Origin of the sequence: Caballeronia sp. GAWG1-1 (assembly GCF_023631465.1) — a bacterium.
In the GTDB taxonomy this organism is placed as follows: domain Bacteria; phylum Pseudomonadota; class Gammaproteobacteria; order Burkholderiales; family Burkholderiaceae; genus Caballeronia.
Window position 1 is genome coordinate 1 of the sequence record NZ_JALQDB010000045.1, and the last position, 56,099, is coordinate 56,099.

Genomic DNA, 56,099 nt, shown 5'->3' on the forward strand with positions numbered 1-56,099 from the left:
CTGGCGACTGAATCCAACCATAGCCTGACGTATGTCGCATGGCAATGCGCAAGGGACGCCGTCTAATGCGCGCTTACCGACCAACTGCAAGGTACGCTCGTTGTTTGCACCGCGCGTGCTCGAAGATTCTGAAGAATATTCGAAGATGCTCGGTCAGTTCACCCACATGGCCAAGTCACGCGGTCGCAGTCGTGGCAAATCCTCATCCACCAGCGAAAACTTGTCCGAGCATGGGCGACCGCTGATGCTTCCGCAGGAGCTGCGCGCGCTCAAATACGACAAGCAGATCGTGACCATCGAAGGGTGCGATCCGATCCTTTGTGAGAAGGCTTTCTTCTACGAAGACCCGGAGCTTGTTGATCGGCTCGTTCAGCAAAGCCCGTATCTGCAGGGTGTGATGGCCAGATTCGCCCGGAAAAACTGGCGACGCGCGTTCTGGGGGCTTGGTCCCAAGCTGCCCTCCAAGGCCGAACTGGAACACGCCGCATTCGTCCTGCGCGAGCTCGCCGCTCCGGTCCCCAAAATCGAAGTCGAGAAGTGGTGGCATGCACAAAACGCGGCACGTCGCGCACAAGCCGGCGGCGGTGCGCCGATCCGTGATGTGCAGGAGCACGAAATCGGTGTCCTCAAGGCTTCGGATCTGCGTGGCAGGCAACGTCCCCTGGTACCACGAAAATGTCGCCAGAACTTGCTGCAGAGCTTAATGAGCGCCGGCGCATCGCCCAAACGCGTGAGGCAGTTTTGCGTGGCGAGCTTCCGCTCAGGCCCGATCAGCAGATTATCGTCGACGCCGCGCGTGAGTGTATCAAGGAGGCGGCCGCCCGCTCGGTGAAGGAAGAGACCATCAAGGGAATGTCGGAATCTGCGCAGGAGACCGTACGGGGGGAGTTCGAAAGCGCGGTGGCGGACGCGCGCGCAAATCATCGGCCGCTCGATGTACCGATACCGCAAGTCAGTGATCTAACCATCGACCGCGTGCGCGCAGAGATCCAACGCGAACAGAGCCAAATTGAACGTGACCGTCCGAAACGCGATTTGGATATGACCGCTTCGAACAGGTCTGAACAGGAGGCACCGTCCCTTAAACCGGGTATCTAAAATGTCACTACTCGCGCGCTCAAACCGGCGCATATCGAAAGAAACGACCCTGCGCTTTCCGAAACCCGAGCGCCATACATCTACGAGGCGGAGTGCATCAATATGAAAATCGCTGTCATCAATTTTTCAGGCAATGTCGGAAAGAGCACCGTCGCACAGCATCTATTGGCGCCGCGCCTTGGCAATGCGCCCGTCATCTCAATTGAGTCAATTAACTCGGATGGGACCGAACAAGCCGCGCTCCGTGGGAGCCAATTCGACGAGCTTCAGGACCAACTGATGTCATTGAATAACGCGGTAGTGGATGTCGGCGCATCCAACGTCGAAGACTTCATTGGACTGATGCAAAGCTACGACGGTTCACACGAAGACTTTGATTACTTTGTCGTCCCGACTGTGCCGGCGGCGAAGCAGCAAGTTAACACGATCGCCACGCTGCGCTCGCTTTCCGATCTAGGCGTGCCAGCATCAAAGATTCGGCTTGTCATGAACATGGTTGATCCGAAGCGGAACGATATCGAGAAGGTGTTCTCGAGGGTGTTCGATTTCGGAGCCAGGAGCAACGCTTTTGTCGCAGACCGAGCAGCGATCATCTACGAAAATCCGATCTACGAGAAGATCAAAGGCTTTGGCATGACGATCGCAGATATCAAGAACGATCCGCGAGACTATGTTGCGCTTAACGCGAAGGCCATGGAAGAGGGCGCGCCCGAGGAGCAGAAGGCGCGCATACGTCAAATGGTCGCCCTTAAACGTCTCGCAAGCCGGGTTACGTCGGATCTCGATTCGGTCTTCAAAGCGTTGGTGCACTGATGGGCGCGCCGGATGATTCAATCCGCGAAGAGCTAATCGGCGCGGTCCTCGGCGAATTGTCGTTATTGCGTAGGGATGTTGGTGAATTGCGAACGGCGCTAGAGACGAGCGGCAAACGTTTCAAGGACGATAGCGACCTTGCGGTGCTCCGCCTTGCATCTCGATGGGATCAATTTTTAGCGGATTTCCGCGATAGCACGACAGAGGTCTTAAGTAAGGCTCGGGACTTCGGCGAAGCTCGCGAGCAATTGATGGGTGAAATCGCAGTCCGACAGTATGACCAGGCGCACGAGCAACATGTGGCGATGATCCGTGAGGTGTTGCTTGAGTTGCCGTTGCGGGCGCCAAGTCGGCTCGTGACGCCCGCGTGGGTTGCTGGCATCGCAGTGTGTTCTGCGATCTTTGCGATGTACGCTATTGCCCTATCGCACGGCTTATAACGCCGTCCTACCAAAACCACGCGAGGCGTTCGATGAAGTCATTTCTCGGTGTCGTGATTGCTGCCGTTTCAATCGCGTCTTCTCCAAACCTCTCACATGCACAAGATAACAATTCTGCATGCGGGGCTATCCTGTGTCTTTTGCAGATGTCATGGAATCCGGCGGAAGCGGTGGCTCGCAGTGTGCAGACTACATCAAAGACTATTTTTCCATTGTCGAATTTCACAATGGGCATTTTGATCTTACAGGAACCCTCAACGCCAGGGTAAATTATACAAATCAGTGCTTGAGCGCAACAACTGATGCAAAGCGCGCCGTAAATAATAACTTTGGAAATAAAAAGTTTATGTAAGTTTGAACTCAACAAAGTTTATATCAACCGAACCATAAGGTTGGTTGTAGGTCTCATACGCGTTCCTCTCTGCCATCCAAACGAATGCTAAAGCCGTATCGAGCGAACTGTATCATTAAGAATAATTTAACGCTATTTGTAGCTGCGTTTTAAGCCTTCGACGATCCTGAAAGAAGGATGCAGACCCTATGAACCAGGGCGAACGTAGTCAAAGAGATCCTTCTTAATGCGCCCGAGCATCTCTAATTCATAAGCGCCATATTCAAATTGAAACAACAATGATTCGAGATCCTCAATTGACTCCCTAAGCCCCAAGCCTGATCCGCAGCGAGTTTGGCAATCAAATCAGGTGTCCAGCGTTGCAGACTCGCGAAGAATTGTCCAAGCTCTCGATCATGCACGTGATAGCGCTTATCAAGCAAAAACGTGTCGATTGAAGCTTTTGCTTCCGCGGCAAGACTTGCATTGATAATTTCGAGTTCGATCCTAAGGCTGACGGACGAGTCCGCACGATGGAGTAAGTACGATATTGGGTCGAGTTTGAATCGAAGACACTCAGGATCGCGCAATGGATGTAAGTGGGGATTTGTATAGAAATTTTTAGTTGACTTGAGCGAGCTGTTGCACGTTTGACAGGCGGGAACTAGATTGTAGAGTGAAAGCCCGAGAAATGGATACTCCGATTTAGGGTAATAATGGTCCAAAGTCGGTCGAAATCCTCGGATGACCTTGTTCCCTTTCTTTCCTTTTGTCCGCGCGACGATCGTAAACGCGTAGGCTTGCTGGCAATATGGACATAGCCTATGGCTTGAAGATTTTGTAAGTTCATACGCATTCCAACCTTTTTCAGATTTTTTTGAAAATGCGTCATAGTCAAAAACTCTTTTCGCTTCCTCCATAAATAGGGCTTTTTCTGCATCAGTCTGGTGAGTAACTCAATGCTTTTCTCGATAATTTTGATAAGTTCGTCCGGACTTCCGACAGCGAAGGTCTCAGCGTCGATCTTCAGAAGCCTTTTTAAGGTCGGGCATTTGATCGGGGTGGTAGCTTCGTTACTTAGCGCATGGGATATCACACCAAGGACGTAACTTTTGTGCCTCTGAATTGCTGTGTCCCAGACTGACCTGCCCGTTTTTCTAAGACCACTGCGTTCTAGCAATAACGGCATGGGTTGATTTTCTTTCTAAGCGCTGGCGGTACGCCAGCGGCGTGTCGTAGTTCAGGCTCGAATGCGGTCGAACCTCGTTGTAATGCCGTCGCCAATCGTCAATCACGATCTTGGCTTCAATCCGATTGCGGAACCATTCCATGGCAAGACATTCGTCACGGAATTTACCGTTGAAGCTTTCGTTTGTGCCGTTCTGCCAGGGCTTACCGGGATCGATTAACGCCGATCCGATCTTCTCCGAGACCACCCACTTGAGCAACGCTGCGCTGACAAACTCGGGGCCGTTGTCGCTTCGCATATAGCGTGGCGCGCCGTGAACGCTGATCAGCTTGCTCAACACCTCAATGACTCTAGCCGATCGGATCGAGCCAGACACATCGATGGCCAAACATTCACGCGTGTACTCGTCGACGACCGTCAGACATTTCAGTTGTTGGCCGTTGGCACACGCGTCGAAGACGAAATCGTAACTCCATACGGCGTTGCGGGCACTCGGAGCAAGCGGCCGGGGACGCGAACCGGCAAGGCGGCGTCGGCGTCGTTTGCGAGGCACCTGAAGACCGGCTTGCGCCCACAATCGGCTGCACCGCTCCTTGCCGATGACGATCCCTTCGCGACCCAGCATGATGCGGATGCGCCGCGAGCCGAAGCGAGGATAGTCACCCGAGAGGCGTCGGATCATCTCCATGATCGGGCCGCTCTTGCCCGGCATGATGCTGACGTAACCGAGATTGGCACGACTGAGGTGAATCAGCGCACACGCGCGTCGTTGGCTCAGCCCGCGTGAGATGGCATAGCGGGCTTGCTCGCGACGCGCCTGTGCGCTTACCATTAATAGGATGGTCCGCTCCTCTCATAGGGGCATAATCGACGCTGACGCCGACCCTTTTTCGGAGGTGTGTCATGAGTCAATTGAGTTCCACCGCTGTCGCCCGCATGGGCATTGATATCGGGAAGTCTGTCTTCCATGTCGTCGGTCTGGACGCGAAAGGCAAGCCAGTATTCAAGGGCCGATTCAATCGTGAACGGCTGTTGGAGTTTCTCGCTCGCGCGTCTCCGACCATCGTTGGTATTGAAGCTTGTCCTGGTAGCAACTGGCTCGCACGCAAAGCGGCCGCCTACGGACATCAGATTCGCATCGTCCCCGCGCAGTTCGTCAAGCCCTTCGTCAAGTCCAACAAGACTGATATTGTCGATGCGGAGGCCATAGCCGAAGCGATTTCTCGTCCTACCATGCGCTTCACCCAGCCCAAGACCGAAGCTCAGCTCGATTTGCAGGCTCTCCATCGAGTCAGGCAACGCCTGGTGTCTTGCAAGACCGCTATCGTCAATCAGGCCCGCGCTTTCTTGCTGGAATATGGCATTACTATCGGCACAGGTCCCGCCTACTTTGTTCGCGATATGCCGCGCATTATCTCCGACGAGAACAATGGGCTGACGGTATCGATGCGACAAGTTTTGCAGGAGCAATGGCAAGAATATCGTTCCGTCGAAGCTCGGCTATTGCAATTGCGTCGTCAGATCGAAGCAATCGCTGGCGCCGACGACGTCGCAACGCGACTTACCTCGGTTCCGGGTATTGCACACCTCACCGCGACAGCCATTACAGCTTTCTCGGGCACCGGAACACAGTTTAAATCCGGTCGCCATTTTGCAGCGTGGCTAGGACTCGTGCCTGGAGAATTTTCCACCGGCGGCAAACAACATCTGCTCGGAATTACGAAGCGTGGAAACCCCTATCTGCGCAGACTATTGATTCACGGCGCACGTGCTTGTGTTCTCCATCTCGACCGAACCAAAGATCACCTTGGAGTCTGGATCTCGCAGATGGAGGCGAAGGGAATCCATCGAAACAAAGTAATTGTTGCGCTTGCCAACAAACTCGCACGTATCGCGTGGACGATTCTCACACGCCAAGGAACGTTCTACTTGCGACAGCCCCAAGCGCGATGATCAGCCCACTCTCTTCAAAGTTTGCAGACGGTAATTGATGACGAAACAGTGCACTGGCGTTCGGTAAGCCCGGGACAAAAAACCGGCCTCTGAGGTCTGTCCATTTATTGGGAACCGACCGCGCATATCCCATCATGGCCTTGCTGCCAAAAGCAGCTGACTCGCGAGAGGCCGGATACATTTACGCAAACTGTCTCGCCTGAAAAACCCGCTTGCAAAACCGGAGCGGACCATACATTTTTGCGGAAATCTCCCTCATGACCTCGATTTCCAGGTCGCGCTCCGCCACCAGCTTCTTTAGTCGGCTGTTCTCGAGCTCTAACGCCTTCAATCGCTTGACGTCGTCACTGACCATTTCGCCAAATCGCTTGCGCCACGCGTAAATCGACGCGTCGCTGACACCGTGTCGCTTTGCCACCTCGGCAATGGGCGCACTGTCCGCCTCCCGCAAGATCCGAACAATCCGCTCATCGCTATATCGACTCTTCTTCATGACGCGCTCCGTATGGATGCGCCGTTATCCTAGATCAATTCGGTCTCAAGTTACCGGGGGCAGGTCACTCTTTCATACATTACATACAACCTCAACCAAACTCAGGATGCCACATGCAAAAACTCATACTGGACGATGATCGTGATCTTGCGGCCAGTCTCGCAGCGCTGACTGAAAAACTGGGACATGCTGTGACAGTTGCGCACGACTGTGAAACAGCGCGCACACTTGCTTATTCGTCTGCATTTGATTTCATATTTGCCGATGTCGAGCTTCCTGACGGGGACGGCCGAGTCGCTTGTGAAAGCCTGCGCAGCGAAGGAGCTTCCCAAGACGTATAGATGATTGGGATCACTGGCCGTGCTGATCTAGGGAACGAGGATTTTGCCGCTTTTGACGGGTATCTTCACAAACCAATAACCTTCGAGTTGCTGGGGCGCGTGCTGGGGGAATGGCAGACAGCAGCAGGTTTGTCTCCGACGACGCCCGGTGCAGCAGAGGGGTTAGTCTAGCCACCGCGCCGCGCTGCAGGCTGGGCTGCTTATCAATACCAACCGAAAACAGGAAATCCATGTCCGATCCAACTATTCTCGAAATTCCAGTCACGATTCCAGATGCTCCCTCGCCAGACATCCCCTCAGATGTCCCAGATATAGGAGAGCCAAAAACTGAACCTGATCGCCCAAATGGCTCGCCGTCTGCATAGCAAGAAGCAACGAAGCAACAAGGAGGGCGGTCGAAGACTTCGAAAGGCACGAACTACATCGCGCTGGCCGTACTTCCGTTTGCTTGAATATTTCGCATTCCCATATATTTGAATTGGTCACGGGTGTAGGCGTATTACAAAATCCGCATGCGTCGCTGTGCGGCGATGTCGCGCAGGTATGCTTGTTGCGCAACTACTAAGGCGACTCAGGAATCAGGCCGATTTCCGCTACCAACCACTCAGCGTCCACTTGGCATGTTGGTCGGCAGCTTGCATTCGATCGCACTCTTTTCCCGCGTAATTCTAACTTCGGTTGCCGTTCTTGTCTATTGCTCACTCTGGAGGCTATATGCCCGCCAACTCTCACACTTTAGAAAGGTGCCAGCCAATCCATCTGCGGTTTGGGATGGGATTCGCCTACGGAATGAACCAAAAACCGCTGTCAGATGATGAAGGCAACAAACAACTTGATCCGGGCACCAAAGAAATTATCGATAAGAAGCTTGAGGAGTTGAATGTATCCAAGACGTCGTCCGGGAAGGATCAAACGTGTAAGCCAGATACCGAGGGGTCCAGCTCGTCGAGCAAGAATTTAGACGAGCAAGACGATTAAAGGCATCGCGTCGTACTCTCATATGAATAACCTGCTGAAAGGGTTTGTCGGCAGTCGAGCTTAATCGAACCACGCCTTTTCGCCATGGACACCGGCGCTTCGCTCAACTTGCCATCCACCAGGAGTTGCCTCATGACTGATGTCCCTCTCGCCACGCTTAAATCGGTGCCAGCGCCTCAAGACCCCCATTTGCGTCAAATGGCCAACTGTATCCGCTTCTTGTCGATGGACGCGGTTCAAAAGGCTAAAAGTGGGCATCCCGGTGCCCCGATGGGGATGGCGGACATTGCAACCGTCCTGTTTAAAGAGTTCATGAAATTTGATGCGTCCGACCCGCACTGGTTCGACCGCGACCGGTTTATCGTCTCGAACGGCCATGCATCCATGCTCCTTTACAGCCTGCTTTACCTCACAGGCTACGAGGATATGCCTGTCGAGCAGCTTGAGCAATTTCGCCAGATCGGCAGTAAGACCCCAGGACACCCCGAGTATCGGCACGCCGATGGTATCGAACTGACGACGGGTCCGCTTGGCCAAGGGGTTGCGGAATCAGTTGGCATGGCGTTGGGCGAGCGAATCATGAATGCCACCTTCGGTGACGAATTGGTCGATCACTTCACCTACGTGTTCATGGGCGACGGGTGCTTGATGGAAGGAATTAGCCAAGAAGCGATTTCGCTTGCTGGGCACTTAAAGTTAGGGCGCCTCATAGCGTTTTGGGACAACAATTCCATTTCCATTGATGGCGCAACGAGTCTCTCAGTCTCCGACAATGAGGTAGAGCGCTTTCGCGCATCCGGATGGCACGTACTTGAGATCAATGGCCACGACACCGATGCCATTCGAAGCGCGATTCACACCGCCCGTGCAGCGACCGACCAACCCACGATGATTGCGTGCCGAACAATCATTGGCTTTGGTTTTCCGACCAAGGCAGGGACTCAAAAAGCGCACAGCGATGCGCCGGGCAAAGACGAAATCGCTGGTGCGCGTCAGATCCTAGACTGGGACTCACCCACCTTTGTCATCCCGCCGGCGCTACTCGATGAATGGCGCAACGTCGGCAGGAAGGGTTGCGAAGCGCGTACTGCGTGGGCAGCGCGTGTCGAAAACGCGCCAGAGGCTAACCGCAAGGAATTCGAACGGCGCAATGACGGCGAGCTGCCATCCGGTTGGAAAGCCGCCATTGCGACAGCACGCAACGAGTTTCTCGTAAGCGGCAAGGAGATGGCAACCCGTTCGGCAAGCGGCGCGGTACTTAACCATTTGTTCGGTGCGATCCCGGAGCTGCTCGGGGGCTCCGCCGACTTGACGCCGTCTAATAACACTAAAGCCCAGAACCAAACCGAGATTACGCCTGGCAATTTCTCGGGCTCATACCTGCACTATGGTGTACGCGAGCACGGGATGGCTGCCGCGATGAACGGCATCGCACTTCACGGCGGCCTGATCCCTTACGGCGGCACCTTTCTCTGCTTTTCCGATTACTGCAGGCCCGCCATCCGGCTGGCAGCAATGATGCGCATTCGCACGACGTTCGTGATGACCCACGATTCGATTGGTCTGGGAGAAGATGGGCCAACGCATCAACCGGTGGAACACCTAGCGGCCCTGAGAGCCATCCCCCACTTGGGCGTCTACCGACCCGGGGATGCGATTGAGACAGCCGAATGTTGGGAACTCATCTTGGATCAGCCGCGACGCGCGGCTGTGTTGGCGTTATCGCGTCAACCCATGCCTTTGCTACGCACTGAAACTGGAGTTGAAAACCGATCTGCACGGGGCGCGTATGTGCTACTCGACGCAGAGGGCGGTCCCAGAAAATTGACGCTGCTGGCTACCGGTTCTGAGTTGCATCTAGCGGTTCAGGCGCGCGATATTTTGCAGCAGGAGGGTGTGCCAACTGCGGTGGTCTCGATGCCGTGTCGTCTTCTATTCGAAGAGCAGGATGATGCGTATAAAAGGTCAGTTCTTGGAACGTCACTCGCGCGCGTTGCAGTCGAAGCGGCGGTTGAACTTGGATGGGAGCGTTATCTTGGATTCGAAGGCAAGTTTGTTGGCATGCATGATTTCGGCGAGTCGGGAAAGATCGAAGACGTTTATGCCAAGTTCGATATCACTACGGACGCGGTGGTGCGGGCGTCACGCGAGGTAGTGGCAACTGTGTTTGGGTAGCCGACATCCGAGAACATGCGGGATTAGGCGAGTTGTGAAATTATGACCAACCAGATTTAACTAATAATCAAAAGGGCTCCCTAATGGATATTACCCAACTCATACTCGACGATCATCAGGAGCAGCGGCGCCTGTTCGGTATCCTCGAGCAAATCGACCGGACAAATACGTCGGCGTTATCTGCGATCTGGAAACGTCTCGCGACATTTCTAGAAGTTCATGCGAAAGCTGAGGAGGTCGTTTTCTACCCGGCTCTGTTGCGCGTGGGGCAAGGCGTCGGTGATACGGACGGGCCTGAGGACGAGACGCTCGACGCAATCAAGGACCACAACGAGATTCGCGATGCGGTCGCCCATGTCGCGCAGTATCCGGCGGGCACGGACGCGTGGTATCAAGCGGTCGCTGACGCCAATGAGGCGAACAGTGATCATATGGCGGAAGAGGAACGTGAGGGGATGACGGATTTCCGTCAACATGCTGACTTGCAAACCCGCCACAATCTGGCTATTCAGTTTGCCTACTTTGAAGCCGCGCACATAACGGGCGTCCATGCGGTGAATGAGGACCCGAAAAGCTATCTCAGCGAGACGCAGGGTCAAACATAAAATGCACGTATGTTCAGCGATTAATCGTAAGAAATGCCGAGCTTCAGGGGAGCCCGGCCAGCAGATCTTAATTTGTCTGTGAATTGCCCGGCTTTTGATTCGATTTGTTCATCCCTGACGCGCCCGGTTCTGCACCGGTACCCGAACCTTGACCACCACCGGTTGCGGTATTGCCCGGCACTGAATTCGCATTGCTGCCGGATTGCCCGGGTGCACTCATTCCCACCCCGGAGCCGCCTGCGCCGCCGTTACCAGCGCCTCCGCCACCTGATCCGGCTCCTGCACCCCCGCCGGCGCCAGCACCACCTCCAGAGCCCCCGGAACCCGCTCCGCCACCTCCGCCTGCTTGAGCAAACGCACTACCCGACAGCCCCAGGATGATCACTGAAGCAGCGACATTCTTCAAGAACGAGTTCATTGACGCCTCCAATTTTGTGTCCGCAGCTGTTGCTGCAGCACCAGAAAGATCGCAATGTACGTGCCTTGTGCGGTTCTATAGCGAATGCTTATGGTGCTGGGTAGCGGGCGTCCTAAGCCATACTCGATTTACGGACAAGCTCGAAGGGGGCCGTTTTGAATTTAAATGTCAAATTAGCGGCCAGCAAGTGATCTAATCGTTCTCGTTATCCACGGCGTCAGACCTCGCAGTGCGACGATTCTCACCAACTGCGCCGGCCCTAGGATCGTGGTAGCGATCAGCGCCCCGGCAATCAGCCCAGCGTAGGGCGACTGGAGGAAAAGCGGACCTTCCTGAATGACCGGAGCCCGTACGCCGAGCCGCGAACTGGCAATCAACGTGTTCACGTGGTTTGCCGCTATCAGCTCGGCGCGAGTCGCCGACATGCGTGCAAGGATCGTCGCTTGAGATAAATTGCTGTCCAATGCGCTCATTTCAATGCCTCCTTGATCGCCGCCATATCATCCTGTATTTCGGATTGAAGCGTTTTAAAAGACTCGACCGGCTTCTGGGCACGCAGAACCAAAAACGCGACGATCGAAATGAGCAGCCAAAGCCCTGCGATGCCCCAGACAACTGCAAGAAAGTACGGCGTCTGCCAGGCGGTAGCGATCACCGCAAAGCAAAGAAATGACAGTGTGAAAAGCACACCCACGGCGAGCGCCACCATCGCGATAAGCTCGCGCATCATTTTGGCTTTGGTCTGGGCCAACTCAACAAGAAAAAGCGCACTGTAATCAGCAACCCGCCCGCAACAAAATTGTCCGACGTTCCGCCAACGCGTGATTTTTGGGTGAATTGACATCACAATTTATGCCTTGAATTACATATCGGAGACCGGATTAATAGCGGGCGACCAGTGGTGCCGCGATGCTGGCCAACCATCGCGGTCCAGCCGCATTGTCAATAATTGTCGTTGCCACGATAGCGCGTCCGATATGGCTGCGCCGGCGCTGGCGCCGTATTTGCACTTGCCCATATCGCGCCCAGCAGGAAGCCCAGGCCGCCTACAATGGCGAGCGCGGTGAACGGGCTTTCAGTCGTTTTGCCGCGCACGATGTCGGTCGTGTCCGCGTAAAGCTGCTGAGCTTTACCGCCGAGTTCCCGAGCTTTGCCCGCGACCTGTGTGCCGGTGTCGCCCAGCACCCCGCCAGCCGCGTCCTGCACCTTTCTGGCAACTTCCTGAAACGTACCCTCTGCCTTGTTCGTATCCATGTTCTATTCCTTATCTGTTGATCAGCGAAACGCATCAGGAATGATGCGTGATAGTTGGATAAACGTCAGTCCCATTGCCGGGCACCTTGCGGGGGCCTGGATGGCAATTACAGCGGCTTAAGCGGATCAACAACCGTTGATCCGTCGCTCACTACGTTCGCTCCTGGCGTTGACTTCGAAGAACTTTTGTCACCTGCCACCCGTTCCACTTCGACTTCGTTGCCGCGCAGCGTTTCGTTGATTGTCTCGGTACGCTCTGACGATTCGCGTCCCACCACGACTTCTTCGATTACGTGAGCTGTCTTGGCCACCACTGCGTGCTCGGCCGTCTCGCGGATTTCGATCGAGCCGCCTTGGAGATCGGCCGCAGTTGCAACGCGGTCCACCGGCCGCCGTTCGATCGTTGCGTGCTCCTCGCGCAAATTGACGCTTTCCGTGACCGGCGTTTCCGTGGCACGGGAATAAACGCGCACGCCACCCGTTTGCACTTCACGCTTACCTACATCAAGCGATTCGCGCACGACAGAAAACGCTTGACGATCCGCGCTGACCTCGTCTGCCGTGTCGGGCTGCATGGTTGTGTCATATCCGGCATAGCCAGTGTTTTTCCAGTGCGCGACGCGCTCATCGATGTCAACTGCGCCCGCCTTATGCAGGGTCGAGCGAACCAGGACAAGGTGAGCCTCATCGACCACCGTCACGGTGAGCAGCGCACCGCCCCGGCGAACCGCTTCTTTGTAATGCCCGACTTCTTCCGGACGCTCATCGCCACCGAACACGTTGCTGAAGAAGTGTTCGATCTTCGCGATCACGCCCACGCCTTCGCCATCGTTAGTGATGGTCCGATCGGAAACGGCCTGACGATCGGTAGCGCTAAGGGTTCCGGAGCTAGCCGGGGTGCCTGTCTTGTCACCCGCCAAGCTGCTCGCATGAACTTCCATATCGCTGCGGGCGATGCCAGATTGTTCAAGGCGCATGACTGCCTGATCTGCTTCTTCGAATGAATTAAATACACCAACAAGAATTTGCGACATGGTTTTGCTCCAAAAAGAGTATTGACGCTAAGCGTGGATCGCCGGTGGATAATTTGATGCGTCAGCAGTGGGGTAAATCACAGCGTTTTGCGCCGTTGAGACCCGAAGGCTTCGGTGGCGGCTTCCGCAATCCATTCGCCGTCGGGGCCGTTCCGGCGCTCGATAACAACATCCTGGCGTTGCACCTCTGCCTGATGCACGCTTTCCTGCGAAGTAACGTGCTCTTGACGCGTATCTTTTCTTTCAACATCAGCCTCACTTCTGTTACCGGAACGTATTCAAAGACAGGGACAATTAGCGTGTCGCCTTCTTGCCGCGGCTCAAATTCCGCATCGACAAACCGGTACACTGGAACGCGGTCAACATGAATCGACGTGCTTTGCAAAACCACGGGCACTTCCTTCAACTCCTTGTGGGTCACCGTTCGGACGCGAACCGAGCCCGCTTCGCGCTCTTCGATTCGTACCGCCAACCGTTCCTCTGTAACGCTCAGTCTGCCGACGACTGCCTTAGTCCGAGAGGGCGGCAAATCAGACAGTTTTTTATCATCCTGCATGGCGGCAAGCCCGTTTCGGTGATCTATGAAGCACCATTGTGAAAAGCTCGTACGTTGAAGGGTCACCGAACTTGACGGTTTTGCGGCACCACTCGACGTGTCCCGGCGCGCAGAGCACCATCGTCCGTAGCCGAGCCGCCTGCGTCTTCAAACGGTGGTTGATGGCGGAACCCCGCACCGCCCGACACGATGGCGATGATGGCGCCAACGACGAGCGCAGCAAACGAAAACCACGAAGCGCGTGCTACACCGCGCGCGGCTGTGTCCGCTGCCTGGCGTGCATCCGCTTCGGCCTGCGGGCTTGATGCTTCGGCGCTAACCGAAGCCATCGCACTTTGCGCCTCCTGTTTGAGCGAACTCATATCTGCCCCGCTTGCAGCGGTCGGCGCCGCCGCGGCGCCGACTGTAGCTGTCGTGGACGCGACGCTGCCTGCTGCGCTGACCGCGCTGCCTAGCAACGAAGTGGCCCCGTACGCAACGAGCAAAATCATCACAGCCCACGCCAACAACCCGTGCAACCAACCGAGTACGGGAGCGCAGCGTCCTGCGAAGTAAGAGCCGACGAACACCGCAATGACCGTCATAATGATCATGTAAGCGCCGGATGCGAAGCCAAAGCCTCGCAACGGATTGGGCTGCGCCATCGGCGAGAGTATTGACGTACCGATCGCGGTGCCCAGAACGGTCAAGATCAAATAGACGATCAACGACAGGATGACGCCGGCGATGACGGCGCCCCATGACACGCGCGGAAGTCCGTCTTGTGTGGTGAGTAATCGCATGAATGTGTCTCTTAGATTAGTAATGTGCCGGAATACCGGTTTGGAGCTGCGGGAAGGCGCTGGACGAATCGCAACACACGTACCCGGCATTTCGTTTATTCCTCTTTCAACAGAAATAGATACAGATGGATTGCATGAGCTGCGGACGCAAGCGAAGACTTCCGATGCGCTCCCGCGCTTAAGGTAAAAAAACTCACCCTTCGGCCTTGGCCGTCTTCTCCTGAGAATGAGCCGCTGACATGACAAACGATCCGCAGGTCGACACCAGAACTCACCAGAATATTTCTGACGCGATTCACGAAAATTTGGACAAGGTTTCACAATTCTCTCAGCGCGAGGAAGAGCAGCGCACTGCCGTGCAAAGAGCGATCGAGCACGTCAGCATGTTTTTTGGTGAGCCCCGCTTTTTACTGACTTTTTTGTGCGCAAGCGTGGCGTGGATTGTCAGCGACCTCTTTCTGCATCACGTGGGCTATCACTACTTTGACGAACCGCCGTTTTCCTTATTGCAAGGCATTGTCACTTTCATAGGCGTCCTGATCACGATGGCGGTGCTCATTCGGCAAAATCGCCTGGCGCGTGTCGAGGAAGAGCGTGCGCATCTCGAACTTCAAATCAACCTGCTGGCCGAACAAAAAACCACCAAGATCATCATGCTGCTTGAGGAGCTTCGACGCGATCTTCCTAACGTACGGGATCGGCACGACGAGCATGCGGAAACCCTCCAGGCGGCAACCAATCCAGATGCCGTTTTAGAGGCAATTGCGCAAAGAAAAGAGCAGCAAGAATGAAGATGCTGCCGCCCTGTATTTTTTCATATGAGGGGAGTTTGTTGATGGGAGTCAAGATCGCACGAGTTGAGTTGCATTCAGCAAGGCGACCAATACGTTCAATCTAAAGACGGATTGACTGGTCTGTGACTTCATCAAGGCGCTTCTTTGGGGAAAGGTCAAGCAAATTGCTGACTTGCTCGTTGGTGCTTCCCGCTGCGATATGCCGGCGCCCATACGTGTTCCGAAGGAGACGGGGACTCATGTCGGCCGCCGTCACTTTGATATCGCCCAGCGCGCTTCTAACGCACTTTCCTAGGGTGTCGTCTTTCCTCGGCTTGCCCGTTGCGGTTGCCACGAACAGGTAGCGAGTCGAGCATGCAAGCAACCGCCGGGCTGAAACGTACTCGCGAAGAACATCGACGCAGAACGGCTCAAGTGGCACACGCCGACGATGCGCGGTCACGTTTCTCTACATACACATCAGGTCGAAGACCGGTGACGTCCAGGCCATCGAGATCAAGTTGCCGGCATTCGGCCGATGTAATACCCGAACCCAGAAAGAGGGCGACGATCGCCACGCTTCGAAGCTGTTTGAACGGAGCATCCGCTGGCTCGACGCACCACCTTGCAGGCGTTTGTCATCGGTCTCCGAAAGGAAGACTGGGGTCGGCTCGTCTTCTGGCCAAGCCTGGCCAACGAGCATCAACGAAGGAGGGTTGTCTTTGCGAACCTCCATTGCTACGAGGTGACGTGAGACGCGATCAATGAGCTTGAGGTAGCGAAGCTGGGTCGTCGTATCGGGACGCGCGTCGTGGGCAAGCGCGCTGAAAAAGGCGTCGAGCTCTGCCGAGCCGAAGGTGGCCACCGTCTTGCCGTGACTCGCAAGATGTCAGTGGAACCGCAGGAACATCGATTGATGCTGAATGATTGACTGCTCACCGAATGGGCACCGGCCGGCACCGACGGCGTCGTTTCGCTGCCATTCGTCGTACGCCGCTTGCGGATCGGTCAGCCAATCGAGGTTGTTCATAAAGTAGATATACTGATGTTACGCTTTATCCAATATATACGAAGCTCCGCTTCGCAAACCCGGTAATCAAACCGGGGGCTACCCGGCATCGCTGAACTTCTTCATCTCACTCAGGCAATCTCCTGGACCGCCTGCTACCAAGCGCGCGGAAATGGCTAAGGAGATTGACGCTTAGGCCAAAATTCTCAACAACGTATCCACGCGCGCACACCGGCAGGGAAGGGGCGGGATCGCACGTTTCAACGATCTGTTCGACAAGCGATCGAGCGTCAAATCGATACGCCCATACAGGCTTGCCGAGTGCGGCCGCAAAACCAACGTCAAACGCTGTCCCGCTATCTGGCTCACTGAGTCCCCGAAAATCGTTCAGGTTTGCCATGACCACGTCAGCGGATCGGATGGCATCGATGTTCGCGCGACAGATCCATGCCGCCTTCGCAGCGGGTCCCAGATTTGCCGGTGCTTCGCAGTCGAACGGATAGATCTTAAGAAAGCCTTCCTCTCGACACAGCCCTATAGGTAATCTCCATGATCTACTGCATCGATACGGAAGACGTCGAATCCAGCAAGATACACGCGCAAGGCGCCCGCGGCCTTCTCGAAAGGGCACGTTGCGCGGCTTCCAATCCAGTCGGTTAAAAAGAAGCGGCAATCAACTGGCGCGCTGGCTGCTCGGGGCGTGAAGGATCCGGTAGATGTCGGCGAGACACCGCTCGCTGATCGCGGCATTGCGAACGGCAGCTTGGACAAATCGTGGCGGCGTCAGTCGCAAGAGCCGGCAGATCGCGGACAAGTACGGTTTCCCGCCCAGCGTCGCGCAGCGCGTTGCGCGCTAATATCGCCGCATCGCCAACCTGGCTGCGTAACCACGCGAGCACCAGTCGATCGCGCTCATTTTGAACCCGCACCCACTGTTCCATATAGCCTCCGAAAGACTGTATGAATATACAGTACTTTTCGATAGTTTAGTTTGGTTGGGAGTGCAAGCCTGTGCTACAAAGCCTGTTTGCCGATACGTGGCCAAGTGGTCGCCGAACAGTGGCAGCAACGCGAACAGGCCAATACACAACGGTTTGGTGCGCCCTCCTCTTGGTATACGTCAAATAAAGGGTAAATAGCTAAACTACCATAGTGCTGCGACATGTGCAGAAACCCGTGCCTATGATAATTAGATTCATAAATTCCAAGTTTGACCCATTTCCGGCAATATTAAAACAAAATAATCGTGGCATTAGCAATTATATTCGATGTTGATAAATTGCCTTATGTCAAATTGTTTCTTAATTGTTGTGGATGTGGTCGGTCAACGCGGTCGACCATGTCGGCTCTTCGCAATCTGCTCCCGCCTGCGGGCGAGCCGCGTATTCTCCTGACATGCACCGTACTGTGCTTCGGCAGCGGTGACTACACCCGTGATTGCGCCGTTCAGATTCACGCGCGCATTACCTTCCACGAGACACGTCCAATAGCGTTGTCCCCGACACCACGCCTTGAGACCATTTCGAACGTCTCGTTCGCTAAGTCTAAGCGACACTGCTTGCGCAAGCACATCCTTGAGGATCCCAACCTTGAGAGGAATCTTCGGAGCGGGACTACGTGGAAACGCGTGCGGGAAATGCCGTTGCAGCGTAGTCACGGCGCGCGCGGCTGCGTCAGCGGAAGTTCGCGGTGGCTTCGCTGGCTTACTGATTTCCCGTGTAACGGCCACCGACGATGACGTCGTGCGCGGAGCAATCGTTTTGCTGCTTTCGCCTTGGTTCAAATGCGCTTTGAGCGCAGCGAGTTGTTCGAATCCCATCGTGTGTTCCTTAACTCAGTCTGGTAATTTTACCAGTCGTATTCAAACATCGCCGCCGCTAGTCCGCGGCCTCACCGTCACCGCTTTGGCGATATCTCTCGCACTTCATGCCTAACTCTCGACGCTCTCCGCTGCATCCTAAAAATGTATCGAGGTCCGGGTCATCGCGCCCGAGCAAGCCTCCACTGACGGCGACACTCCCCACCAGATTTATTGCGCCGCGTACCGCGTGGCCCGCACCGAGATATGTACCGCCTGCAGCGCAGCGGACCAAGGCTGGACAGATGTTGCATATGTTGCATTTATTGCGTTTATAACGTACTCTAGTTGTGAAAACTAAATGAGGGGTTTCCTATGACAACGACGAATCGAATCCGCGAGGTCTCTCCGCCTCCCATGAGTCAGCATGATCTCGAGATGGCGCGGGTTGCGCAGCGTTGCATTATGGAAGCGCTCGATCACTCGCGTGCGGCCGCAATCACATTGACGACCGACACGGGCGAGCATCCCTCTATCGACGTGCCGCCGGCGGCGCTCAAGCTTATTGGTCAGCTTCTAGGCGCAATGAGCGAAGGGCGCGCGATCTCGGTCGTGCCAAGCCAGAAAGAGTTCACGACCGTCGAGGCAGCGCACTTCCTCAACGTTTCACGGCCTTTCGTGGTTAAGGAAATCGAAGCGGGAAGACTTCCGCATCGGATGGTCGGGACGCACCGGCGCGTGGCTTTCGGAGATCTGATGGCTTATGCCAATCAAATGCGCGAGCGGCAAGAATCTGCTTTGGACCGTATGGCGGACAACGCACGCGAGCTCGGCCTGGATTACTGATGGCGGGGAATGCGCGCTACACAGCCATACTTGATGCTTGTGTGCTCTACTCTATCGCACAGACGGATGCGCTGCTTAGTCTGGCAACCGCTGGGCTTTTTAGCGCTAAATGGTCAAGCAGAATCGAAGAAGAATGGATGCTGGCGCTTGTGCAACGGCGCCCGGATCTGAAGGACAGGCTGTGGGCACGACGAGACGCTATGCGCGACGCGGTACCAGATTGGCAAGTGCTTGATGAAGCGTGGTCTCCGCTGGTCGGAAGTCTCAAGCTTCCCGACTCTAATGATAGGCATGTGCTGGCGGCTGCCCTAGCCGGTCATGCGGATTGCATCGTCACCGCTAATGTTCGCGATTTCCCGCAAAGCGCGGTTGTGCCGTACGGAATTGAAATCGTACATCCCGATCGATTTATCGTGAACCAATGGGATCTTGAGCCGCTAGTCGCGATCTCATCATTCAAACGAATGCGTGCTCGACGCAAACGACCACAAAGTTCAGTGGAAGAGTTCGCGACAGTGCTCGAGCGAAATGAGCTGCCGATGACCGCTCAGCGAATTCGGGAAGCTGGCGAGTTAATCTAGACCCGCAGCGCTTGTGCCACTCGAACGGCGCTATGTCAGAAAACCCTCGTTTGCAAAACTGGAGAGTCCATATATACGCATGGATCGACGAGCACCGCGACCAGTATAGTGTCGCTCGGCTGTGTTGAAAGCTTTTCAAAACCACTTGGAAGTCGAGCGAATCTATCAGGTTGCTACGAAACTCGAGCCATATTCGTCGGAATGTCATCGACTGGACCGAAGGCTACTCCAATCGAGAACGCTTGCAGACCTCTATCGATTTCTCCACTCCAGTTGAATATGAGCTGGGATGATCGCTGCATTAAGTGCTGTACGTGGAAACGAGGCAGGATCAATGTGTGCGTGGTGGTGGCTTAGTGCAGCCGTGTTAAAAATAGTGTCTGTAAAAGAGGCTTTCTTACGCGCGGAGCGCTCGCAAACCAACGTTACTTCAAGATGCTGTTAAAAAACGCTTGCGCCCGCGCCGATTGCGGCCGGTCGATCAGTCTGGCAGGTGTATCGCGCTCGACGATCTTGCCTTGGTCCATAAAGACCAGCGTATCCGCGACTTCACGCGCGAAGCCTATTTCATGCGTCACGATGATCATCGTCTGGCCTTCCTGCGCAAGCGATCGCATGACGCTCAACACTTCACCCACCAGTTCGGGATCGAGGGCGGAAGTCGGTTCGTCGAACAACAAAAGCTTGGGCCGCATCGCAAGCGCGCGCGCAATGGCGACGCGTTGTTTCTGCCCGCCCGACAATTCGCGCGGATACGCCTTCTCGCGATCTTCCAGCCCGACACGCGCCAGCAATTCCCGCGCATGCGCCTGAGCGGCGGCGCGGCTTTCCTTGCGGACGTGAATCGGCGCTTCGACGATATTCTCCATCACCGACAAATGCGGGAACAGATTGAAGTGCTGAAACACCATCGCGGTGTCCGCGCGTGAACGGCCTGCTTCGCGTTCGCTCAATTCATGCAGACGGCCCTTGTGCAACTTGTAACCGACCAGTTGTCCATTCACATGGATACTGCCGCCGTCGATTTTTTCCAGATAGTTGATACAGCGGATCAACGTGCTTTTTCCCGCGCCCGAAGGCCCGACGAGACAACACACTTCGCCCGCCTGCACCGACAAGTCGATGTCGGACAGCACTTCCCGCATACCGAAGCGCTTATGCACCTGACTCATGCGAACCATCGACGCTGCTTGCATGCCCATATCATTTCTCGCTGGCACGATGACGCGCGCGCAGGCCCGTCATCTGCCGAAGATACCGCATGACCTGACTCAGGCCATCGACAGGCGCAGCGCTATGGCCGCGCCGCAATTTGTCTTCGATCATCACCTGCACGGCGGATAACACGGACGACGCCAGCAGATACCAGAAACTCGCGACGATCAGCAGCGGAATGGTCTCGAAGGTGCGGCCATAGATGCCCTGCACGGAGTAGAGCAGATCGGAGATCGACAAGGTGCTGACGAGCGAGGTCGCCTTCAGCATGCCGATGACTTCGTTACCGGTAGGCGGCACGATCACGCGCAAGGCTTGCGGCAGAATGATGCGGCGGATCGTGCGCGCCGGAGACAGTCCGAGCGATTGCGCGGCTTCTTTCTGCCCCGAATCGACCGATAGCAATCCGCTGCGAACGATCTCGGCCATGTACGCGCCTTCGTTCAGTCCGAGACCCAGCAACGCGGCTGCAATGGGCGTGACGATGGTGTTCGCCGGAATCGAAACGAGCGCAGGCAGAAACGGCAGACCGATCTCGATCTGCGGATAAAGCGCCGCGAGGTTGTACCAGAAGATCAGTTGCACGAGCACCGGCGTGCCGCGAAAGATCCAGATGTAGAGCGCGGCGAATCCCGACACCACGGGATTGGGCGATTGCCGCATCAAGGCCGCGACGATGCCCAGCACGATGCCGATGATCATCGACGCGGCCGTCAACGTGAGCGTCCATCCGAGGCCGGTGAGCACCGTCCCGAAGGTCAGGTACTTCCAGACCACGCCCCACTGATAGTTCGGATTGGTCGCGATTGAATGTCCGATCCAGCCGAGCACCAAAAGACTCACGATCGCCGATGCCCAGCGCCACGGATGCCGGGCGCGTACGATCGGCGGACTCGCGTCGGTGGGTTCCGGTGTCATCGCGTGATGGGTCGATTCGATGGTTCTTTCCATGACGCTCGCTCAGTGTTGCGCGTAGACTTCGTCCACTGCGGCGTTCCAGGCGTCGAGCGCGTGGCCGATCTCGTCCGCGTTCACCGTGAGCGCGGGAATCATGCGCACGATATGACCATACGGACCGCACGTCAGCACAATCAGGCCGCGCTTGAACGCGCCCGCGACCGCTGCTTTCGCCGATGCCGGGTCCGGGTCGCCGTCGGCGGTGACGAATTCGCTTGCCTGCATGAGTCCGATGCCTCGCACATCGCCGATGCCCTGATGACGCATCGCCGTCGCTTCGAGTCCATCGCGCAGCAGTTTGCCCATCCTGGTCGCGTTCTCGAGCAAGCCCTCTTCTTCGATGACATCGAGCGTCGCGATCGCCGCCGCGCATGCGACCGCGTTCGCCGAATAGGTTCCACCTTGCGATGCCGGCGCGGCACGCGCCATCAGCTCGCGGCTCGCCGCAATGCCCGACAACGGGAAGCCGCTCGCAATGCCTTTGGCGAACACGACGATATCCGGCCGGGCATCGAAATGTTCATGCGCCCAAAAGCGGCCCGTGCGCCCCATGCCTGCCTGCACTTCGTCGATGATCAGCATGATGCCGTGCTCGTCGGCGCGCTTGCGCAAGCCCCGGAAAAACTCCGTCGATGCAGGCAGATAACCGGCTTCACCTTGCACCGGCTCGATCAGAATGGCGGCGGTGTCTTCCGGCCGCGTCAAGGTCACGAAGAGATGGTCGAGTTCGCGCAGACAAAAGCGGTTAGCGGTTTCGAGATCCCATCCGTAACGGTACGCGGATGGAAACGGCGCGACCACCACGCCCGTCGGCAGCGGCCCCGACACTGCCGCACGAAAACGCGCGCCCGATGTGGTGAGCGCCGAACCGCCGATCGTGCGTCCGTGGAACGAGCCTTGAAACACGATCACGTTCTGACGTCCCGTCGCATTGCGCGCGAGCCGCACGCCCGCCTCGACCGCTTCCGCGCCCGAGTTTGCGAAGAAGAACGTGTCGAGCGCGCCGGGCATATGCTTGTGCAAGCGCTCCATCAACTGCAGGAGCGGTTCATGGCGCACGATTCCGTATTGACCGTGAATCAGACGCTCGATCTGATTCTTCGCGGCTTCGACCACTTTCGGATGGCAATGTCCCGTCGCCGTCACGCCGATACCGGCCGTGAAGTCGAGCCAGGCGCGGCCATCGCGATCGTAGAGATAGGTGCCTTTGCCATGCGTGACGATCAAGGGCGTCGCCTGTTGCAGCGCGGGTGAGAGATAAGCCATATGAAACTCCGTGCTTATTGAGCGATCGACTGGTTCTTCATCGCCTTGGGCACCGCGCCATCCGCAATGCCCCACTTCTCGAGAATCGCCGTATAGACGCCCGATCGAATCAACTCTTCCATTGCATCCATGACCGGCTGGAACAGCGGAGAGTTTTTCGGAATGGCGATGCCGTAATAAGGACGATCGCCGTACACGCTAAGACCGGCATTGCGGATATTGAGCGATGCATTGCTCGCCGAATAACCGTTGGTCGCCGAGTCGCCCGATACCGAGTCGATGCGTCCGGACTTGAGCGCCAAGACGGCTGCGCTTTGCGTCGGATACGCGTTGACCGTAATGGCCTTGTTGCCCGCCGCCGTGCAACGGTCGCTGCTGCCATGCGCAAGGGTTTCGGAAGACGTGCCCTTGAGCACGCCGACCGACGTGCCGCACACATCGGTTTGGCTCTTGGGTTCCTTGCTGCCCGCGCGTATCAGGAACGATGTGCCGCCGCGATAGTAGTCGACGAAGTCCATCGTCTTGGCACGCTCGATATAGTCGCCGATCGACGACACGCCGATATCGAAGCGGCCCGCCTGCAGGCCGGGAATGATCGCGGAGAAATCGGTATTCACGTTCTGGATCGGCACGCCCATGATCTTGCCGAGCGCGTTCGAGATGTCGATATCCGCGCCGATCAACTGATTCTTATCGTCGAGAAAATCGAAGGGCGGATAGTCGGACTCCGTAGCGGCACGGATCACGCCCGCATCCTTGGTCTTCTGCGGCAGGCTCTCGTAGATCTTCGTGTTCTTCGCAAGCTTGGCCATATCGGGCGATTCGGCGGCTTGCGTCGTACTGCCTGCGAAAGCGAACAGCGCAATGGTCGCCGAACAGACGAGCCGGGAGATGCCGGTGCGGGTGAAAGCGTTCATGTCGATCTCAAGGGAGAGTGAATTATCCGTGACGATTACTTTATGCAAACGAGGCTAACACGCGCAAAACACCTAAACAACGATGACAAAATTAGTATTCCGAACTTGATGGATGACCTTAGTAAATGATGTTCGGCGCAAGCGCCTGGCCTGTCAGGAATCGGTCATGCGACAAATGTTCCAGGTCCTGCGTCATGCGCCCCTGTGCAATGAGCTGCGCCAGCATGCGTCCCGCGCCTAAAGAACTGCTGAAGCCATGTCCGCTGAATCCCGTGCAAAGGTAGAGGCCCGGCTGGCCGGCGCATTCGGAGACTACGGGTATGCCGTCCGGCGTATTGTCGATGGCGCCGCCCCAGGCGAGGTCCACTTTCGACGGGTCGAATTGCGGGAAGATTTTCCCCGCCGCGTCGTATGCCGAATGCACCAGCTCGATGTCGGGCGCGGGGTCGAGAACGCGGTTATGCACGAACGGCGAGCGTCCGAGATGCAGATAACTGAATTCGTCCCACAACTGACGAAAGAACTCGCTGCCGAAGCTGACCTTGATATTTTTTCTGCGGCTCGCGTAAAGCCCTTTGAAGCGATTGCCATAGCGGAAACTGTTAGGCACGACATGCACCGTGCCGCGACCGCTCTTGGCTAGCGTATAGCCGCCGTCCGCGCGCTCGCGCAAGGCGAACTCGGGCGCTTTGAGCGGACCTTCGAATGAAAGGCGAATATCGCCTTGCGATTTCGACGCGGACGAATGCACGTTCAAAACAGGCAACACGACTTTCTGCTTGAGGCAAAACAACGATGACCATGCCCCCGCCGCGATCACCACGGCGTCAGCCCGCACGCGGCCGCGTTCGGTCTCGATCCCGGCAAGCTTGCCCCCTTCGAAATACAGATCGTTCACCGCGCAATGCTGAAGGATCGACACGCCTTTGGACCGCGCGTGGCGCGCGAGCAAAGGAATCGCGCAGGCGGGGTCCGCATAGCCGTCGTTGAAGGTGCGCACGCCGCCGATCCACGGCGCGCCCTGCCCTGCGTAAAGCGCGTTGGCCTGCTCGCGCGAGAGCATTTCCGCGCCCACACCCGAGCGTCTGGCGAAAGCGAACCACTCCTGCCAGCCTTTGAGTTCATCCTCGCTACGCGTGACGAAGGTAATGCCCGTTTCGCGGAACCCCACATCCGCGCCGATCTCCGACGACAGTTCCGACCATCGCTGCACACTGAGCTTGGCCATGCCGAGTTCGCGCAGATCGCGCCCCAGCGTTCTGCACCATCCCCAGTTGCGGCTGCTTTGTTCGGCTGCGATGCGGCCTTTCTCGAATACGGCGACACGCTTGCCCAAACGGTTCAATTCATATGCCGTCGCGACGCCGGCAGCGCCGCCACCGATCACCGCGACATCCAGATGCGAAGGCAAGACCGCATCGGTTTCGATTTGAAGCAAAGGTTGTCTCACGTTCGAACGGCTCTAAGAGTGCGATTGAGCCGGAGTGTAAGAAGCTAGATTAGCGTTGACAAATGCGAAGGTATTGGGAGGACATGCCATTTTGATATGGGCTCCCGACGCTCGAACATGCGTGAGCGGACACGCATATCAAAAACAGATGGGGGGTCAAAAATGGCGTATTTGAACGCGCTAAAGAACTCTTCATAGAATGGCACGGCAAGCGCTCTGAGCCATTTCATGAAGTGACCCGAGGATAGGCAATGAACACCACCAGAAGAGATTTTCTCTCGATATGCGCTGCGGCAGGCATGGCGAGCACGCTCTCTCGGCCGGCGTTAGCCGACGAAGCGCCCAAGAAGGGAGGCAACGTGCGCATGGCTGTGCAGAACGGCTCCGTGTCCGACACGCTCGATCCCGCCAAAGGCGCGCACTCCGGCGACTGGACCAAGCAGTTCTGTCTGTTCAATGCGCTGATGGAGTTCAACGACTCGCTCACGCCCACGCCCGCACTGGCCGAGAAGGTCGAGAGCACCGACGGCTTGACGTGGCACATCGCGGTCAAAAAGGGCGTGCATTTTCACGACGGCGCCGAACTGACGGCGGAGGATGTCGTGTATTCGCTGGCACGTCACAAGGACCCGGCCACGACATCCAAGGCATTTGCGATTGCCAGCGGCTTCAAGGAGGTCAAGGCGGTCGGCAAGTACGAGGTGTCGCTTGTCATCGACAAGCCGAACTTCGATCTGCCCTCGGTATTGGGCAGCAGTTACTTCCTGATCGTCCGCAACGGCGCGAAGGATTTTTCGAAGCCGGTCGGCACCGGTCCGTTCGTCATCGACAATTTCACGCCCGGCAGCAAGTTTTCCGCCAAGCGCAATCCGAATTACTGGAAGCCCGGCCTGCCCTATCTCGATACCGTCGAAGTAATCGGCGTGCCGGACAACGCCGCGCGCGTGAATGCCGTGCTCGCAGGCGATATCGACATCTGCTCGCTGGTCGATCATCGCTATGCGGCACAGGTCAAAGGCAATCAGAACGTTCAACTCGTGCTGAACAAGCTCGGCATCTACACCGACCTGATACTCCGACAAGACAACCCGATCTCGGGCAACGCGGACTTCGTTTCCGCGGTGCGCTATCTTCAGGATCGCAAGCGCATGGTCGATGACGTTATGCAAAGCTATGGCGTGATCGCTAACGATCATCCCGTCGCGCCGTGGGACCCGTACTATCTCGAAGGCCTGCCGCAACGCGCATTCGACCTCGACCGGGCCAAGTTCCATTTGAAGAAAAGCGGCGTGGCGGGCCAGTCCATCGAGATATTCTGTCAGCCTGGCATTGCATCGTCGGTGGAAGGCGCGCAGTTTCTGCAAAGCTTCGGTGCGCAGGCGGGCTTCAATTTCGTCGTCAAGCAGGTGCCGACCGATGGCTACTGGTCGAACTACTGGACCAAGCGGCCAATTACCTACGGGTCCATTTCGAACCGGCCGAATGTCGGCATGATTTTCGATCTGTTCTACACATCGACGTCGCCCACCAACGAGGCGCGCTGGAAAGACCCCAAGCTCGATCAGCTGCTCGACTCGGCGCGCGCGGAAGGCGACTTCAAGAAGCGCAAGGCCATATACGGCGATATGCAAACGCTCGTACACGACAATTCCGGCACGGTCATTCCGGTGTTCGACGTGATTCTCGACGGCGTGTCGAAAAAGGTGCGCGGCTACAAATCGAACCCATCGGGGATGAACATGGGGTATCGGTTCGCGGAAGCCGTCTGGCGTGCCTGAACTCGGCCGACGATAACAAAGCCCGCGTTTGCGGGCTTTTTTTAGGCCTTCATACGCAGCGCCGTCTCTTCGAGCCAGTTTGCCCGCATCTCCGGCACCGATCCGATCAGTGTCTCCGTATAAGGATGACGCGGCTGATTGAGCAGCGCGCTGCGGTCGCATGCATCGACTTTCTGGCCTTTGAACAGCACCGCGATATCGTCGCAGGTAGTGCGCACCGTGGACAGGTCGTGGCTGATGAACAGATACGACATATCCAGTTCGTGCCGCAACTCCACCAGCAGATCGAGGATCGCCGCACCGACCACGGTATCGAGCGCCGACGTCACTTCGTCGCAGATGATCAATTCCGGCTCGGCCGCAAGCGCGCGCGCCAGATTGATGCGCTGCTTCTGACCGCCCGACAATTCGCCGGGCCGCCGCCTGGCGATCGAAGCGGGCAGCTTCACCAGATCGAGCAGACGCGCAACGCGTGCGGGTATCTCGCTGGCCGCGCATCGGTCGAACAGCTTCAAGGGCCGCGCCAGAATATCGCCTACTTCGCGGGATGGATTCAACACCTTGTCCGCGTTCTGAAACACGAGCTGAATGCGTCGATACAACTCGCGATCGCGCTTCGCATGATCGCCCGCCAGCGGCACGCCCATGAAATGAATCTCGCCCTTCGCAGGCGCGAGCAGTCCCGCGATCACATGCGCGAGCGTGGACTTGCCCGATCCCGACTCGCCGATCACGCCGAGCGTGGTTCCACGTCGCAAGACCAGATTCACACCATCGAGCACACGCACGGCGGGCATGCCGGCGCGGTCGCGTTCGCCATAACCGGCTGTGAGGTCGGTGATCTCCAGCAGCGGCGGCTGCATGCACGCCTGCTCCGCATCGCGATCGGTCAGGCGCGAAACGGGTTGCGCCGCAGCGATCAAACTACGCGTATAAGGATGCACCGGCGCGTTGATGATCTGCTCGAGCGCGCCTTGCTCCTGCATCGCGCCGTTGCGCAAAACGAGCACGCGATCGGCAATCTGCGCGACCACGGCGAGATCGTGCGATACATACACCGCGCTGATCTGAAATTCTTCGATGGCTCGCTTGAACGCGCGCAGCACTTCGATTTGCGTCGTCACGTCGAGCGCGGTGGTTGGTTCGTCGAACACGACGACTTCGGGATCGGACATCAGCGCCATGGCCGCCATCAACCGCTGCAACTGCCCGCCGGACACCTGATGCGGATATCGCTCGCCGATGGTCTCAGGCGTCGGCAACGCGAGCGCGCGAAACAGCTTCACCGCCTTCGCGCGCGCGGCCTTGCGGTTCATGAGACGCCGCACGCACACGCCTTCGATCACCTGATCCATGATGCGCAAAGCCGGATTGAACGATGCCGATGCACTCTGCGCGACATAAGCCACACGGGGTCCGCGCAGCTCGCGCAGTTGGGCAGGCGAAGCGGCGAGGACGTCGGTGCCGCCCACACTCACGCGTCCCGCTGCAATGCGGCAACCGGCGCGCGCATAACCGAGCAGCGTCAAGGCGATGGTGGTCTTGCCCGAACCGGATTCGCCGATCAGCGCGAGCACTTCGCCACGCGCGATCGAAAAGCTCACGTCCTTGACGATGGCCGTGTCGACGCCGTCGTCACCGCGTACGACGACATCGAGATTCGAAACTTCCACGAGCGTTCGATTCATGGCTCACCTCGACGCGCGCGCGTGGCCACGCATCGCAAGACTGTCGATCAGCAGATTCACGCCGATGGTCAGCGTCGCGATGGCGAGCGCGGGCATGATGACCGCCGCCGCGCCCGACGACAATCCCGACAGATTTTCGCGCACGAGCGATCCCCAGTCCGCGTACGGCGGCTGCACGCCGAGGCCCAGAAAGCTCAAGCCGCTCAGCATCAGCACGTTATAGACGAAGCGCAAGCCGAAGTCGGCCATCATCGGATGAATCATGTTCGGCAGGATTTCGCGGCAGGCAATATGCAAGGTGCTCTCGCCGTTGAGCCGCGCGACGGTGACATACTCCATCGCGTTGAGTCCGACCGCCTGCGAATGCGCGATACGGAACGCGCCCGGCATATAGATCGCGCCCGCAGTCAGCACGAGCACGTTGAGATCGGAACCGAAGATGGCGATCACTAGTAACGCCAGAATCTTGCTCGGCGTGACCAGCAACGCATCCACGACGCGGCAGACGATTTCATCGAACCACTTGCCGATCACCGTCGATATCAACGCGAGCAAGGTGCCGCTCACGCTCGCGATCAGGGTCGCGGCAAGCGCGAGTCCGATCGAATAGCGTGCGCCATAAAGAATGCGGCTCAACAGATCGCGGCCCAGAAAGTCCGTGCCCAGCGGATACGCGAGGCTGCTCGATGCGAACACCTTGCCGCCGCTCATGTCCATCATGCCGTATGGCGCGATCAGCGAACCGAAGATCGCGATCAGGACCCACAGGATCGACACGCAAAACCCGATGCGCCCGAGTATCGGCAGCGACATGAAAAAGCGCCTCAACGTGCGCGGAGAAGAAAGAACGTGGTTCATGATTCAGCGCAGCCTGGGGTTGAAGACGATCGTCACGACATCGGCGATCAGGAGCAACAGCAGATAACACGTACTGAAGAACAGCACGCAAAACTGCACGATAGGCAGGTCGCGATTGCTCACCGCATCGACGAGCGTGCTGGCGAGACCCGGATAGGAAAAGATGGCCTCGACGATGATCACGCCGCCGAGCAGATACGACAGGCTCAACGCCATTGCATTGATGATCGGGCCGACCGCATTGGGCAGCGCATGGCGCAACACCGTGCGCGCCGGATGCAGTCCCTTGAGCACGGTCATTTCCGCGTAAGGCGCATCGAGCTGATTGATGAGCGCCGCGCGCGTCATCCGCGCCATCTGCGCCACCACCACGCAGCACAGCACGAGCACCGGCAAGCTGTACGATTTGAGGAATGCGCCGAAGCTCGAGGTATCCGCATTCACCGATACCGCCGACACCCAATGCAGCTTCACGGCGAACACGAGCACGGCAAGCGTCGCGAGCAGAAACTCCGGCACCGCGACGACCGACATCGTCAGTACGCCGATCAGGCGATCGAGCAGCGTACCGCGCACCATCGCCGCGACGATGCCGAGCACGAGCGCGATCGGCACCGATGCCGCCGTGGCCGCGCCCGCGAGCATCAGCGTGTTGGGGATGCGCGCCATCACGATGCTCTTCACCGGCACGTTGGCCGCATACGACGTGCCGAAGTTGCCGCTCGACAAGCCGCCGAGCCAGGTCACGAATCGCACGATGAGCGGTTCGTCGAGGCCAAGTTGCTTGCGCAATATCGCGACGGTTTCCGGCGTCGCATACTGGCCGAGCGCCATTTGCGCCGCATCGCCCGGCAACAGGCTCGCCATGAAAAAGACCAGCGCGGCGACCATCAACAAGGTCAGCGCGCCGATGGCGACGCGCCGTCCCACCATGCGTATGACGAGGTGATTCATCACGACACCGCATCCTTGAAGCGGAAATACGCGCCCACCAGCGGCAGGAACCACTCGCGTCCCGCGTAGCCCGGCAACGCTTTCCATTGCGCACGATGCCACGGATTCTCGCGCTTTGCGCCCATCACGATATCGGACATCACGTCGCCCATGTAGGTGGACATTTGCGTGCCGTGTCCGCTGTAGGCCATCGAGTAATACAGCCCTTCGTGCTTGCCCGCCGATGGCAAACGATCTGCCGTCGCTTCCACGAGTCCGCCCCAGCAGTAGTCGATGCGCACCTCCTTCAGGCTCGGCAACAGCGCATCGAGCGATGCCTTCAAAATCTTGCCGCTCTTTCTGTCCGATTCCGGATTGCTCCGCGCAAAGCGCGCACGTCCACCCCACACGAGTCGATCGTCCGCCGTCACGCGAAAGTAATTGCCGAAGTTGAGGCTCGTCACATAGTTGCGGCGCTGGGGCAACGCGATATCGAGCAGCGGCGTGATCGGTTCGGTGACGATCACGAAACTGCCGACCGGCACGATGCGCCTTTGCCACCAGCCGAACGGTCCGTGGTTCGAACAGCCCGTCGCGAGCAGTACGCGATCCGCTTCGATGACGCCTTTGGCCGTCGTGACACGATGACGATCTCCGCCGATATTCGTCAGTTGCGTCACCGCCGCTTGTTCGAAGATGCGCGCGCCGCGGCGCGCTGCCGCCATCGCGAGTCCGGTGCCGAACTTCCCCATGTGCATCTGGCCACCGCGTGTGTCGAGCATGCCGCCGTGAAATGCATCGGATGCGAGTTCATGCTTCACCTCTGACGCCGACAACCATTCCACCGGTGCGTCGAGATGCTTGCGCAGCGCTTCGTAATTGCGCGTCATGCCCGCTACGTGCGACGCCTTGCTCGCGAGCTTGAGCTTGCCGCGCCGCGTGAAATCGCAGTCCAGTCGCTCCTGTTCCACGAGCCGTTCGACGTAATCGACCGCATCGGTATAGACCTGATAGTGATGCTTCGCGACATCGAGTCCATAACGGTCGATCAGATCCGCAAGCCCTTGCGCCGTGCCCGGACTGCAATGTCCGCCGTTGCGTCCCGAAGCTTCGCCATGAATGCACCCCGCTTCCAGCAGCACCACGTCCACATCCTTGCGCGCCAGCGAGAGCGCCGCCGATAGCCCCGTGAAGCCGCCACCGACTACGACCACGTCTGCACGCGCGGGCAGCGACCCCGTCGCGCCCAGCGTGAACATCGGGGCCGAAGCGAGCCAGTACGGTTCGAGTCTCATAGCCCGACGACCGCCGCGAGTCCGCCGATATCCTTGATCTCCGTGTAGCCGTAATAGGGATTCGCCGGCTCGTGTCCGCGTGCGACGAACACCTTGTTCCTGATACCCATATCGTGCGCGGTCATCAGGTCGTAGCGCAAACTCGACGACACATGCAGGATATCTTCCGGACCGCAGCCGAGCTGATCGAGCATGTATTCGAAGGCTTTCATCTGCGGCTTGTAGGCCTGCGCCTGTTCCGCCGTGTAGACCGCATGAAAGGGCACGCCGAGCCGTTCGATGTTGTGCGGAATCTGCACGTTCGATGCATTCGTCAACGCGACCAGCGGGAATTCCTTCGCGACTTTCGCAAGCCCAGCGGTGGTGTCGGGATGCGGGCCCCAGGTCGGCACCTGATCGTAGATCGCCCGGCCATCGCCTTCACGGTACATCACGCCTAAGCGCTTGCAGGTGCGGCGAATCGCGTTGTCCACGACCTGCTCGTAGGGCTTCCATGCGCCGAGCACTTCATCGAGCCGATAAGCGGCGAAGGCGTCGGTGAACGCGCGCATGTGTTCCGCCTGCACGCGGTCTTCGTATAGCGCGCGCGCCGCGTTCGCCATCTCGAAGTAGATGAGCGTGCCGTAGCAATCGAAGGTGATGAACTTGGGCTTGAACAGCGACATGGCGTCTCCTCGAACATGTGTGTTTGTATGCGTGTGTGCGTGAATGGGAGGAATCAGAAGTCGATCAACACGGCCTTGTAGCGGAAGTTCGCTTCGAAAGCCTGACGGCCGAGATCCTTGCCGATGCCCGAGCCTTTGAAGCCGCCCGTCGGCATCATGAAATCCCAGGTACGTCCGAAGCGGTTGACCCAGACCGTGCCCGCCTGAATGCGGCGCATCGCGCGCAAGGCACGGCCGATATCGCGCGTATGCACGCCAGCGGCAAGACCATAGGTCGGATGATCGGCGAGCGCGAGCGCCTCTTCTTCATCGTCGAAAGTCTGCACTGTCAGCACCGGGCCGAAAATCTCTTCGCGTACCGCACGCGATGCACTCGTGACGTTCGCAAGCAAGGTCGGGCGATAGAAAAAGCCCTTGCCCGCCGTATCGAAACACTCGCCGCCGCACAGCACGCTCGCGCCTTCGTCGATGCTGTCGCGCATGGCCTGGTGAATCCGTGTGGCCTGTAGCGCGTTGATGATCGGCGGAAAGCGCGTGGACGCCATCCATGTCGGCCCGGGCTCGAACGTGGCGATGCGGGCGATCACAGCGTCGACCACACGCTCCGCGATGCCGCGCTGCACGATCAGCCGCGTGCCCGAGACGCACGCCTGCCCCGCATTCGAGGTGAAGCCGCGCACGATGCGCTGCGCCACTTCGTCGATATCGCCGGCATCGTCGAACACGACTTGCGGACTCTTGCCGCCGAGTTCGAGCGTGACGGGCTTGGTGCCGAATTGCGCCGCTTCGCTCATGATGCTCGCGCCCGTGCGCGTCGAACCGGTAAACGACACTTTGCCGATCAACGGATGCCGCACCAGCGCCGCACCAGCTCCTTGTCCGCGTCCCTGCACGATGTTGAAGATACCTGCGGGCAAGCCCGCTTCCACCGCGAGTTGCGCGAAACGCACGATCGAATGGGGCGTGAGTTCGGATGGCTTGAGCACCATTGCATTGCCCGCCGCGAGCACGGGGGCGCATTTCCACGATGCCATCGTCAATGGAAAATTCCACGGCGCAATCGCGGCGACCACGCCGTATGGTTCGGGCAGCACCATGCCCAGACTGTCGTGACGCGTCGGGATGGTGTCGCCGCCGAACTTGTCCGCGCACTCCGCAAAGAAGCGGATGCACTCGGCCGTGAACGGGATGTCGAACGCGCGCGCTTCGCCGATCGGGCGCGTCGAACCGACTGCTTCGAGACGCGCGAGTTCGTCGGCGTGCGCGTCGATCAGATCGGCCCAGCGCAGCAGCACCCGCGCACGTTCGCGCGGCGCACACGTGCCCCACTTGCTCGCGCGCCAGTTGCGATGCGCGTTCTCCACCGCTTCGTCGACGACGCTGTCCGACGCATCCGGGATAACACCCATGAGCCACGCATCGGACGGCCGGATCACTTCGATATCGCTCGCACCGGCGACGATGCGCCCGTCGATGAAATGGCCGCTCGGCAAGGCTATCTGGTCTGGGTCGAAGTCCGGCATGGCAGCTCGTCGAATGACGCTTGCGCGCACCGGAGAAGGCGAATTCACGGGCGTCGAAGCGAAAATGGATCAGGTTCCGGCGAGTTTAAGAAGGCCATTTTTCTTTGACAAATGCGCATATAATCGTGGGCCATACCATTTTGATATACCCCTTCTCCGATGCTCAATTTCCGCGAAGTGCAAGCCTTCCGCGCAGTGATGCTATCGGGTTCGATGACGCAGGCGGCCAAGGACCTGCACACCTCTCAATCGAACATCAGCCGCGTCATCGGGCAACTTGAACGGCGCATCGGCATCAAGCTGTTCGAGCGGCAGATCGGCAAACTCATGCCCACGCTCGAGGGCCAGGTGTTCTTTCGCGATGTCGAACATACCTTCGCGAGCCTGCGTGGTCTCGAAGAAAAAGCGGACCTCATTCGCAAGCGCGGCAGCGGCAGACTGCGCGTGGCGGCCGTGCCGTCGATGGCGATCGTCGCCGTGCCGGACGCCATCCATCTGTTCGCGCAAAAGTTTCCGGATGTCGATGTCACGCTGCATGTCGCGGATTCGTTGACGGTCTGCCAATGGCTCGCCACCGGCTATGCGGATGTCGGCATCGCATCGGAAATATTCAACGGCACGAGCGTGGCGCATGAAGTGGCATGCAAGAGTCTGGGCGTCTGCATCACGCCGATGGATCACAGGCTCGCGCGCAAACGCGACGCCGTCACGCCGAAAGACCTGGCGGGCGAGCGATTTCTGTCGCTCAAGTCGAGCGACGTGATGCGCAAGCGCATCGACGACGCCTGTCAGACCGGCGGAGAAGAAAAGCGCATTCTCGCGTACGAGTCGCACTTCGCGGCGGCCATCTGCCGGATGGTCTCGCGCGGCATGGGCGTGAGCGTGTCGAATCCGGTGGTCGCGCGCGAGTACGCCGGACAGATCGCCATACTGCCGTTCGCGCCGCGCATCGAGTTTTCGACATTCCTCGTCTATCCGCTCAATGTTCCGATGAATATGCTCGCAAAGGCTTTCGGCGAAGCTTTTCGCGAGAGCACGCAATAAGCGCAGCGCGAGCGCGTCATATCAAATCGGCATCGCCGTCACATAAATGCGTATTTGACGGCTTATATCGTCGCCCCTAGCCTTGGCTTGCCTTGGGCTTGCGACGAACATCATGTCAGTTTCGGCCGTGCAACACCGCGACACTCACGAAGGATTCGCCGGTCTCGTCGACTGGCTGATCGCGCATCGCATCGACGCCATTCCCGCCGATGCCATCCACGCCGGCAAGCAATGCATGCTCGACGGCATGGCGTGTTTCAAGGCGAGGCTGCATACCGTGCAGATGGAGTCGTTCGCTCGCGTGCTAGCCACGCATTCGAACGGACACGCGAGCCTGTTCGATACCGTCCAACTCTACGCGCACGCCGCCAACATTCTCGACTTCGACGACTGCTTTCGCGGCGAAGCGCCATCGCATCCGGGCGCGACGATCGTCGGCCCCGCGCTGGCTTGCGCGCATCGTCTGCAGCGCGGCGGCATGGACTTGTTGCATGCGGTCATCGTCGCGTACGAAGCATCTTTGCGCATCGGCGCGATGCTGTGTCCGAGCGACGATGCACCGTCCAAGGATATCGGCTATGCGTCGTGGCGAATCTTCGGTGCGTATATCGCGGCGGGCATGCTGCTCGGACTGACTCGCGAACAATGGATGCAGGGCTTCGGTCTCGCCGCACAGCAAGCGCCGATGCCGATGATCTTGCGCGCCAATCCCGGCGGCGGCTATACGTGGCTCAAGAACGGCTACGGCGCGGCGGCGTCGGCGGGTGTCATGTCGGCGTATCTCGCGAAGGAAGGCTTTATCGGCGACCAGCATTTCTTCTCCGACACGTTCGGCTTTCGCCATACCTACGGCTCCGACCGCATCCGCCCCGCGCTATTGCGCAGCATGCCGGGCGACGACTGGTGGATCCGCCGCGTCGAATTCAAGCCATGGGCGTGTTGCCGCTGGTCGCATCCGGCCATCGAAGCGGTGCTCGAGATGAAGCCCTCGCTCGACGTGAACGCCATCGCGCACATCGACATTCACTCGTTCCGCAAATTCGTCGATACGCTGGACTCGCCCTTCCCCACCAACCTCGTCGATGCGCAATTCAACGTGCGCTTTCTCGTCGCGAGCGCATGGCTGGCGGACGACATCAACGCCGCGCTGCGCGAGCCTGATTTCGAATCGACCGCGATCCGCGCGCTGTTCGGGAAGATCGACGTGCATCACGAAGCGGACTTCGATCTCCAGCATCGCGCCGATTTGTCGATACCGACGCGCGTCGTCGTCACCTTGAACGACGGCACGAAGCGCTGCACGCTGCTGACCGAACCGCCCGGCTCGATCCGCCGCGACGCGGTGCGCATGGAACACACCGAGACCAAGTTCCGCGCGACGCTCATGCCGCTGTTGGGCACGCAAGCGACAAGCAAAGCGTTCGATATCGTGATGCATCCCGAGGCACACGGCGCGTCCGATCTGATGGACGCGCTCTGCCTCGCGCCGTGAGCGTCAGCCGTGCCCGCGTCCTCTGCTGATTCGCGACGCGGCGTTCATGACCGCGTTCGCCCATTCCGCGATGCGGCCTTCCTCGAAGCGCGATTCCGGCATCGAGATGCACACGCTCGCGACGACGATGCCGCTGGCATCGAACACCGGTGCGCCGATCGCATAGATCGCGTGACGATACTGCCCGAGGTTCATCGAATAGCCGCGCCCGCGGATGCGTTCGAGTTCCTCGCGGATCAACTGCGGATCGTTGATCGTTCGGTCTCCGTATTTTTTAAGATCGCGATTGAGGATGGTCGCGATCTGACTCTCGTTCAGAAACGCGAGCAGCGCGAGGCCGTTGGCCGTGGCGTGAAACGGCGAAACATCGCCGATCTTGTACGCCGTGCGCACGAACTGCTTGCATTCGATTTCCTCGACCAGAACCATCGCGTTGGTGCTATCCGGAATGGACAGGTGCACCGTCTCGTTCACCGCGTTGCACAAGTCCTGCATCGGCTCGCGGGCGGCTTTTTGCAGCGCGCCGCCCTTCAGCGCATTGGGCCGCACGCTGATCACGCGCGGACTGATTTCCCAGCGCGTGATTTCACCGCTCGCCTGCCGCAGCCAGCCCGCTTCCTGAAACGTCATGAGCACGCGCTGCACGCTGGATTTCGGCATATCCAGCAACTTGGCGAGTTCGCCAACGCCAACCGGCTGATGCTCTGACACGGCCTCGATGATTTCGATGCTTTTGAGAAGACTGTTCATTTTTGAATGCCTTGCGATGGGCAATATCGCATGCTACCTTGTACCACGATATTAAACGCTGTGCCGTATTATGGCACGCTCCCATATGAGCCGCAATACGTATCGCACGCGCCAGGGGAATTTCGATGAATCAACCGCACGGGAAGACGATGAAGACGATTGCCGTTCGTAGCGCTGCCCTCATGCTGGGTTCTCTGTTCGCCGCACACACGGCGCTCGCCGCCGATCTCACCGTGACCGCATTCGGCGGGACGTGGGAGAAGGCGTATCGCAAGTGCTTCGTCGAACCGTTCGAGAAGAAAACCGGCAAGAGCGTGGACGTGACGCTCGGCAATCCGCTCCAATGGGTCAATCAGGTCGCGGCCAGTCCCGCGAAGCCGCCCATCGACGTGATGGTGAGCACGCCCGAGGCGACGCATATCGCTGTGAGCCGCAATGTGCTCGACCCGATCTCGGCCAAGGATGTGCCGAACATGGCGCAGCTCGATCCGCGTCTGGTCGCCTACGGCAAGGGCTACGGCTTCCCCATCACCTACGGCGATTTCGGCCTGATGTACAACGCCAAGCGCGTGAAGAACCCGCCGAAGACATGGAAGGAATTCGTCGATGGCGTGGTCGCCGGCAAATGGCAGGCGGGCATTCCCGATATCAACTACGTGGCGACGCCGGCCGGTCTCATCACGTTGTTCAATCAGCTCTACGGCGGCTCGCCGACGAATATTCAGCCCGCGCTCGATCAGGTCAAGCGCATGCGCGACAGCAAGAATGCCACCTTTTTCAGCGATCCCAATGCGCCGCTCAACGCGATGCGCAACGGCGACATCGACATCGCGATGTACTACGACGGCCGCGCCTGGGCCGAACACGACAGCGGCAATCCGGATATCGCGTGGGTCAATCCGGGGCCGGGATCGGTCGCGTTTCCGAACATGGCCGTGAAAGTGAAGAACGGTTCGCCGCTCGGCACGCAATTCCTCAACGAACTCGCATCGGCGGACGGCCAGAGTTGCTTCGCCAACACGATGCAGTACACCGCGTCGAACACCAAGGTCGACTACGAGCCGAAGGTCAAGCCGCGTATCGCCACGGTCGACGGTTCGATCTGGGTCAACTTCGAGGACATCGGCAAGTACGTGCCGCAATGGATCGAAGCATGGAACAAGCAGATCGGGCGTTGAACGACGCAAGGCTCGACGATCGGCAAGGAATGATGCAGCGCTTCAGGCGGGCGGTTCGCGCCTGCTCAACCAGACAGGGACATGGCAATGGGCTTGAGAATCGGAGTGGATATCGGCGGCTCGTTCGCCGACTTCGCGGTGCTAGACGACGAGACGCGGACGACCCGCACGCTCAAGGTGTTTTCGCGGCCCGATAGTCCGGGCAGCGAAGTCATCGACGGCATGCAGGGACTCAGCGAGCGCTTTGGCATCGACCCGCACGAGGTGACGTATTTCACCCACGGCACGACCGTCGGCGTGAATGCCGTGGTGCAGCGCAAGGGCCTGCGTCTCGCGCTCATCACCACGCGCAACTTCGAGGACGTGCTCGATATCGCGCGCCTGAAGATTCCCGACATGTATCACCTGATGTCGCGGCGGCCCGAGCCGCTCATCACGCGCGACCGCGTGTTCGGTGTCGATGGCCGCATGCGTCCCGACGGCAGCGAGGAAACCCCCATCGACGAAGCCAGCGTGCTCGCCGCGCTCGACGCGCTCAAGGCTGCGCAATGCGACGGTGTGGTGGTCTCGCTGCTGCATTGCTATCGCAATCCGGCGCATGAATTGCAAGTGAAGGCGATCATCGAACAGGCCGCGCCAGGCTTTTTCGTGTCGTGTTCGCATGAAGTGTGGCCGATCATCCGCGAATACGAGCGTACCGTGACGGCGACCATCGGCGGCTACGTGCAGCCGCGCGTGTCGCAATATCTGACGCGCTTGCAGGCGGCGCTCGCGGAAAGCGGCGTAGGCGTCGACCTTAAGGTCACCAAGTCGAACGGCGGCGTGATGAGCGCCGAAAACGGCAAGAGCAACTGCGTGCAGATGATTCTCTCCGGCACGGCGGCGGGCGTGATCGGCGCGTCGTATCTCGCGGGCATGTGCGGCATCAAGGACTGCATGAGCCTCGATATCGGCGGCACCACGGCCGACGTCGCGCTGATCGTCGACGGCAAGCCGCAATACGCGACCGGCGAGTACATCGGCGATTTCCAGATTCATATTCCATCGGTATCGGTGTCGTCGATCGGCGACGGCGGCGGCTCGATTGCGTGGGTCGATGATTTTGGCGTGTTAAAGATAGGACCGGAGAGCGCGGGATCGAATCCCGGACCGGTCTGCTACGGACGCGGCGGCACGCGCCCGACCATCACCGACGCGTTCGCCGTGATCGGCGTGCTGGGCCGCGCCGCGCTCGGCTACAACGCGGTGCAAGTCGATGTCGATGCCAGCCGCCGCGCCATCGAGCCGCTCGCGGAGCGCCTCGGGATGGACGTGCATCAGACAGCGGCGGCGATCATCGACGTGTCGGTGTCGGGCATGTACGGCGGCGTGAGCCGCATCGTGTCGCGTTTCGGTATCGATCCGCGCGCGTTCTGGCTGATGCCGTTCGGCGGCGCGGGTCCGATGCTCGGCGGCTTTCTCGCGCGGGCGTTGAACATGCGCCATATCGTGGTGCCGACCACGCCGGGCGTGCTGAGCGCGCTGGGCGGTCTGATCGCGGACACGAAGAACGATTTCGTACGGACGACGTACTATCCGCTCGATGCCGACTCGCTCGGCAAGCTCGCCGACGATCTCGCGATGCTGGAATCGCAGGCGCGCGACTGGATGATCGGCGAGACGGGCACGGATGCGGGTGCGGAAATGACCGTGTCCGCTGATATGCGCTATCGCGGGCAATCGTTCGAGGTGGACACGCCTCTCGATGCGCAAACAATCCGCACGCGCGACATGTCCGCCATCGCCGCTGCGTTTCATCGCGAGCATCATCGCCTGTACGGTCATAGCGACGAGCGTTCGGCGGTTCAGGTGGTGGCGCTGCGTCTGGTGATCAGCCTGCCGACGCCCAAGCCCGAAATGCCGAAGGTCGCGCACGGCGAAGGCAAGCCCGCAGTGGAAGCCATGATCGACGTGTATCTCGACGGCGCGTGGCGCACGGTGCCGATGTATCGACGCACCTCGCTGCTGGCGGAACATCGCTTCGACGGTCCTGCCATCGTCACGCAGGACGATACGACCACCTGCGTGCTGCCCGGCTTCGAATGTGTCGTCGACGAATACGGCAACCTGCTGCTGTCCGCGCAGTGAGATCACTCAAGGAACCTATCATGACGACGTTCAACCGGTCCGTTCTGCAGATTTTCTCGAACTACTGCGTGGCGGCCGCCGAGAGCATGGCGCATACGCTCATGCGCACCGCGCATTCCGCTTTCGTGAAAGAAACGGAAGACTTCTCCTGCACCATCATGACGCCCGACGGCCTCACCTTCGCGTCGCCCAAAACGCTCGGTGCGACGTGGTATCCGGGCCTCGACTTCGGTTCGGTGATCAAGGCCATCGACCATTACGAGCCCGGCGATATCGGCATGACCAACGACGCGTACAGCGGCTACGTCGCCACCCACACGCCCGACGTGATGATGTGGAAGCCGGTGTTCTACGAAGGCGAGATCGTCTGCTACGTGGGCGGCCATATTCACAACACGGACATGGGCGGCGCGGTGCCCGCGTCGCTCTCGCGCACGCTCACGGAGATCTATCAGGAAGGCATTCGCTGGTCGCCGACCAAGATCGTCAGCGCGGGCGTGCTCGACGAGAAGCTGCTTGATCACATGGCGATCAACGTGCGCGCGCCGGAACAGAATCGCGGCGACCTCAAGGCGCAGATCGCCATGCTGATGACCGGCGAACGGCGCGTGCTGGAGATCATCGAACGCTTCGGCGTGGAAGACTTCAAGGCGGGAATGGTCGCGATGATCGACTATTCCGAAGAACAGGCCTGCGCGCTGGTTGCCGCCATGCCCGATGGCGAATATTTCTTTAGCGAGTTCGCCGACGAAGACTCGCCCAACGGCAAGCCCCTGCGCGTCGCGCTCAACCTCAAGGTGCAAGGCGAATCGCTCGTGCTCGATTTCACTGGCAGCGATCCGCAACTCAATTCGTCGCTCAACATGCCGACCGGCGGCAAGGAGCGCCATGTGCTCGCGCTGGTCGGGTTGAACTACGTGCTGTATTCGCTGCATCCCGACCTGCTGTTGAACGCGGGCATGTTGAAGGTTGCACGCTGCATCCTGCCCGAAGGCACGATCATGAATTGCGTGCCACCTGCAGCCGTGGGCATGCGCAGTCTGACCTGCAAGGTCGCGCAGATGGTCACCTTCGGCGCGTTTTCGATGGTGTGTCCCGACCGCTTGCCCGCGTGTCCGGCGGGCGGCATGTCGATCCTCAACGTGCGCACCGTGGGCAGCGACGGCAGCACCGTCATCGCGGCGATCGGACCGGTCGGCGGCGGCGCGGGCGGCATGGCGAGCGGCGACGGCTCGGATGCATCGGGCGCGAACAACGCGTTCCTGCGCAATACGCCAGTCGAAATCAACGAAGCCGAAGTGCCGATCCGCATCCTCAAATACGGCCTCGTGCCGGGCAGCGCGGGCGCGGGACGCTATCGCGGCGGTCTGGGCACGATCATGGAGTTTCGCGTGTTCTCGCCGGGCACACTCGTCACGGCGCGCAATCGCGACCGTTCGCGCTTCGCATCGTGGGGCGTGCTCGGCGGCAAGGCGGGCGCGAATTCGCGCTTCACGCGCAATCCCGGCACGGCGGGAGAAGAAAATCTCGGCGTCTCCGATCTCGTCGTCTGTGGTCCTAACGATGTGATCCGGCTCGAAGGATGCGGTGGTGGCGGCTACGGCGATCCCTACCTACGCGATCCACAAAAAGTGGCCACCGACGTGCAACGCGGCTATCTGACCGAAGCCGAAGCGCTCGCACAATACGGCGTGGTGGTTCGTTCAGGCGTGGCCGACGCGCAGGCGACCGAAGCACAGCGCGCCGAACTCGCCGCCGACGCGCCCCGCACGCCGTCCGCGCACTTCAACTACGGCGGGGCACGCGCGGCCTACGAAGCACGCTGGACGCCTGCGCGCTATGCCGTGCTGACCGAGATTCTCGCCTCCGCGCCTGTCATCTGGCGTCACTTCCTAAAGCACAAGATCTTCGACGCGTTCGATGCCTGGGAAGCCGCAGGCAAGCTCACGGAAGGCGCGGGCGTAGTGCGCGATATCTTCGCGGATGTCTCGAAGCAATATCCGCAATTGCTGGAGAGTAAGCGCGCCGCCGCTTAGCTCGCAAAAGTAGTCGCCGATGGGAGGAGCCGCGCGCCGCCGCGTCTCCTTCGGAACGAACCGTCTCACTCATGTTCATGAAGGTGCATGCGATGTTCCAGTCCGCTCATCCCGTCTCCGACGCCACGCTCGATGCTCGCGCGCCCGCCGCTTCGTCGCGTTCGCAGCCGCTCTCGCTCGACGGCCTCAGCAAGCGCTTCGGCGCCATCACCGCGCTGGACGACCTGTCGCTCGAAGTGCGCGCGGGCGAACTCGTCGCGCTGCTCGGACCTTCGGGTTGCGGCAAGACGACCACCTTGCGCCTGATCGCCGGCTTCGAGTTTCCCGATGCGGGCGCGATCCGCATCGCGGGCCGCGACGTCACACATATACCGCCGAACCAGCGCGGCCTCGGCATGGTGTTCCAGAACTACAGCCTGTTCCCGCATCTGACGGTGGCCGACAACATCGCCTTCGGTCTGCGCATGGCAGGCGTGCCCAAACGCGAACGTGCGCCGCATGTGGCGCGCATGCTCGACCTGATTCGCCTGCCCGGTTTCGGCGAACGGCGGATCGCGCAGATGTCGGGCGGACAACAGCAACGTGTGGCGCTGGCGCGCGCCATCGTGACGAATCCGTCGGTGTTGCTGCTCGACGAACCGCTCGGCGCACTCGATAAGAACCTTCGAGAAGGCATGCAGTTCGAGTTGAAGCAGTTGCAGAGCGAGCTCGGCGTGACGAGCGTGATGGTCACGCACGATCAGGAGGAAGCGCTGACCATGAGCGATCGCGTCGTCGTGATGAATCACGGGCGCATCCTTCAGGCAGGCACGCCGCGCGACGTATACGACCGCCCGCGCACGCGCTTCGTTGCGGAATTTCTCGGCGCGGCGAATATCGTGACATTCACGGTCCTGCGCGGCGAACAGAACTGGCTCGATATTTCGATCGGCGATGCACGGCGCGCGCCGCCGGTCACGTGCCGCATCGGTCACGCATTGAGCAAGCCGCTCGCTGCGGGCGCGACGGCCGAGCTCGCCGTGCGCCCCGAAAAGCTGCGCCTCGATGCCGCCCGCTCTGACGATATCCGCTTCGACGGGCAAGTGTCCGCGCGCGTGTTTCGCGGTTCGCAGCATGCATATCGAATCGACGTGCCGATGCTCGGGCAGACCTTCGGCGTGTACCAACAGGCGGCATCGTCGAACGGTCTGGAGCCGGGCGAGAACGTGACACTTTCGATCAGCCCCGACGATCTCGTCGTGCTCGAAGGAGAACCGCAATGAGTTCGCTCGCCCTGCCCTCCGCGCGGCCACGCGTGTGGATTTCGCCAACCGTGGTCCTGTGCGCGCCTGTGCTGATCGTGCTGGTGATGTTCTTCGGCATGCCGCTCTACGAGAACGCGCTGCGTAGTGTGGGCATCTCGGCGATTCCCGGCACGCACTCCGCTTTTACGCTTCAGTACTATCACAAATTATTCAGCGATCCGTACTATATCGGCATCATCGTGGAAACGCTCAAAATGAGCGTGTGGACCACGTTCTGGTGTCTGATCGTCGGCTATCCGGTGGCGTATTTCATGGTGCGCCGCGCGGGACGGCTTGCCGGGCCGCTGATGTTCGTGCTCATCATGCCGCTGCTCACTTCGATCATCATGCGCACGTTCGGCTGGAACGTGCTGCTCGGACGGCATGGCCTCGTCAACGACGCGCTGCTCGCGCTCGGCTTTACCGACCGGCCTTTGCGCATGACGCAGGGCGACGCCATCGTCTATGTCGGCAACGTGCACGTGATGGTGTCGTTCATGGTGCTGTCGATCATTCCAGTGCTGCGTTCGGTGGATCGACGCCTGGAAGAATCGGCGCGCGTGCTGGGCGCGGGCGCGCTGCGGGCCTTCATCCTTGTGACGTTGCCGCTATCGGTGGAGGGCATCATCACGGGCTGCCTGATCGTGTTCATGATCATCAACGGCAGTTTCATCGTCGCGCTGCTGCTGGGCGGCGGCAGCGTTGTCACGCTGCCGCTGTTGATCTTTCAGCAGTTCAGTCAGGCGCAGGATATGGGCTTCGCCAGCGCGATGGGTAATCTGTTGCTGATCATCGTGCTGGTCTGCCTGTATGTGCAAGGGCGTTTGACCGGCCGCAACAAGGAGACACGCTGATGAGCACGCTGCTCGATGCGCCGTCAAGCGGCTCGCGTTTGCCCGAGAGACTCGGCAAGGGACTGCTGATCGTTTATATCGCGCTATTCGTGGTGTTTTTGCTCGCGCCGATCGTGATCGTGGTGCTCGCGTCGTTCACGCCGGGCGAATCGGTTGCGGTATCGCTCGATGGCGTGTCGCTGCGCTGGTATCGGCGCTTCCTCGAATACAAGCCGTTTACCGATTCGCTGGTCACGAGTCTGCTGCTTGCGGGTGCATCGACAGTGCTCGCGATTCTGCTCGCCGTGCCCGCCGCGCTCGGACTTGCGCGCTCGCATTCGCGCACGGCCCACGCGGTCACGTCGTTCCTGCTGTCACCTATCGCGGTGCCGCCGCTGGTAGTCGGGCTGTCGTCGCTGTATTACCTGTCGGAACTGGGCATCGGCAATTCGTTTCTGGCGCTGCTGATCACGCATACGTGCATGTCCGTGCCGTACGTGTTGCGCACGACGATCGCCGCATGCAGAAGCCTCAATCCCGGCTACGGCGAAGCGGCGTCCGTGCTCGGCGCGAGCATCGCACAGCGCTTCGTGCATGTCACGCTGCCGCTCATTTCACCGGGGATTTTCGCGGGTGCGTTATTTTCCGTGCTGATCTCGCTCGACAATCTCGGTGTGTCGTACTTTTTCGGCAGCGCGAATACGACGACCTTGCCCGTCGTCATGCTGTCGTATTTGCAGAATCAGTTCGATCCGTCGATTGCCGCGATCAGCACCGTGCAGATGACTATCGCCATCGTGTTTCTGCTGGCGGTCGAACGGATCTACGGCCTGCGTTCGATGAACGGTTGATCACGCCGCATTCCACTGCGGCACCCACGCGACCTCGTTGGTACATCCATCGGGCGAGGCGAGCGCGGCGATGCGTTGCTTCTCGTCGTGATGCAACGCGAAGTCGAACACTTCGATGTTCTCGCCGATGCGCTGTCCATCGCCCCACTTGGGCAAAGCCGCGACGCCCGGTTGCTGAACGAGCCAGCGCAGCAGGATGTGCGTGTTGGTCTTGCCACGACGGCGCGCGATAGCGACAATCATCGGATCGTCGATGAGCCGCCCGCTGCCGAGCTGCACATGCGCGACGAAGCTCAAATTAACAGGGAGCAACGCGTGAACTCACCTTTTCGAAGGTCATGGTCTTGTCGCGTGTGCGTCAGTTCACGCGGTAGTCATTCCAACGGAAGGTAACGCCGTGTTCGTCAAGCGCGACCAGACGCTCATTAGAGCCCGCGACGCGGTGGGTGTAACGCGACAGGTAGGCGATCACCGCTTTGGGTCCCGCAAATGGGCGTTTGGCATACACGACTCACTCGGGTGCGTGCAATGGCGCAAGCCACCTGGCAAAGGCTGCGACATCGTTGAGCCCGACGTATTCGCCGAAGAAACGCAATTGCCTTCGGAGATAGATCATTTCAAGAGTTCTTCGAGGAAGCGCCAGCGAAACCGGCGCGAGAGTACGCGCAACCGCAGCACCAAGTATGTCCATCTGAGGAAATCGCACATCCACGACGTAAGCGGTGACTGTCATATTTGCTCATTCAATGGTTACCCGAGGAGAGAGCGCTACGCAGTTCCTCCGACGGTTTGCACATTGACACCGCCATTGAGCGGCGCGAGCGTCAGCAACTGTACCTGTACGCCATCGTTTTCGAGCTTGCGGGCAAAGAAGTGGGCTTGCACAGGGTCATGCGTCGTTACGAGCGTTTGAAATCCGTGCTCGACGATATAGTCTCGAAGCACATTGAATACTGCTGAGGCATGAACTAGGTCGTGATGTTGAGTAGGATCGTCCAGCAACAAGGCCTTCCAAGGCGACCACTGATGAACCTGTGCCATCGACAATAGGAATGACAGCTGTAGATCCGTTTTCTGAGCCTCGCTTGCTATCTTGAAGGCGGGAGCGTCCCGCTGTCCAACCGGTACATTCACATGGGCATAAGGCTTGTTCCGCCGGAAGGCCTGTCCGCCGAGCTAGATCAGATTCGGCAGGGTATCGCTCGGTTGCTTGGGCGTGTCTCGGTCTCTGACCGTGGTCTCGTGGAGTGCCGCACTTTGGCGATGCAATTGCGTCGCTTCGTCCTTCAGCCGCTCAGACTTAGAAACGGCCTCTCGACATTCACGCTCATGCTCTGCAAGACAACGCAGCGCTGGATCGATCACCTCCAACTGGACCGCCACGCGCCGTCTTAACTCGATTACTCCATGCTTGACCCCAGAAACAGGAGAATCGCCCAGTTCGGCAAGAAGATCGGCGGCGATGGCGGCAACCGCAGCTCGAATACTGTCACTCGATTGTTGCAGGGTTTGAAGGCGTTCCTTCGCTTCCGCAGCACGGCGGACTGCTTGCTCGTACGCAGCTTCTTTTTCAGCAAGGGCTCGTTGATTATCAACAGTGGACCTGGCGAAACTCAAAACGCGCTCATCGCATGCTCGAATTCGATCAACATCTGCACCCCAATCCGACAACGCCCGCGTGGCCTGTTCAAGCTCCCCTACCTCAGCTTGCCAACGGGCCCGTGCGGTGGTCCATTGCGTATGTGCGGCCTCAGAATCTTCCGCAAGTTTCAGTGCCTCGTAAGCAGATGCTCGCGCCACGATACACTGCGCGAACACTTGGCGTTCACCAGCGAGCGCTTCGTTCTAGGTCAGAAGACTACGTATCAGCCGATCTTTCTCTTCGACCTTACGTAGCTCATCCCTGATGCGTTGCAGGGCGAAATCCGCTTCAATGTGCAATGCAGCGGCTGCTCTAGAACCGGCTGCTGCTACGTCACGCTTCTGCTGGATTCGCTCGTGAACTTTCTGTCGCTGTTCTTTTACCGCGAGCAATCGAATCGCGTTACCTGCAGCTAACGCGTACTCATTGCAGACGTATGCCTGCAAGACATCTGTGGCTGGAACTGGCGATGCTTCTTGGGAGGCATTCTGATTAAGTGCGCCTGTTTATAATGCCTGGGCCGTCCTCGAGCTGACGCGTGCCTGTTCGGGAAAGATCATCGGCGTCGTAAGCATCTCCAACCGCTTTTTGAATGAGTTAGCGGGTGTCACGTGACAGTTGCCAGCGCAACACAGGGTGCGTTCCTCCGGGTGGTATAATCCATACCCCTTTCGGCCTAAAATCGTATGTCCGGCCGAAGCTAGACGGCATGCTCATCTGCGCTGTGGTCAGACCTTGAGCGCCTATTTGTGCGCCGTAATCGGCGAAAAGCACTGCGACGGTCGTGCCGGTCGTCGCCGTATTCCAAAAGACGTCACTTGCGATGAGCGACGGCCCACCACTAGTGGTGGCGATGCCGCCCCCAACTCCTGGTACCTGCAGCCTGCCGGTCGCGAACGACTGCTCGATCGTGCCAAGGCTATTTTCTCCAGCCAATGCTCCCACTGCATTCAAGGGGCTTCTAACGTTGCCCGTTGCGTAGGACTGCGTGATTGTGGCTGTTGTAGTTGTTGAGCCTGTGTTGTCGCCAACCAGCCCGCCTACTGCGCCATAAGGGAATTGCGATCCTTGCGTCAACTCGACGTTCCCCGATGCAAACGACTGTCGGATCAAGCCCTCGACGTTAATTCCGACGAGACCACCAATATAGGACCCGGCGGGCCCTTTAACGTCGGCACTACTGGAAGAACGCGTGATTGTTCCCCCCCAAGATTCACCGACGAGACCTCCGGCTACAAAATCTCCAAAATACGTCGGCACCGGGCCCACCACTGTACCGCTGGTATGTACCGCAGCAATGGTGCCATAGCTGAACGCCGCCAGAATTCCGGCTTCGACCCCATCGATGACACCGGTGCTCGCGACGTTGCCCTGCACGTTCAGGTTACGTACGACTGCCCCATACCCTATCTCGGAGAACAACCCCAACTCAAAACCGCTTGCGGTCGACGACGCCGGAATCGTGAGGTTCGAGATCTTGTGCCCCATCCCGTCAAACTGGCCGGTGAAGTAGTTAGGATAAGCGCCAATGGGTGTATAAACCTTGCCGGGCGCTGGGATGATGTCAATGTCCTTACCAAGCGCATAGTTGCCAGCGAGATCCTGCGAAATTTGTTCGAGATCGTTTAGCGAATTGACGAGTCTATAGCTGGTGATCTGGCTGACGAGACCCCTGTCTTGTGGCGCTGTCCAAGCGTTGTTCGCAACGATATTTCCTTCACCGGATTTCCCGGTCATGTCGTATAACACGCTGACGATGCCCGTACTCCTCGACCAGTCGAGGGTGCCGCTGTTGAAGACGCTGCCGCCGTTGTCGAGGCTGGATGCGTCGGCGCGCAAGGTCAGATTACCCGCACCGTTGTTAGCGATGGTTGTGCCCGTCGTCACAGAGACGTTGTGGTACGCGGCAAGCGTGAGCGAAGCGGGTCCCCGCCAGCGCAGGCTCGAAGCGACGCCCAGGTTGCCCGTTGCGCCGTTGGCACCCGTCGTGGTGACCTCGACCGAGGTGCCCCGATTCAGGCTGCGCTGCAACGTGCGCGCCGCGGCACCATCGATTGTGAAGGCGGGCGTCGAGATATTCCATTGACCAGCATGAACCGCTGCGTTATTGCCAAACGCCAATTGTGCCGCTTGTGTATCGACGGTTCCGCCGCTGCCGTCCGCAGTGCGTGCGGCGATCTTGCCGAACTGCTCGACACGGCCCCCGTCGGCGACGAGCCAGACGCGGCCATTGCGGTTCGTGGTGCCCGCCGCGCGAATGCGCGTGCCTTTGCCGGCTAGCGCATACACGTTGCCATCAGCGGCCTGCAGGCTGATCTGCGCCGCCTCAATCCGCCCTTTGTTGACCACTGTGCCGTCGTTGCCAGTTTGTACGAACACCTGCTTGCTGCCGGTCGAATCCTGCAACCATATGCTCTCGCCAGCCGCGAGTTCAACCGTGCCACTGGGCGCATCCACGCTGCCAGCATTGATAACCGCGCGCCGCGCAAGGAGAAACACATTGCCGCCGCTGGAACTGATCTTGCCAAGGTTGACGACGCTCGCGTCCGACTTGCCAGACAGCTCGAGCATATTGCCGCCTGTCATGAAGGCGTCGTTACAGACATCCAGCGTCGACGCGACGAACCGCCCGCCCGTGCTGACGACGCCCGACGGCCGGACGACGATGCCCTGCGGATTGATCAAGTACAGGCTGCCTGTCGCGTTCAGATTGCCGAGGAGCGCCGAAGGCGAACCACCGGTCACCCGATTGAGCGTCGCGCCCGTGCCGTTGCTGAAAGTCACGGTGTCGCTCTTGCCGATTGAAAAGCTGCCCCAATCAATAACACCGCGAGTCGAGCCCACCTGCGTGACCACCAGCGAATTTCCTTTGTTAACGATGGTCCCCGACCCGTCGACATAACGACCCCCTTGCGGCAGCACGCCTGCCGCGAATGTTGAGGGTGCAAAGGACCATCCTGCGAGCGCAGCACCCAAAAAAAGCAGCAATGAGTGCGACGAACGCGGGCAACGCATCGGCCGTTGCTTGGGTGGCCTCATGACTTCTCCTTCCGGGGGGCGTAACTAACGTAATGATGTTCCGTAGCCGCCGCCTTGCCGCAAGCGACAACGCTACGGCGATGATTGAAGTCGCCTTTAGAAGGTGCGCGAAAGCTCCAGGCCATAGGTGACAGTGTTCGAATACCGTCAGGCAGGAGTTGTTGTGCGCAGATGTCAGTGAAGGCGTGCCGACGTTCGACCCACATGTAATCTAGGTTAAAAATCCGGAGGATACAACCAGACTACGCAGTTTGGAGAGACATGGATATGGCGCTGGACGTCATGCTTGCGGATGGGGACCAGCAGGTGAAAAGAACCCCTTTCCGGACTTGACCACTTCCACTCGAGAACGCAGCGCTGATATGACAACAGTAATAGGAGCCAACAACAGCACCGCCAGGAACCATTGCTGAGGCAACGGATCTCAGAAAACGCTTCTTTGACGCTCTAGATCAGCGGCACAGATCGCCACCCGAACGTCGAGTGTCTGAAGCGTAGCGAAGATCCATCTATGTGTTGGAAAGGCGACTTGGCACCCAAAAGCTGCATTGATAGAAAGCCATGCTGCAAAACAAAATCGACGCTGATGGTGCCTTGAAAGTTCAAGGCCTCTTATTCGGTTGTAACGATCTGAAAAACCCGGTGGCCGCCTCATGCAGCGGCATCTAAACCGCCGCCCGCGCGAATACCGTTTTAATCGTCAACATGGTGCCCCGGCAACCTGCCGTTCCGCATCGACAGGCATAGAGGTTTTTAAGCGCTAACGTCTTCCGGCCTTCGACGAAGAGCCGATAGTCGATGAAAAGCTCCTCGCCAGGCTCAAGATCTCGCAACGCTTGAAAGAAGACGCGACTGCCTTCTTGCTTGGCTTCACAGTTTGGTTCACAGCTATGGTTCACCCAACGCGCTGAGTTTCCGCCCTGCGCCCCGTCGATCACGCGCCCGTCCTGCAGATCGAAATAGAAAGTATGGCCGTCCTCCGCCGCCCGACGTTCATAGCGCCGCTGGGCCGTCGCCTAGGAGATGAGCTTGCCTTTGTATTCAAGAATCGTTGCGCCCGCGTTGATGGTGACCAGGGCAAACACTCCGCGCCCGTGAAGGGGGAGCGACGAACAAGGAAACGACGTATAGGCATTTGGAGATGAACGGATTGTGGCGAGCCAGTCACTACTTCACGCGGCCGACCAAGAGCTTGGCATAATGAGATCGACGCATCCTACTATTTCTTTCATGCTCTCATCGACCGGCAGTCGCACAAGGCGAAAACCGTCGCGCGGAACACTCGCCCGCTATCAGGATCGCATTGTCGAGGTTTTGGGCGAAGCCCGCGGTCAGCGCGTGATGATTCGATCCATTCACCCCGATGGACGCGAACGGCTGACGGCAGTGAAAATGACAAGTCTCCTACCGCTAGAGAGTCATCTGTTTTGATCAAGCGCCCATGAGAGTCGCTCGCTCAGCTTCGATTGACTGCATCCTTGAAGCTCATTCCTGCCGTGAATTCGACAGTCTTGGCTGCCGCTATCTCGATCGTCGCGCCGGTTGACGGGTTGCGACCGGTGCGTGCAGCGCGTTCGCCGCTGCCGAAAGTGCCGAAGCCGATTAGCTGTACGGCATTGCCCGCAGCGACCTCTTTCGAAATCGTGGCAAGCACTGCATTGACTATTTCCTCCGCGACGCCTTTGTTAGTCCCTGCCTGTGTCGCGATGGCATCGATCAATTCCTGCTTGTTCATTGCGATCCTCTCAAAAGTGGTTGAATGCCATCTACCGATCCTTAATGACGGGCGAACCGTAGCTCGCGTATCAATTGATACGCATTGGCGAGACCGCGACGAGATATGGCTTACTTTTGAACAGCAGTTGGTGCCGCTTCTCCCTCCTAGCTGATGGCGACACTGTTTGCAACACACCTTTGATATGGCTTACCGCCGAACCTCGTTCATCGTACGCACAGCCTTCTAGGCGTCTGGCTTCCCGCGTACTGGGTTAGGAAGTTCTGCAATTGGCCACGAAATTTGCATACGATGCCCGCTCGCGAATTCAATGGTGATAATTCGTATTATCATGCTTGCATTTAGTGGCGGTGGCTTGCCACTGGCGACTAGCGGCGTCGGAGCGATTCCATTCGGTAGTCCAACGATCGTACTCATATGTACTACATATCGGTTCATATCGTAGCCCAATGGGCGCCACGAATTTACGCCACGCGGAGTTCATCGCTCACGCCGACGTCCACCTGTCTCTGTGCAAGCTCTTCGACGTCAAGCTCAAGTGCAGACAGCTGGGCAACTTGGACGGGAAGCAACGCGTAGGCGATGCGAAGCTCATGGAGGCGTACCTTCCAGTAATGAACGCTTATCGGCAAGGGAGTTGATGCTGTACGTATTGCCGTCACCACTTCCCGTAAATGAGCGGGTTCACGGTCAGCTTCCAGGGAGGTTCGCTTGAGCACGCCGGGCGAAGTAGCGGGGACATGATGTTTTCGGTCAACTGCGAATGTCTTCATACGCTGTGCATCTCCTGATCCATTGACACCAGCGTATCGAGGCTCTCGAGAAGTCAAGGAAGGATGCGGGCGCGTAACCGGCCTTGGGCCTTGGCTGTGAACGATGGGGCCATGCCGGACTCGCGCGAAGGCGTGAGCAGCGCAAGCGCTGCATCGGCCGATACCCTTCCTCTTTTTCAGGGCCCCGCGGCTTCCATGCGCGCGTGCAGCGCTCGCCCCATTAGCGAATCCGCATTTCGGATCAGGCGTCGCACCCAATCGTCCACCGCTACCTTCGGAACGCGACCCGCGAGCACTGCGGCAACGAGGGAATCTAGGCATCAACGACGTTAATTACCGGGATTTCGTAGCCGTAGCCGGCCTCCATCAACGCAGCGCAACAGGGCACGCTCCGTCGCAAACGGCGCCTGCGTCGCCTCGTAATCTCGCGCCGCGCGGACGAGCGTTTTCGGATCGGTGGCGCTAGGCTGACCAAGAGACCAACGACTAACGCGTTGGGAGCAGCGAGCAGATGACACTCTGCTATCGGTCTGTCAGTCCGGAGAACGACCGCCTCCGTCGAGCAAAATGGGATGTTGCGCTTCCCATTCCCTAAGGGTTTTCGCCAACTCCTCCGCGAGCAATTTTTCGTTGGGAAGCACTGTGTGGTACTCGGCGGCAAGCACGGGCAGGCCGTCGAGCGCATACCTGCTGCGCGATTTTGGTGTCGTCGGCGTCTTCGCTGGCATCACAGCAACAATGCTCGTCGTTGCGATCGCGATTGGCGCCTTTGGGCCAAGAACAGACGGATTGCGACTGGAGGAGATCAACCAACATTGACGACTTCGCCCCATCGCTCAAAGGAAGACGGAGCCGCTGTTCTAACGGGTGCAAAGGGCAGCCGCCGTCACGGCAAAGGTGGGGCAAGGGAAGACGTTTGGTAGTTGTTGAGATATTTCTGCGCACGTTCGGGCATTTTTTGGCCTGAATTCCAACTTATTCCAGGGGGCGCGTAACGCAACATATAGGCGCAGCATATGTCAAAGTAAAGCCGGGCCAACGATAGCAGGATGCCTTCGTGCGCCAGCCCCTCGTGATAAATCTCGTTACGATAGTTGTGAAGGATGTTGATGGTACGCGCGCTTTTCGGCGTCGAGGCCAGCTTCGATCTTGGCTAAGGCCACCTTGTCAGAAAAGGAACCAAGGAAGGCTTTTTGAAGCTGTAACTCATAAGGATAGGTTTTGCCGTCATAGCGCCAACTCCCGACTTCGGCGCACTTATCTTTTACAATCTGATGCAAGATTAATTCGACTGCATTGTCGGTCAGCATCAGACCGAAGCGTGCATTGTGCACGTCGCCCTTGCATATATGCTCTAAAGCGAAATCCAGTTGCTCGACCACGCCTGCTAGAAAAAGAAGCATGTACCCTCACATATTCCGTCCCGCATTACCGCTGCGAGCTGCGATTGGCCTTAATGCGAATTTTGGGATCGCAGTCGCCGCACGCCTAGTTGCGTTGTTAAAGACCTCCCACGCCATAGTCTCGTCTATCCCATAGGACAAGATTTTGAGTTCTAGACAATAAAGCCCGGAATGTCCGAAGAAAGCTGGCATCTGTTCTATTCCGATTTCAAGTTTCGTCCAATGCTGAAGTGTGAAACCAGCTTCATGGGCAATAAAACGCGCCACCGCGGTGAGATTTTCTTCTTTGCCATGGGACGGATCACGAAACGCAACATTGACATATGAGCCAACATAAACCGTCGGAACATTTTCGCCATTGAAGTTTGCCTGGAAGATCCCTGCTTCGCAGCCGAGGGTCATCAGGTATTCGCTTTCGCAGTTGAGGGTTCTGACAAGGGTTGCAAAGCCGGGCCGACCTCTCAACTCGGGAATGTTTTCGATCTCGTCCGGGCGTGCCCGTAAGTCGAAGAATCCATGATTAAAGGTCCCATCTTGATGGTCGACGGCTCTATACGGAACGGCTGGCCCCCACTTGTCGGATTTGAAAATTACGGCCGTCTCGGTGTGTTCCAAAATTTGATCTGACATGCTGGTTTCCATCAAGCGTCACCTTCCGCCGGCCGGCGTTTCGGCTTCCCTGGGATTTGCGGTTTGAGCTTATCGACCTGGTCGTGCAGTATGAAATTTCGATGGAAAAAGGATTCCACAATATCCATCATCGTCGCTAGCTGTTTTGGTTGCGGTTTCCATGCTCGGTGCACAGCTGCACTACCAGCATCAGCGAGCACAGCCAACGTGTCCTTCTCCGCTTTGCCGACTTTCCCCGCGACGAACAGATCGTCCATTTTTTCTTGAAAAGTTTTCGCTGGATCTATTCCCAACAGGTCCGTGGCGCGGTCGAATGCCGTCCTCATCCCTGTAGCCGACAGGATCGCAAGATCGCCGTCGAGGCCGGCGTACACCTCAGTAAGAATGCTGTGGAGACTAGCGTCTATGATGAATAGCTCGTTAAGCCAAGAGGGACGTGCGCGCTTCAAGGGTGACGGCCAGTACGAATAGTCGACAACGTACTGCTGCTGCTCGTTGCCTGCGGCATCGTAGTAGTAGTCGACGTTTTCGGAGAAGACCTCGGCGCGCTGTACGTAGACGGTGTCGCAGCCCCGGCACTTCAAAATCCGGAAGTCGATTTGCCCCCAAATGGGATGGTCGTCGTCCTCCCACTTATGTTTATAAGCTGCGACGACATCGCCGTTTTTGCCTGCCCCGCATTCCGGACAGTGGCCTTTGAGGATATTTTCCGCAGCGGGCATCGTTTCTTCCTTTTCAATGGTTTGAGCGTGACGCCAAACGCAGCTTCGATCGGCTTCGCGGCATTATATTGTCGCGTGGCGTGGCAAAGGTTGCCATCATCTCATTGCGAGGCATTGTTCTCTAATTTCCGCGCTTCCCGCGTTGAAATAAGGAACGTTGCCATCGTCCCTGACAAATTCGCCGCTAGTTCCGCATGCCGGGGGAAGGCCGAGCGCGCAACGGTCCAATACTATACGCGTCACCTAGCTTGTTGCGCAGTGAACCGAGGCCTTGGACGGTCAACTGGTAGCCGCCGAGGATTTGCTTAGATATGACCTCTATATAATCGTCGGGGGCAAGTTTAAGGATTGTGGCGAGCTGTGTTATCACGAAAAATTCGTGTTGTAACTGTCTTTGTAGGGTGCATCTTTATAAAGATTTTTTTGAGTCACTCGTTTGTGAATAAAGGGAAGGAGATCTTTAAAATCTTTGCAGCCTGTCCCGGATATCCGGTTGAAGTCCGTAGGAGAGACGCAAAAATCCTCCGTAGCGTTCTCTTTTGCGGACGG

Annotated in this window: 56 protein-coding genes and 5 pseudogenes (1 of these 61 running past the window's edge); 23 read left to right on the forward strand and 38 right to left on the reverse strand. The window is 58.5% G+C overall.

The window, feature by feature from the left end; genetic code table 11:
* The first annotated feature begins 31 nt into the window (after positions 1–31).
* The 5 genes from NCT03_RS29850 to NCT03_RS29870 all read left to right on the forward strand — a co-directional run bounded on the left by NCT03_RS29850 (position 32) and on the right by NCT03_RS29870 (position 2,703).
* On the forward strand, positions 32–832 hold the full coding sequence (locus NCT03_RS29850; RefSeq protein WP_284503520.1) for a type IV secretory system conjugative DNA transfer family protein: 801 nt from the start codon (positions 32–34) through the stop codon (positions 830–832).
* A complete protein-coding gene (locus NCT03_RS29855; RefSeq protein ID WP_250494987.1) occupies positions 829–1,098 on the forward strand; it encodes a hypothetical protein in 270 nt (89 codons plus the stop codon). Before NCT03_RS29850 ends, NCT03_RS29855 begins: the two co-directional genes overlap by 4 nt.
* A 102-nt stretch (positions 1,099–1,200) precedes the next feature.
* Positions 1,201–1,911 (forward strand): StbB family protein, encoded by a 711-nt coding sequence (gene stbB / locus NCT03_RS29860; RefSeq protein ID WP_250494988.1) that lies wholly within the window; start codon positions 1,201–1,203, stop codon positions 1,909–1,911.
* Positions 1,911–2,351 carry a hypothetical protein gene (locus NCT03_RS29865; protein WP_250494989.1) on the forward strand — a complete coding sequence of 147 codons (441 nt, stop codon included), beginning with the start codon at positions 1,911–1,913 and terminating at the stop codon, positions 2,349–2,351. The genes stbB and NCT03_RS29865 overlap by 1 nt, the downstream gene beginning before the upstream one ends.
* 118 nt (positions 2,352–2,469) lie before the next feature.
* Positions 2,470–2,703: a hypothetical protein gene (locus NCT03_RS29870; protein WP_250494990.1), complete on the forward strand. Its 234-nt coding sequence runs from the start codon at positions 2,470–2,472 to the stop codon at positions 2,701–2,703.
* Positions 2,704–2,945: 242 nt separating this feature from the next.
* Here NCT03_RS29870 and NCT03_RS29875 read toward each other — a convergent pair whose 3' ends face one another.
* Both NCT03_RS29875 and NCT03_RS29880 read right to left on the reverse strand, forming a co-directional pair.
* Positions 2,946–3,602 carry an HNH endonuclease family protein gene (locus NCT03_RS29875; RefSeq protein ID WP_250494991.1) on the reverse strand — a complete coding sequence of 219 codons (657 nt, stop codon included), beginning with the start codon at positions 3,600–3,602 and terminating at the stop codon, positions 2,946–2,948.
* Positions 3,603–3,839: 237 nt separating this feature from the next.
* Positions 3,840–4,703 (reverse strand): annotated as a pseudogene (locus tag NCT03_RS29880) (IS3 family transposase); the annotation flags it as partial.
* Positions 4,704–4,774: 71 nt separating this feature from the next.
* Between NCT03_RS29880 and NCT03_RS29885 the strand changes: the two are divergent.
* Positions 4,775–5,824, forward strand: coding sequence for an IS110 family RNA-guided transposase (locus NCT03_RS29885; RefSeq protein WP_250494992.1), 1,050 nt, complete (start codon positions 4,775–4,777; stop codon positions 5,822–5,824).
* Between the two features lie 238 nt (positions 5,825–6,062).
* On the opposite strand, the pseudogene NCT03_RS29890 reads toward NCT03_RS29885, so the two are convergent.
* Positions 6,063–6,317 (reverse strand): annotated as a pseudogene (locus NCT03_RS29890) (transposase); the annotation flags it as partial.
* Positions 6,318–6,430: 113 nt separating this feature from the next.
* On the opposite strand from NCT03_RS29890, the gene NCT03_RS29895 reads away from it, so the two are divergent.
* The 4 genes from NCT03_RS29895 to NCT03_RS29910 all read left to right on the forward strand — a co-directional run bounded on the left by NCT03_RS29895 (position 6,431) and on the right by NCT03_RS29910 (position 10,416).
* The gene (locus tag NCT03_RS29895; RefSeq protein ID WP_250494994.1) at positions 6,431–6,658 is read left to right on the forward strand and encodes a response regulator; all 228 of its coding nucleotides are present in this window, start codon (positions 6,431–6,433) and stop codon (positions 6,656–6,658) included.
* A gap of 714 nt (positions 6,659–7,372) precedes the next feature.
* Entirely contained in the window at positions 7,373–7,636 is a 264-nt protein-coding gene (locus NCT03_RS29900) for a hypothetical protein (protein WP_250494995.1), read from the forward strand.
* Positions 7,637–7,768: 132 nt separating this feature from the next.
* On the forward strand, positions 7,769–9,811 hold the full coding sequence (gene tkt / locus NCT03_RS29905; protein WP_250494996.1) for a transketolase: 2,043 nt from the start codon (positions 7,769–7,771) through the stop codon (positions 9,809–9,811).
* Positions 9,812–9,894: 83 nt separating this feature from the next.
* Complete coding sequence (locus NCT03_RS29910; RefSeq protein ID WP_250494998.1) at positions 9,895–10,416, forward strand: hemerythrin domain-containing protein; 522 nt, start codon at positions 9,895–9,897, stop codon at positions 10,414–10,416.
* 591 nt (positions 10,417–11,007) lie between these two features.
* On the opposite strand, the gene NCT03_RS29920 is transcribed toward NCT03_RS29910, so the two are convergent.
* The 6 genes from NCT03_RS29920 to NCT03_RS29945 all read right to left on the reverse strand — a co-directional run bounded on the left by NCT03_RS29920 (position 11,008) and on the right by NCT03_RS29945 (position 14,460).
* Positions 11,008–11,307: a hypothetical protein gene (locus NCT03_RS29920; RefSeq protein WP_250494999.1), complete on the reverse strand. Its 300-nt coding sequence runs from the start codon at positions 11,305–11,307 to the stop codon at positions 11,008–11,010.
* Positions 11,304–11,678: a phage holin family protein gene (locus tag NCT03_RS29925; RefSeq protein WP_250495000.1), complete on the reverse strand. Its 375-nt coding sequence runs from the start codon at positions 11,676–11,678 to the stop codon at positions 11,304–11,306. The genes NCT03_RS29920 and NCT03_RS29925 overlap by 4 nt, the downstream gene beginning before the upstream one ends.
* Positions 11,679–11,776: 98 nt before the next feature.
* A complete protein-coding gene (locus NCT03_RS29930) occupies positions 11,777–12,088 on the reverse strand; it encodes a CsbD family protein (RefSeq protein WP_250495001.1) in 312 nt (103 codons plus the stop codon).
* Between the two features lie 107 nt (positions 12,089–12,195).
* On the reverse strand, positions 12,196–13,122 hold the full coding sequence (locus tag NCT03_RS29935; RefSeq protein WP_250495002.1) for a YsnF/AvaK domain-containing protein: 927 nt from the start codon (positions 13,120–13,122) through the stop codon (positions 12,196–12,198).
* Positions 13,123–13,183: 61 nt separating this feature from the next.
* Positions 13,184–13,678, reverse strand: coding sequence for a YsnF/AvaK domain-containing protein (locus NCT03_RS29940; RefSeq protein WP_250495003.1), 495 nt, complete (start codon positions 13,676–13,678; stop codon positions 13,184–13,186).
* 62 nt (positions 13,679–13,740) lie between these two features.
* The gene (locus NCT03_RS29945) at positions 13,741–14,460 is read right to left on the reverse strand and encodes a YrzE family protein (protein WP_250495005.1); all 720 of its coding nucleotides are present in this window, start codon (positions 14,458–14,460) and stop codon (positions 13,741–13,743) included.
* 239 nt (positions 14,461–14,699) lie between these two features.
* Here NCT03_RS29945 and NCT03_RS29950 point away from each other — a divergent pair, with 239 nt between their 5' ends.
* Positions 14,700–15,251 carry a DUF1003 domain-containing protein gene (locus tag NCT03_RS29950; protein WP_250495006.1) on the forward strand — a complete coding sequence of 184 codons (552 nt, stop codon included), beginning with the start codon at positions 14,700–14,702 and terminating at the stop codon, positions 15,249–15,251.
* A 451-nt stretch (positions 15,252–15,702) separates the two neighbouring features.
* On the opposite strand, the gene NCT03_RS29955 is transcribed toward NCT03_RS29950, so the two are convergent.
* From NCT03_RS29955 to NCT03_RS34220, 5 genes are all read right to left on the reverse strand, one after another.
* Positions 15,703–16,098, reverse strand: coding sequence for a hypothetical protein (locus NCT03_RS29955; RefSeq protein WP_250495007.1), 396 nt, complete (start codon positions 16,096–16,098; stop codon positions 15,703–15,705).
* A 24-nt stretch (positions 16,099–16,122) separates the two neighbouring features.
* Positions 16,123–16,263: a hypothetical protein gene (locus NCT03_RS29960; RefSeq protein WP_250495008.1), complete on the reverse strand. Its 141-nt coding sequence runs from the start codon at positions 16,261–16,263 to the stop codon at positions 16,123–16,125.
* Between the two features lie 106 nt (positions 16,264–16,369).
* On the reverse strand, positions 16,370–16,873 hold the full coding sequence (locus NCT03_RS29965) for a nucleoside 2-deoxyribosyltransferase (RefSeq protein ID WP_250495171.1): 504 nt from the start codon (positions 16,871–16,873) through the stop codon (positions 16,370–16,372).
* 25 nt (positions 16,874–16,898) lie between these two features.
* Positions 16,899–17,183: a CppA family protein gene (locus NCT03_RS29970; protein WP_350030184.1), complete on the reverse strand. Its 285-nt coding sequence runs from the start codon at positions 17,181–17,183 to the stop codon at positions 16,899–16,901.
* A gap of 383 nt (positions 17,184–17,566) precedes the next feature.
* A complete protein-coding gene (locus tag NCT03_RS34220; protein ID WP_350030185.1) occupies positions 17,567–18,061 on the reverse strand; it encodes a ProQ/FinO family protein in 495 nt (164 codons plus the stop codon).
* Positions 18,062–18,415: 354 nt separating this feature from the next.
* On the opposite strand from NCT03_RS34220, the gene NCT03_RS29975 reads away from it, so the two are divergent.
* Positions 18,416–18,886, forward strand: a complete 471-nt coding sequence (locus NCT03_RS29975) for an excisionase family DNA-binding protein (RefSeq protein ID WP_250495009.1) — start codon at positions 18,416–18,418, stop codon at positions 18,884–18,886.
* Positions 18,886–19,467 (forward strand): PIN domain-containing protein, encoded by a 582-nt coding sequence (locus tag NCT03_RS29980; RefSeq protein WP_250495011.1) that lies wholly within the window; start codon positions 18,886–18,888, stop codon positions 19,465–19,467. The genes NCT03_RS29975 and NCT03_RS29980 overlap by 1 nt, the downstream gene beginning before the upstream one ends.
* Positions 19,468–19,892: 425 nt before the next feature.
* On the opposite strand, the gene NCT03_RS29985 is transcribed toward NCT03_RS29980, so the two are convergent.
* From NCT03_RS29985 to NCT03_RS30005, 5 genes are all read right to left on the reverse strand, one after another.
* On the reverse strand, positions 19,893–20,663 hold the full coding sequence (locus NCT03_RS29985) for an amino acid ABC transporter ATP-binding protein (RefSeq protein WP_250495172.1): 771 nt from the start codon (positions 20,661–20,663) through the stop codon (positions 19,893–19,895).
* 7 nt (positions 20,664–20,670) lie between these two features.
* Entirely contained in the window at positions 20,671–21,633 is a 963-nt protein-coding gene (locus NCT03_RS29990) for an amino acid ABC transporter permease (protein ID WP_250495012.1), read from the reverse strand.
* A 9-nt stretch (positions 21,634–21,642) separates the two neighbouring features.
* Positions 21,643–22,905, reverse strand: a complete 1,263-nt coding sequence (locus tag NCT03_RS29995) for an aspartate aminotransferase family protein (RefSeq protein WP_250495014.1) — start codon at positions 22,903–22,905, stop codon at positions 21,643–21,645.
* Between the two features lie 14 nt (positions 22,906–22,919).
* Positions 22,920–23,822 carry an ABC transporter substrate-binding protein gene (locus NCT03_RS30000; protein WP_250495015.1) on the reverse strand — a complete coding sequence of 301 codons (903 nt, stop codon included), beginning with the start codon at positions 23,820–23,822 and terminating at the stop codon, positions 22,920–22,922.
* Positions 23,823–23,940: 118 nt separating this feature from the next.
* Positions 23,941–25,272 carry an NAD(P)/FAD-dependent oxidoreductase gene (locus NCT03_RS30005; RefSeq protein ID WP_250495017.1) on the reverse strand — a complete coding sequence of 444 codons (1,332 nt, stop codon included), beginning with the start codon at positions 25,270–25,272 and terminating at the stop codon, positions 23,941–23,943.
* A gap of 251 nt (positions 25,273–25,523) precedes the next feature.
* Here NCT03_RS30005 and NCT03_RS30010 point away from each other — a divergent pair, with 251 nt between their 5' ends.
* The gene (locus NCT03_RS30010) at positions 25,524–27,050 is read left to right on the forward strand and encodes an ABC transporter substrate-binding protein (protein ID WP_250495018.1); all 1,527 of its coding nucleotides are present in this window, start codon (positions 25,524–25,526) and stop codon (positions 27,048–27,050) included.
* A 41-nt stretch (positions 27,051–27,091) separates the two neighbouring features.
* On the opposite strand, the gene NCT03_RS30015 is transcribed toward NCT03_RS30010, so the two are convergent.
* The 6 genes from NCT03_RS30015 to NCT03_RS30040 are packed head-to-tail and all read right to left on the reverse strand — an operon-like array spanning position 27,092 to position 34,012.
* Positions 27,092–28,738 carry an ABC transporter ATP-binding protein gene (locus tag NCT03_RS30015; RefSeq protein ID WP_250495019.1) on the reverse strand — a complete coding sequence of 549 codons (1,647 nt, stop codon included), beginning with the start codon at positions 28,736–28,738 and terminating at the stop codon, positions 27,092–27,094.
* A gap of 3 nt (positions 28,739–28,741) precedes the next feature.
* On the reverse strand, positions 28,742–29,551 hold the full coding sequence (locus NCT03_RS30020; protein ID WP_250495021.1) for an ABC transporter permease: 810 nt from the start codon (positions 29,549–29,551) through the stop codon (positions 28,742–28,744).
* Between the two features lie 48 nt (positions 29,552–29,599).
* The gene (locus NCT03_RS30025; RefSeq protein WP_250495022.1) at positions 29,600–30,550 is read right to left on the reverse strand and encodes an ABC transporter permease; all 951 of its coding nucleotides are present in this window, start codon (positions 30,548–30,550) and stop codon (positions 29,600–29,602) included.
* Complete coding sequence (locus NCT03_RS30030) at positions 30,550–31,824, reverse strand: NAD(P)/FAD-dependent oxidoreductase (RefSeq protein ID WP_250495023.1); 1,275 nt, start codon at positions 31,822–31,824, stop codon at positions 30,550–30,552. Before NCT03_RS30030 ends, NCT03_RS30025 begins: the two co-directional genes overlap by 1 nt.
* Positions 31,821–32,489: a haloacid dehalogenase type II gene (locus NCT03_RS30035; protein ID WP_250495025.1), complete on the reverse strand. Its 669-nt coding sequence runs from the start codon at positions 32,487–32,489 to the stop codon at positions 31,821–31,823. Before NCT03_RS30035 ends, NCT03_RS30030 begins: the two co-directional genes overlap by 4 nt.
* 53 nt (positions 32,490–32,542) lie before the next feature.
* Positions 32,543–34,012 carry an aldehyde dehydrogenase family protein gene (locus NCT03_RS30040; protein ID WP_250495027.1) on the reverse strand — a complete coding sequence of 490 codons (1,470 nt, stop codon included), beginning with the start codon at positions 34,010–34,012 and terminating at the stop codon, positions 32,543–32,545.
* Positions 34,013–34,171: 159 nt separating this feature from the next.
* Here NCT03_RS30040 and NCT03_RS30045 point away from each other — a divergent pair, with 159 nt between their 5' ends.
* Positions 34,172–35,056 carry a LysR substrate-binding domain-containing protein gene (locus NCT03_RS30045; protein WP_250495028.1) on the forward strand — a complete coding sequence of 295 codons (885 nt, stop codon included), beginning with the start codon at positions 34,172–34,174 and terminating at the stop codon, positions 35,054–35,056.
* A gap of 112 nt (positions 35,057–35,168) precedes the next feature.
* Entirely contained in the window at positions 35,169–36,548 is a 1,380-nt protein-coding gene (locus NCT03_RS30050) for an MmgE/PrpD family protein (RefSeq protein ID WP_250495030.1), read from the forward strand.
* A 3-nt stretch (positions 36,549–36,551) separates the two neighbouring features.
* Here the strand turns inward: NCT03_RS30050 and NCT03_RS30055 are convergent, their stop codons facing one another.
* Positions 36,552–37,298 carry an IclR family transcriptional regulator gene (locus NCT03_RS30055; protein ID WP_250495031.1) on the reverse strand — a complete coding sequence of 249 codons (747 nt, stop codon included), beginning with the start codon at positions 37,296–37,298 and terminating at the stop codon, positions 36,552–36,554.
* A gap of 125 nt (positions 37,299–37,423) precedes the next feature.
* On the opposite strand from NCT03_RS30055, the gene NCT03_RS30060 reads away from it, so the two are divergent.
* From NCT03_RS30060 to NCT03_RS30085, 6 genes are all read left to right on the forward strand, one after another.
* Positions 37,424–38,476 (forward strand): extracellular solute-binding protein, encoded by a 1,053-nt coding sequence (locus tag NCT03_RS30060; RefSeq protein WP_250495032.1) that lies wholly within the window; start codon positions 37,424–37,426, stop codon positions 38,474–38,476.
* Positions 38,477–38,563: 87 nt separating this feature from the next.
* Positions 38,564–40,603: a hydantoinase/oxoprolinase family protein gene (locus NCT03_RS30065; RefSeq protein WP_250495034.1), complete on the forward strand. Its 2,040-nt coding sequence runs from the start codon at positions 38,564–38,566 to the stop codon at positions 40,601–40,603.
* 20 nt (positions 40,604–40,623) lie between these two features.
* Positions 40,624–42,639 carry a hydantoinase B/oxoprolinase family protein gene (locus NCT03_RS30070; protein ID WP_250495036.1) on the forward strand — a complete coding sequence of 672 codons (2,016 nt, stop codon included), beginning with the start codon at positions 40,624–40,626 and terminating at the stop codon, positions 42,637–42,639.
* A gap of 71 nt (positions 42,640–42,710) precedes the next feature.
* Positions 42,711–43,901: an ABC transporter ATP-binding protein gene (locus NCT03_RS30075; protein WP_250495037.1), complete on the forward strand. Its 1,191-nt coding sequence runs from the start codon at positions 42,711–42,713 to the stop codon at positions 43,899–43,901.
* On the forward strand, positions 43,898–44,776 hold the full coding sequence (locus tag NCT03_RS30080; RefSeq protein ID WP_250495038.1) for an ABC transporter permease: 879 nt from the start codon (positions 43,898–43,900) through the stop codon (positions 44,774–44,776). The genes NCT03_RS30075 and NCT03_RS30080 overlap by 4 nt, the downstream gene beginning before the upstream one ends.
* On the forward strand, positions 44,776–45,606 hold the full coding sequence (locus NCT03_RS30085; RefSeq protein WP_250495039.1) for an ABC transporter permease: 831 nt from the start codon (positions 44,776–44,778) through the stop codon (positions 45,604–45,606). The genes NCT03_RS30080 and NCT03_RS30085 overlap by 1 nt, the downstream gene beginning before the upstream one ends.
* Here NCT03_RS30085 and NCT03_RS30090 read toward each other — a convergent pair whose 3' ends face one another.
* The 8 genes and pseudogenes from NCT03_RS30090 to NCT03_RS30130 form a co-directional block, all read right to left on the reverse strand.
* Positions 45,607–45,918, reverse strand: coding sequence for an aldo-keto reductase family protein (locus NCT03_RS30090; RefSeq protein WP_250495041.1), 312 nt, complete (start codon positions 45,916–45,918; stop codon positions 45,607–45,609).
* 55 nt (positions 45,919–45,973) lie between these two features.
* Positions 45,974–46,281, reverse strand: a pseudogene (locus NCT03_RS34420) (transposase); the annotation flags it as partial.
* Between the two features lie 93 nt (positions 46,282–46,374).
* Positions 46,375–46,608, reverse strand: coding sequence for an ATP-binding cassette domain-containing protein (locus NCT03_RS30105; RefSeq protein WP_250495043.1), 234 nt, complete (start codon positions 46,606–46,608; stop codon positions 46,375–46,377).
* A gap of 174 nt (positions 46,609–46,782) precedes the next feature.
* Positions 46,783–47,406, reverse strand: coding sequence for a hypothetical protein (locus tag NCT03_RS30110; protein ID WP_250495044.1), 624 nt, complete (start codon positions 47,404–47,406; stop codon positions 46,783–46,785).
* A 439-nt stretch (positions 47,407–47,845) separates the two neighbouring features.
* Positions 47,846–50,287, reverse strand: coding sequence for a two-partner secretion domain-containing protein (locus NCT03_RS30115; protein ID WP_250495045.1), 2,442 nt, complete (start codon positions 50,285–50,287; stop codon positions 47,846–47,848).
* A 665-nt stretch (positions 50,288–50,952) separates the two neighbouring features.
* Positions 50,953–51,416 (reverse strand): annotated as a pseudogene (locus NCT03_RS30120) (SET domain-containing protein).
* Positions 51,417–51,743: 327 nt separating this feature from the next.
* A complete protein-coding gene (locus NCT03_RS30125) occupies positions 51,744–52,022 on the reverse strand; it encodes an HU family DNA-binding protein (protein WP_250495047.1) in 279 nt (92 codons plus the stop codon).
* Positions 52,023–52,486: 464 nt separating this feature from the next.
* Positions 52,487–52,795: a hypothetical protein gene (locus NCT03_RS30130; RefSeq protein WP_250495048.1), complete on the reverse strand. Its 309-nt coding sequence runs from the start codon at positions 52,793–52,795 to the stop codon at positions 52,487–52,489.
* A gap of 648 nt (positions 52,796–53,443) precedes the next feature.
* On the opposite strand from NCT03_RS30130, the pseudogene NCT03_RS34425 reads away from it, so the two are divergent.
* Positions 53,444–53,614 (forward strand): annotated as a pseudogene (locus NCT03_RS34425) (MFS transporter); the annotation flags it as partial.
* Positions 53,615–53,880: 266 nt separating this feature from the next.
* Here NCT03_RS34425 and NCT03_RS30140 read toward each other — a convergent pair.
* From NCT03_RS30140 to NCT03_RS34225, 4 genes are all read right to left on the reverse strand, one after another.
* Positions 53,881–54,198, reverse strand: a complete 318-nt coding sequence (locus NCT03_RS30140; RefSeq protein WP_250495050.1) for a hypothetical protein — start codon at positions 54,196–54,198, stop codon at positions 53,881–53,883.
* Between the two features lie 6 nt (positions 54,199–54,204).
* Positions 54,205–54,828: a hypothetical protein gene (locus NCT03_RS30145; RefSeq protein WP_250495052.1), complete on the reverse strand. Its 624-nt coding sequence runs from the start codon at positions 54,826–54,828 to the stop codon at positions 54,205–54,207.
* Between the two features lie 11 nt (positions 54,829–54,839).
* Positions 54,840–55,550 carry a DUF4145 domain-containing protein gene (locus tag NCT03_RS30150; protein WP_250495053.1) on the reverse strand — a complete coding sequence of 237 codons (711 nt, stop codon included), beginning with the start codon at positions 55,548–55,550 and terminating at the stop codon, positions 54,840–54,842.
* 366 nt (positions 55,551–55,916) lie between these two features.
* A protein-coding gene (locus tag NCT03_RS34225) for a DUF1036 domain-containing protein (RefSeq protein WP_250495055.1) crosses the window boundary here: on the reverse strand, positions 55,917–56,099 show its 3' portion. It continues 819 nt past the right edge of the window; the window shows 183 of its 1,002 coding nt (coding positions 820–1,002); its start codon lies beyond the right edge, outside the window; it ends in the stop codon at positions 55,917–55,919.

What these genes read in the sequence shown, in the direction of transcription:
- NCT03_RS29970 (WP_350030184.1), bottom strand. Translation starts at nt 17,183, where the DNA reads ATGGAACAGTGGGTGCGGGTTCAAAATGAGCGCGATCGACTGGTGCTC.
- NCT03_RS30055 (WP_250495031.1), bottom strand. Translation starts at nt 37,298, where the DNA reads ATGAACAGTCTTCTCAAAAGCATCGAAATCATCGAGGCCGTGTCAGAG.
- NCT03_RS30140 (WP_250495050.1), bottom strand. Translation starts at nt 54,198, where the DNA reads ATGCTTCTTTTTCTAGCAGGCGTGGTCGAGCAACTGGATTTCGCTTTA.
- NCT03_RS29900 (WP_250494995.1), top strand. Translation starts at nt 7,373, where the DNA reads ATGCCCGCCAACTCTCACACTTTAGAAAGGTGCCAGCCAATCCATCTG.
- NCT03_RS29940 (WP_250495003.1), bottom strand. Translation starts at nt 13,678, where the DNA reads ATGCAGGATGATAAAAAACTGTCTGATTTGCCGCCCTCTCGGACTAAG.
- NCT03_RS30085 (WP_250495039.1), top strand. Translation starts at nt 44,776, where the DNA reads ATGAGCACGCTGCTCGATGCGCCGTCAAGCGGCTCGCGTTTGCCCGAG.
- NCT03_RS30075 (WP_250495037.1), top strand. Translation starts at nt 42,711, where the DNA reads ATGTTCATGAAGGTGCATGCGATGTTCCAGTCCGCTCATCCCGTCTCC.
- NCT03_RS29910 (WP_250494998.1), top strand. Translation starts at nt 9,895, where the DNA reads ATGGATATTACCCAACTCATACTCGACGATCATCAGGAGCAGCGGCGC.
- NCT03_RS29950 (WP_250495006.1), top strand. Translation starts at nt 14,700, where the DNA reads ATGACAAACGATCCGCAGGTCGACACCAGAACTCACCAGAATATTTCT.
- NCT03_RS29990 (WP_250495012.1), bottom strand. Translation starts at nt 21,633, where the DNA reads ATGGAAAGAACCATCGAATCGACCCATCACGCGATGACACCGGAACCC.
- NCT03_RS30020 (WP_250495021.1), bottom strand. Translation starts at nt 29,551, where the DNA reads ATGTCGCTGCCGATACTCGGGCGCATCGGGTTTTGCGTGTCGATCCTG.
- NCT03_RS30130 (WP_250495048.1), bottom strand. Translation starts at nt 52,795, where the DNA reads ATGAAGACATTCGCAGTTGACCGAAAACATCATGTCCCCGCTACTTCG.
- tkt (WP_250494996.1), top strand. Translation starts at nt 7,769, where the DNA reads ATGACTGATGTCCCTCTCGCCACGCTTAAATCGGTGCCAGCGCCTCAA.
- NCT03_RS30010 (WP_250495018.1), top strand. Translation starts at nt 25,524, where the DNA reads ATGAACACCACCAGAAGAGATTTTCTCTCGATATGCGCTGCGGCAGGC.
- NCT03_RS30115 (WP_250495045.1), bottom strand. Translation starts at nt 50,287, where the DNA reads ATGAGGCCACCCAAGCAACGGCCGATGCGTTGCCCGCGTTCGTCGCAC.
- NCT03_RS29935 (WP_250495002.1), bottom strand. Translation starts at nt 13,122, where the DNA reads ATGTCGCAAATTCTTGTTGGTGTATTTAATTCATTCGAAGAAGCAGAT.
- NCT03_RS29885 (WP_250494992.1), top strand. Translation starts at nt 4,775, where the DNA reads ATGAGTCAATTGAGTTCCACCGCTGTCGCCCGCATGGGCATTGATATC.
- NCT03_RS29850 (WP_284503520.1), top strand. Translation starts at nt 32, where the DNA reads ATGTCGCATGGCAATGCGCAAGGGACGCCGTCTAATGCGCGCTTACCG.
- NCT03_RS29875 (WP_250494991.1), bottom strand. Translation starts at nt 3,602, where the DNA reads ATGGAGGAAGCGAAAAGAGTTTTTGACTATGACGCATTTTCAAAAAAA.
- NCT03_RS30030 (WP_250495023.1), bottom strand. Translation starts at nt 31,824, where the DNA reads ATGAGACTCGAACCGTACTGGCTCGCTTCGGCCCCGATGTTCACGCTG.
- NCT03_RS30125 (WP_250495047.1), bottom strand. Translation starts at nt 52,022, where the DNA reads ATGAACAAGCAGGAATTGATCGATGCCATCGCGACACAGGCAGGGACT.
- NCT03_RS30025 (WP_250495022.1), bottom strand. Translation starts at nt 30,550, where the DNA reads ATGAATCACCTCGTCATACGCATGGTGGGACGGCGCGTCGCCATCGGC.
- NCT03_RS30045 (WP_250495028.1), top strand. Translation starts at nt 34,172, where the DNA reads ATGCTCAATTTCCGCGAAGTGCAAGCCTTCCGCGCAGTGATGCTATCG.
- NCT03_RS29920 (WP_250494999.1), bottom strand. Translation starts at nt 11,307, where the DNA reads ATGAGCGCATTGGACAGCAATTTATCTCAAGCGACGATCCTTGCACGC.
- NCT03_RS29960 (WP_250495008.1), bottom strand. Translation starts at nt 16,263, where the DNA reads ATGAACAACCTCGATTGGCTGACCGATCCGCAAGCGGCGTACGACGAA.
- NCT03_RS29985 (WP_250495172.1), bottom strand. Translation starts at nt 20,663, where the DNA reads ATGCAAGCAGCGTCGATGGTTCGCATGAGTCAGGTGCATAAGCGCTTC.
- NCT03_RS30040 (WP_250495027.1), bottom strand. Translation starts at nt 34,012, where the DNA reads ATGCCGGACTTCGACCCAGACCAGATAGCCTTGCCGAGCGGCCATTTC.
- NCT03_RS30150 (WP_250495053.1), bottom strand. Translation starts at nt 55,550, where the DNA reads ATGCCCGCTGCGGAAAATATCCTCAAAGGCCACTGTCCGGAATGCGGG.
- NCT03_RS29930 (WP_250495001.1), bottom strand. Translation starts at nt 12,088, where the DNA reads ATGGATACGAACAAGGCAGAGGGTACGTTTCAGGAAGTTGCCAGAAAG.
- NCT03_RS30080 (WP_250495038.1), top strand. Translation starts at nt 43,898, where the DNA reads ATGAGTTCGCTCGCCCTGCCCTCCGCGCGGCCACGCGTGTGGATTTCG.
- NCT03_RS29870 (WP_250494990.1), top strand. Translation starts at nt 2,470, where the DNA reads ATGCGGGGCTATCCTGTGTCTTTTGCAGATGTCATGGAATCCGGCGGA.
- NCT03_RS30065 (WP_250495034.1), top strand. Translation starts at nt 38,564, where the DNA reads ATGGGCTTGAGAATCGGAGTGGATATCGGCGGCTCGTTCGCCGACTTC.
- NCT03_RS29980 (WP_250495011.1), top strand. Translation starts at nt 18,886, where the DNA reads ATGGCGGGGAATGCGCGCTACACAGCCATACTTGATGCTTGTGTGCTC.
- NCT03_RS29975 (WP_250495009.1), top strand. Translation starts at nt 18,416, where the DNA reads ATGACAACGACGAATCGAATCCGCGAGGTCTCTCCGCCTCCCATGAGT.
- NCT03_RS30070 (WP_250495036.1), top strand. Translation starts at nt 40,624, where the DNA reads ATGACGACGTTCAACCGGTCCGTTCTGCAGATTTTCTCGAACTACTGC.
- NCT03_RS29925 (WP_250495000.1), bottom strand. Translation starts at nt 11,678, where the DNA reads ATGTCAATTCACCCAAAAATCACGCGTTGGCGGAACGTCGGACAATTT.
- NCT03_RS29945 (WP_250495005.1), bottom strand. Translation starts at nt 14,460, where the DNA reads ATGCGATTACTCACCACACAAGACGGACTTCCGCGCGTGTCATGGGGC.
- NCT03_RS30060 (WP_250495032.1), top strand. Translation starts at nt 37,424, where the DNA reads ATGAATCAACCGCACGGGAAGACGATGAAGACGATTGCCGTTCGTAGC.
- NCT03_RS34220 (WP_350030185.1), bottom strand. Translation starts at nt 18,061, where the DNA reads ATGGGATTCGAACAACTCGCTGCGCTCAAAGCGCATTTGAACCAAGGC.
- NCT03_RS30015 (WP_250495019.1), bottom strand. Translation starts at nt 28,738, where the DNA reads ATGAATCGAACGCTCGTGGAAGTTTCGAATCTCGATGTCGTCGTACGC.
- stbB (WP_250494988.1), top strand. Translation starts at nt 1,201, where the DNA reads ATGAAAATCGCTGTCATCAATTTTTCAGGCAATGTCGGAAAGAGCACC.
- NCT03_RS29865 (WP_250494989.1), top strand. Translation starts at nt 1,911, where the DNA reads ATGGGCGCGCCGGATGATTCAATCCGCGAAGAGCTAATCGGCGCGGTC.
- NCT03_RS30050 (WP_250495030.1), top strand. Translation starts at nt 35,169, where the DNA reads ATGTCAGTTTCGGCCGTGCAACACCGCGACACTCACGAAGGATTCGCC.
- NCT03_RS30145 (WP_250495052.1), bottom strand. Translation starts at nt 54,828, where the DNA reads ATGTCAGATCAAATTTTGGAACACACCGAGACGGCCGTAATTTTCAAA.
- NCT03_RS30000 (WP_250495015.1), bottom strand. Translation starts at nt 23,822, where the DNA reads ATGAACGCTTTCACCCGCACCGGCATCTCCCGGCTCGTCTGTTCGGCG.
- NCT03_RS29995 (WP_250495014.1), bottom strand. Translation starts at nt 22,905, where the DNA reads ATGGCTTATCTCTCACCCGCGCTGCAACAGGCGACGCCCTTGATCGTC.
- NCT03_RS29895 (WP_250494994.1), top strand. Translation starts at nt 6,431, where the DNA reads ATGCAAAAACTCATACTGGACGATGATCGTGATCTTGCGGCCAGTCTC.
- NCT03_RS30035 (WP_250495025.1), bottom strand. Translation starts at nt 32,489, where the DNA reads ATGTCGCTGTTCAAGCCCAAGTTCATCACCTTCGATTGCTACGGCACG.